Raw genomic sequence first — 57671 nt, 5'->3', positions numbered from 1 at the left:
GCTAGGCTCAGCGAGCCCGCTGCGGACGAAAGGAAACGCATCATCGTGAAGTCATCGGTTCGCGTCCTGGTCGAGCCTGTCGATCCACGACGTCCGAAGCCCGGCGGTGTCGACACCTGCATCCGCGGACTCGTGAAGTTCCGCGATCCGGCGATCGACCTCCGTATCGTCGGCGTCGACGCGATCGGCGACGCCGAGCTCGGCGTGTGGCGACGCGAGGAGATCGACGGCCGGTCGGTCTGGTTCCTGCCGGTGTACCGCTCCGACAACACGGTGATGCGTCCGCGCGTCCCCCATGTCGCCCAGCTCGTCGCCGGTCTCCTGCGGTACCGCCGCCGGCTGACCGAGCTCGGCCCGATCACGCTGCAGACCCACCGGGTGACCACGGGGTTCGCGCTGCGCCGGTTCATCCGCGCCACGTCGCACATCCAGTTCATCCACAACGACGGCGAAGACAGCATCTCGCTGGGCAACGAGAGCTACTTCAAGCGTGCGCGGGGGGCGTTCCGTCGACTCGAGCGCGACGCCGTGCGATCGTGCCGTGACGTCGTCGTGTTCAACGGCCCGGCCGCGAAGCGCCTGTCGGAGTGGGGCGGGCACGTCCGCTTCTCGCCGACGTGGTTCGACGACGAGTACTTCTTCCCCGGTGACGAGGTGACCACGCCACGACGTCGGCTGCTCTGGGTGGGCCGATTCGAGGCCACGAAGGATCCGATGCTCGCCGTCCGGGCGATGGCGCTGCTCGACGACGACTACCGCCTCACGATGCTCGGCGGTGGCGCGCTCATCGACGAGGCACGAAGCCTCGCGGCGGAGCTCGGCATCGAGGACCGGATCGACATCGTCGGTCCGGTTGCGAAGCACGAGGTGGCAGAGCACCTCCGCGGCAACGAACTGCTGCTCATGACGTCGCACCACGAGGGTTTCCCCCGCGCGGTGGTCGAGGCGCTCGCCTCGGGCCTCCCGGTGGTCACGACCGCCGGTGGCGAGCCGAACGGGTTGGTCGTCGACGGCGAGAACGGCACCCGGATCGCCGAGCGCACCCCCGAGTCGGTCGCCGCCGCCATCCGTGCCGCCGAGACGCTGCAGACGGAGGCCGCGACCGGTTCGGTCAGCGGGCTCCGCGCGACCCGCCTCGTGCCGTTCGTCCTCGATCCCGACTCCACGGACACGCCTTGGTGAGCCGCCGGATCGCATTCGTCCTCCCGTCACTGCTCGGTGGCGGCGCAGAGTTCGTCGCCGCCACCTGGGCGCAGGAACTCACCGTCCGCGGCTACGAGGTCGAGATCGTCCTCCTGCGTGCCCGACCCGAGGAGCCAGAGCTCAGCGGGGTCACCGTGATCTCGGCATCGCGCGAGGGCGTCGGGCGTCGCGGCGAGACCGCGGCCCTCCGCCGGTATCTCGCCGGGTCGACGGCCGAGCTCGTCATCTCGATGATGACGCGGGCGAACATCCAGCTGCTCCGCGAAGTCGCTCGCCTGGCTGCGGACAAGCGGCCGCGCGTCGCGATCAGCGAACGGAACATCCCGTTCGCCGAACGCTCGCACTCGGCACTCCACGTCGCCGCCCGCAATCTGGCGTTCCGTCGCCTGTACCGCAAGGCCGACGCGTTCATCGCGATCTCGCACCCGGTCGGCGCGGTGTTCGCGTTCGCCGGCGACCTGCCGGGTGAGCGTGTGTGGGTCGTCCCGAACCCGGCGGTCGGCAAGGTCGGTTCCTACCGCGCCCGCGAGGCGGCTGCGAGCTCGCAGCCCATTCATCTCGTGATCCCCGGCCGCCTCGTCGACAAGAAGCGGCCGCACCTCGCGCTCGAGATCGCGGCGCGCGTCGCGACGGAGCATCCGGTCGAGGGCGTCACCTTCTTCGGGGCGGGCCCGCTGGACGCGTCGTTGGCGTCCGCCGGTGGCGACGTGCCGGTACATCTCGCAGGGCGCGTCGAGAATTGGTTCGAAGCCCTCCCTCCGAACGCCGTGTGCCTGCTCCCCTCCGCGGTCGAGGGGTTCGGGAACGTCCTCCTCGAGGCCGCGAGCCAGGGCGTACCGTGCGTCGTCGGTTCGACCGCCTACGGAAGCGCCGACGCACTCGTCCCCGGTGTCTCGGGCGCCTTCGCACGATCGGATTCGGTCGACGAGTACGCGCACGCCGTCCTGGAGGCGCACCGGCAGCGCACCGACGTGCCCGCCGGTTGGCTCGACGTGTTCTCGACCCGTGGCAGCACCGACGTCCTCGAGCGGGCCATCCGGGCGACGCTCGCCCGCTGAGGCGATGAGCGAACCGACAGCGACGGAAGAGCGCCGAGGCCCGGTGGGGTGGATCGCACTCGCCGTCCTCGTCGCGCTCGTCGCGGCGGTCGTCGGAGTGATCCTCGTCACCGCCGAGCGACCCCGGGCGGCTGCCGGACCGGGCGTCGTCGATGTCGACGATGCGGCGGTCGAGCGGGCCGGCGTCTGGATCCCCGCACCCGGCGGCGGAATCGTGGGCACCGGCACGATCCGGATGGCCTTCGAGGGTCGCGCGATCTCGTGGACCGCGAACGGTGCGGCACTCTCGGGCACCGTCAAGGTGCGGATCGACGATGAGACGGTCTCGACCGTGACCCGCGACGACGTCGACCCCGCCGGCATCGCGGTCGCGGTGTCCGATCTGTCCCCCGGCCGCCATGTGCTCGAGATCGACGCGTCCGGCGGCCGGGCGTCGCTCGTCGCATTCCAGGTGTTCGAGTCGGCCGCCGCGGCGGCCCCGCCACCGGTCCGCGAGGTTGCGCGGACGCTCGGCGGCATCGAGCTCCGACTTCCCCCGTCCGACGATGCCGCGACGACGCGCTGGGTCCTCCGTTCGATCGGCGGCCGAGCGTTCGAGCGCATCGCATCGATCCCTGCGACGCAGACGACCTACATGGACCACGTCTCGCCCGTGGCATCCACCGATATCGCCTATGCACTGGCATCGGAGACCTCCACGACCACGTCCTCGGCGGCCTCGTCGGTCAGGCGCACACCTTCCGCACACGAGGTAGGGGTGTCGTACCCGCGCCTGGCGGACTGCCCCTCGGCGGACGTGACGGCTGATCCCGGTGACGACCTGCAGGATGCGCTGGACGCGCTGACGCCGGGTGACGTGCTGAAGGTGCGCGCCGGCGTGTACGACGGTGCGTTCTCGATCCGCGCGACGGGCACTGCCGACGATCCGATCTGGGTCTGCGCCGAGGGTGCGGTCCTGCGCGGCGAATCGACCGACCGCGGGTACGGACTGCACATCGCCGACTCGAGCCACGTCATCGTGGCGGGAGTGCGCGTCGAACGGAGCCGGAAGGGCGTCATGGTCGATCGCAGCGACCACATCGTCTTCGTGGACGGGCAGGTCCACGACACCGGCAACGAGGCGATCCATCTGCGCGCGCGCACGACCGACTCGGTCATCGCCCACACCCAGGTGCGCGACACCGGATTGCAGGAGGACACGCCCCGACCCGAATGGGGCGAGGGTATCTACGTGGGCAGTCATTACTCGAACTGGTGCGCGACGACGTACGAGGGATGCACCGCAGGGTGCATCGGCGGGCAGTGCGAGCCCGACCGCTCCGACCGCAACGCGATCCTCTTCAACGACATCGCCCGCACGTCTGCGGAAGCGGTCGACGTGAAGGAGGGCGCCGTCGACGGCGTCATCGCGGGGAACGTGATCCGGATGGACGGCAGGTCGGATGCCGCGCGGTGGATCGTGCTGCGCTCACGCGATTGGGTGGTCGTCGGCAACGAGGGCCGGACGACGATCCCGATGAACGGCATCGAGATCTACCGCCCACCGGTCGAGGGATGGGGCACCGGCAACCTGGTGCTCGACAATGCCGCGACGTTCCCCACCCGCGATGCCGCCGCTGGCTACGCCGTCGAAGTGCGCCACCCCGGCAACGTGGTCGGGTGCGAGAACCGTCTGACCGGGGCGGCATCCGATCGCCTCACGAACGTCGAATGCGAGGTCGTCGGATGAGTGTGTCCGCCGCTCCCCTGGCCACCCGCCCACGCACGCGCGGCGATCTGCGACCCGAGATCGAGGGTCTCCGTGCGGTCGCGGTACTGGCGGTGCTGGCCTACCACCTGTTCCCGGATGCCCTGCCGGGCGGGTTCGTGGGCGTCGACATCTTCTTCGTCATCTCGGGGTTCCTGATCACCTCGCACCTGCTCCGCGACGCCGAGCGCACCGGACGCGTCTCGTTCGTGTCGTTCTACAGCCGCCGGATCATGCGCCTCATCCCCGCAGCGACGCTCGTGTTGGTCGCGACCGCAGCGGCGACGGTGCTCTTCGTGCCGCGCATCCTGTGGCCCCAGTTCGGGCTCGACATCATCGGCGCCGGCACGTACAGCGTGAACTGGCTGCTGGCGGCGCGCTCGGTCGACTATCTGGCGGAGGATGCCGCCGGGTCCCCCGTCCAGCACTACTGGTCGCTCGGCGTCGAAGAGCAGTTCTACGTGATCTGGCCGCTCCTGCTCGCAGCGACGTTCCTGCTCGCGCGCACATTCCGCGGGTCCGCGCGGCGGACCGCGCTCGTCGTCGTGGCTTTCGTCGGCGCGGCATCCCTCGCGTATGCCCTGTATCTCACGTCCATCGGGGACGTGTCGGCGTACTTCGTCACGACCACCCGGTTGTGGGAGCTCGCGGCGGGAGCTGCGGCGGCGATCTGCATCGCCCGGGTGCGCACCGCGCCGCGAGCGTTCCGCCGCGTGATCGTCTGGGTGTCGGCGCTTGCCCTGATCGGATCGCTCCTGCTCGTCGACGGATCGTCGTGGCCGAACGCCGTGACGCTGGTCCCGATCCTCGCCACCACCGCCCTGCTGCTCTGGTGCGATGCGGACGCGCCGGGAGTCGTCGAGCGTGTGCTCATGCTCCGGCCGGCCGTGTGGATCGGCGGCATCTCGTACGCGGTCTACCTGTGGCACTGGCCGATGATCGTCATCGCGGGGTATGTGCTGCCATCGTCGTGGCCGGTGCTCGTGGCGATCGGCGCCGCATCGATCGTCGCCGCGTGGGCAACCTCGCGCTGGATCGAAACGCCGCTCCGGTTCTCGCAGTGGTTCCGGGTCCGGCCGTGGCGGAGCTTCGCGTTCGGCGCGACCGCACTGCTGGTGTCGGTGGCGTGCGGTGCCGCGCTCATGCTCGCCGCACCGTCGAATGTGCTCTCGCCGCCCCAGGGCGCCACGCCGGCAGGCGCGGGTGCGCTGCCCGCAGCCGTCGACCTCGATGCGATGACCGCCACGGACTGGCTCGACGGCGTCGAGTGGGCGGTCCCGGGGCCTTTGGACGCGGTCGACGACGTGCCGGTGATCTACGACGACGGATGCCAGCAGGACACGGTCGACGCCGAAGTCGTCACCTGCGAGTACGGGGATGCCTCGGCAGACCGCGTGATGGCGCTCGTCGGGGATTCGAAGGCGGCGCAGTGGCAGCCCGCGCTCGACACGATCGCCCGGGATGCGGGCTACCGCCTCGTCACGTACCTCAAGTCGAGCTGTGCGTTCGCGGACGCCCAGATCGAGCGCGACGGCACCGAGTACACCTCGTGCGCGGACTGGAACGCGAACGTCCGCGCAGCCCTTGCCGACGAGCGACCCGACGTCGTCGTGACGAGCCAGGTGCGTCGCGACGCGTTCGGCGGGGGCGACGACGCGACGACCCGCATGGCCGACGGCATCGCCCGGACGCTCGGCGAGTTGGTCGCGGCCGGGTCGCAGGTCATCGTGCTCGGCGACACCCCGCAGGTCGGCATGAACGTGTACGAGTGCGTTGCGGAGCACCCCGAGTCGCTCGCCACCTGCGCGTACGAGCGGGAGCCGGCGATCGAGGCGAGCGCACTGCCCGCGCAACGCGAGGCGGTCGAGACGCTCGACGGTCAGGTGGTGGATGCAGGTGCGTCGGCGAGCCCGCCGGCGTCACCCGTCACGCTCGTCGACCTGAACGGCGTGATCTGTCCGGCGGCGGATGCGTGCCCGCCGATCGTCGGCAACGTGCTCATCTACCGATCCGGCTCGCACATCACGGCGACGTACGTCGAGTCGCTCACGCCCCGTCTGCAGGCGATCCTCGGGGCGGTGTTGCCGGCTTCGACGCCGCGCTAAAGTCAGGGGTACGCACCGAGCAACTTGGGGGACCCGGCATGCGGTATTCGACAACGACGACGGATTCGACGACGCGAGGGAAGCGCTTCTTCGCACGCATCGCCGTCACCTCGCTCGCGCTCGCGACGCTCGCCGGGTTCGCGGCAGTGTCTCCTGCATCCGCCGCCGGCGTCGGGCCGGGGACGTACGAGAACACCCACTCCGCACTGACCTACAGCGGCACCTGGACGACGATGACGTCGTCCAACGACAGCGCCGGCAGCCACGCCAGCACCGGCTCTCCCAAGGCATCGGTGTCGTTCACCTTCGAGGGGACTTCGGTCGAGTGGATCTCGCGCAAGACCGGCTCGTCGGGCATCGATGAGGTCCTCATCGACGGCACGAAGGTCGCGACGATCGATCGGTACAGCGCGACCGGGCAGTTCCAGCAGACGGTGTTCCGCACGACGTCGCTGAGCAACGGCGAGCACACGATCACGATCCGCCCGTCCGGGACGCGGAACCCTTCCGCCAGCGGCTCGCTCACGATCGTCGACGCCTTCCGGGTCCCCGACACCACGCGGGTCACCGGCCTCGCTGCGCGTCCGGTCGCGGATGGCGTCGCCCTCTCGTGGACCCGTGTCTCGGGCGCTTCGGGGTACCACGTGTACCGCACGATCGGGTCGACGTCGAAGCGCATCAGCGGATCACCGACGTCCGGAGCCAGCTACACCGACCGGACGATCGCCGGCGCGACGCCGGCGTCGTACTGGGTGCGCGCGGTCATCGGCGGGGTGCAGGCACCCGCGTCGGCCACGGTCGCCGTCACCTCCGCAGCCGGCCCGGGGACGTACCAGAACACGCATCAGGCACTCTCGTACGAGGGCACCTGGAGCACCGTGTCGTCGTCGAACGACAGCGGCGGCAGCCACGCGAGCACGGGCTCGTCCAGGGCGGCCGTCTCGTTCACCTTCACCGGCTCGGCGGTGCAGTGGCTGTCACGCAAGACCGGGTCTTCCGGGATCGACGACGTGTACATCGACGGCGCCAAGGTCACCTCGGTGGATCGGTACAGCGCGACCGGGCAGTTCCAGCAGGTCGGATGGCAGACGCTCACCCTCGACCCGGGCGTCCACACGATCATGGTCAAGCCCTCGGGGCGCCGTAACGCCGCCGCGTCCGGCGCGCTGACGATCGTCGACGCGTTCCGCGTCCCCGAAGCGGCCGCGCCCGTGAAGGTCACCGGCGTCAAGGCGACGACCGGGGAGCGCGCCATCACCGTGCAGTGGCGCGCCAACCCCGAACGCGACATCACCGGGTACCTGGTCCAGCGTGCATCGGGAACCTCGACGAACTACAGCCAGATCGCCTCGCTGCCCGCCTCGGCCACCTCGTTCGAGCACATCGACGTGTACGGCACGCGAGACTACAAGTACCGGGTGTTCGCGGTGGACTACATGGGCCGACGCTCGCAGACCCAGATGACCGTCTCGTCGCGGATCATCGCGTACGCCGGCACCGAGTACGAGGGCATCGACGATTGCCCGACCGCGACCGTCACGGTGAACAACGCCACGACCCTTCGCGCCGCACTGGCAGAAGCGGGACCCGGCACGGTGATCCGCCTCGAGCCCGGCATGTACAACGCACAGTTCGACCTCACCAGGAGCGGCACCCGCTCGGCGCCGATCTGGGTGTGCGGGCCGCGCACCGCCGTCCTCAACGGCTACGGCGTCGGCGGCGGGAACGGCATCGAGGTCCTGAACGCATCCGACGTCATCTTGACCGGGTTCACGGTGACGAACAGCCTCAAGGCGGTCATGGTCACGGGCGGCACACGCGTCACGGTCTCCGACATCGCGGCGACGATGACCGGCCAGGAGGCGATCCACCTGCGCGCGAACACCGTCGACTCGATCGTCGCGGGCAACGAGGTGAGCAACACCGGCCTCGTCACGCCCGAGTACGGCGAGGGCATCTACATCGGTTCGCACCCTGACAACTGGTGCGCCCTGACGGACTGCGAACCCGACGAGTCACTCCGCAACACGATCGCCGACAACGAGATCTTCGACACGTCGGCCGAGGCGATCGATGCCAAGGAAGGCAGCGCCGGCGGTCGCATCATCGGGAACGTGATCGACGGCTCCTCCAGCACGGCGACCGACCGTATGATCGTGATCCGCGGCAACGACTGGTTCGTGGCCGACAACGTCGGCGACGGCGGCGGGACGGCGCGCGACGGCATCCTCGTGGACCAGCCACCGAACCCCGGCTACGGCGCCGACAACCTCATCGTGCGCAACCGGATGACGGTCGCCGCCAACGGGTACGTCGTCCGCATCACCGGCAAACGGAACGTCGTCGGCTGCACGACGAACCGTGCCGTCGGCGTGACCGCGCCGGTGACGAACATCACATGCACGAGGTGACCCGCTGCACGAGCTGATCGTGCCGCCGACCTAGGATGGTCGGACACCCGGTGGACGTCCACGTCGACCGCGGTCCATCCCATACATCACCCCGGGGGAGGTGCGACCCACTGTGCGCGCGATGTCGAAGCTCGTCTCTGCGGTGGTCGCCGTCGTCGCCGTCGCCGGGATCGCTACGGCCATCCTCGTCGGTGGGGTCACCGCGTCGGCCGGCATCGGCGCGCTCGTGGTCCTGTTCGGCCTCGCCATCTTCCTGCTGGCGATTCCGGTCCACGTCCTGCCGTCGCTCGCATTCGTGATCCTGCTGGTCCTCCCCGACCGCATGCTCGGCACCTCGGTCCTCGCCGCTGCGCCGCCCGAAGTGCTCATCATGCTCGTCTGGGCGGTGCGCAAACTCTTCGATGTCGGCGCGAAGAACCGGAGCATGACGCACGGCAGCAGCCGAACCGTCGTCACCGCGGTCCTGGCACTCACCGCGTGGATCGCGATCCTTTACCTACTGAACCCGAGTCCCACCTCGATCATCTGGTCGGTGGCGTTCATCGCGGTGCTGCTGATCCCCCTGCTGATCCCCGACCGTGCGGCCGAGGTGGCGACGCTTCGACGGGTGTGGCCGTGGGCGAGTGCGGCCGTCGCGCTGTATGCGTGCGTGCAGTCGGCGATCCAGTTCAACCCGATCTACGAGCCGCTCTACGAGCTGCTCGACTACCCGCCTGTGCAGCACTGGGCGGTGTACCGCGCGGAGGCGTCGCTCGGTCACCCGCTCACCGCCGGCCTGTTCTTCGCGATGTCGTTCGCGTTCTGCATCGGCGAGTGGATGAGCTCGGGCAGACGGATCTTCGCCGTGCTCGCCGTCGTCAACGGACTCGGCGTCATCGCCACCGTCTCGCGTGGTCCCTACATCGCCGCCGGTGTCGCCGTCGCCGCAGTCCTGACGGTCGCCGTCGTGAACGGTCGGCGGTTCAGCCGCGCGCGCGTCGCGCTCATCCTCGCGTTCTTCGCGGTGTTCGCAGTCGTCGCGCTCCAGTCCGACGCGTTCATCGAGCGCTCGACGAGCACCGACGGCACCGGATCGATCAGCTCGCGGAGCGACCTCTGGACGGTCACGGTCGACACCGCCAACGCGTACGGGTGGTTCGGTTCCGGCGCCGGTACCTCTGAAGCGTCGTCGCTGCCCTTCAACTTCAAGGGCATCCCGATCGAGAACTCGTACTTCCAACTGCTGATCAGCATCGGCATCCCGGGCGTCATCCTGTTCGGCTTCCTCATCGTCGCGATCTACCGATCGCTCTTCAAGTCACGCGACCTCGCCGTCACCGGTGCACTGACGGCACTGCTCGTCGCCATCGCCGGGTACGCCGCGATCGACGGAGCCCGGACCTCGCTCGTGCTGCTCGGCTTCGTCCTGTGGATGGCCGCGTACCGCAGGGGCCCCGACTCGTCGGAGTCGACCCCCGACCTCACCCAGACCGCCGGCGCGGTACGGTCGGTGTGAGGCCGGCGGTGTCGGCGACGAGAGAGATTCACCCGTGACCACAGATGATTTCGGGGTCGCGTGCGTGATCCCCACCCACGGTCGACCCGCCTTCCTGCGTGAGGCGCTCGCCTCGGTGCTGTCGCAGACGCTCCTCCCCCGCGAGGTCGTCGTTGTGGCAGACGACGACGAGCCTGCCGCGGCGGCCGTGGTCGCCGAGGCCGCGGCATCCGCATCGGTGCCCGTGACGTACCTCGCGCGCACGACGTCGCCCCTCGGCGCATCGGCGTCCCGCAACGCCGGCGCGGCGGCGACGTCGGCACCGTGGATCGCCTTCCTCGATGACGACGACCGCTGGGAGCCGGGCTACCTGCTTGCCGTCTCGCAGGCGGCCGGCGTCGACGATGTCGCAGCCGTCGTGACGCCGTTTTCGCGCTTCACCGACGAGGGCCGGATCGGGGGCACGCATCCGACCACGGGCATGTCGGCCCGGGATGCGTTCCGTCGCTCCGCCGGCGTGACAGGGAGCACGATGGTCCTCCGACGCTCGACGTTCGACGCGCTCGACGGGTACGACGCCGACCTCCCGGTGATGAACGACGCCGACATCTTCATCCGCCTGCTGCAGGCCGGTGAGCGCTATGCGGTGCTCGACCAGGAGTGGGTGGGTGTCCGAAAGCACGGTGCGGGGCAGCTCACCGACAACTCGCCGCGGCGCATCGCCGGCGGGTGGGCGTTCCTGCGCAAACACGCCCCGAACTTCACGTGGGCCGATGCGCGGCCCCGCCGGTTCTGGCAGCACCGCATGCAGTTCCGTGCCCGCGACGCGTCGCCCGCGGCGCGGCTGCGGGCCGCGTTCGGGATGCTCCTGAACTGGTCGAAGACCCCGACCCCGCCGAGTGGAGCCGGTGTCGAGGCACCGTCGCCGCGCATCCGTTCCCGCGCGGATCTCACCGAGTTCATGGCAGCGGATGCCGCAGCCCAGGGCGCGACCGGGGTGCGCGGCAGGCGCAAGGCGACGATGCGGTACCTCCGCGCGCTCCGGAAGGCCGAGTACTGGTCGCGGCCCGGTGCGCCGCTCCACGCGAAGGTGATGCGGGCCGCCGCGAACGCGCGACTGCGACGCCTGGCCGTCCTCACCGGTATCAGCATCCCCCCCGGCACGTTCGGCAAGGGCCTGTGCCTGCCGCACTACGGCAGCATCGTGGTCAACACGAAGGTCCGCTTCGGCGAGTACTGCTGCATCCAGAACAACGTCAACATCGGGCTCGGCCCCGGCGGTGTGCCGCGCGGCGGCGACTTCGTCTACATCGCGCCGGGCGCAGTCGTCTACGGCGGCATCACGGTCGGGTCCCACGCGGTGATCGGCGCGAACAGCGTGGCCGGGCGCGACATCCCGAGCGGCACCACCTGGGCGGGCGCTCCCGCACGACAGATCTCGGCGAACGGCTCGCGCGGCGTCATGCCGGCGGCGGTCGTCCGCATCATGGCTGCGCTCGAGACGCGATGAAGCAGCAGTTCCTCTTCATCGTCGCGAGCCGCGGACTGTCGAGCGTCCTCAACGCCGTCATCTTCATCTGGCTCGGTCGCCTGGTCGGCGTCGAGCTCGTCGGTGTCCTCGGCATCGTCACGAGTGTGACCGCCCTCGTGTTCCTCGTCGCCGACTTCGGCATGTCGACGTTCATCTCGCGCGAGCGAGCACGCGGCAACACGCACGATGTCTCGGTCGCACTGCGGTTCAACTTCCTGTCGACGCTCGCCTTCGGCGTCGTGGTCACGGTGGTCGCGGCGGTCCTCGCCGGGTTGCAGGTCATCCCGTGGGCTGTGCTCCTGTTGGGGCTCGCCGCGGCGTTCGAGAAGAACACCGAGACCACCCTGAGCGTCCCGATCGCCGACAAGCACAAGCTCACCCCGGCGGTGAACATCTTCCTGCGCCGCGCCTTCGCGCTCGCTGCCTTCGGCGCCTGCGTCCTGCTCGGGGCCGACCCGGTCTGGGCGTTCTGCGGCGGCACCGCGGCGGCGGCGGTCGCCGGTCAGCTGCACATCCGCCAGTGGATGCGCGGCCGCATCTCGGCGGCCCGCTCCGCATCCAACGACGAGCTGCGCGCGGTCGCCGCGCGCGCGTGGCCGTTCTTCGTCAGCAACGTCACCGCGGGAGCACGCCAACTCGACACCCCGATCGTGGGTCTGTTCACGTCGGCGTACGTGGCCGGTCTGTACGCGGCATCCACTCGCGTCCTCAATCCGTTCCGGCTGATCCCGTCGACCCTCACCTCGGTCGTCGTGCCGCACGCGTCTCGGCTCGGCGCATCGAGCGCACGGCGCACGGCACTGAAGATCGGCGTCGTGTTCATCGGCACGCTCGTGATCCTCATCCCGGCCAGCTTCTTCAGCGAATGGTTCATCGTCCTGCTGATGGGCGCCGACTTCGCCGGTGCAGGGCAGATCTTCGCCGTGATGCTCGTGGGACTCCCCTTCATCGCGCTCGCGCCGCCGCTCGGTTCGATCCTGCAGAGTCAGGGGCACGAGAAGTTCGTCGGGCGCAACGGCACGATCTTCGCGATCGTCACGGTGCTCGCCGTCGCCGCCGGCGCGATCGTCGGTGGCGGCATCGGCGCGGCGGTCGGACTCAGCGCGTCGTACCTCGGCAAGTGCATCTCGCTGGCGTGGCGCATTCATTCGCGTCTGCGATGATCGTTCCTGTGAAGGCGACCTCTCAGTCCCGGTGGAACCGACTCCGTTACCGGATCATCAAGGCCTCGAAGGGTGCCTCGGCGGCATCGCGCGCACTCGGCGTGACCGTCGGGCGCGACTGCCGGATCCTCTCCAACGTCGTGACGACCGAGCCATGGCTCGTCACGATCGGCGACCGCGTCACCATCAGCAGCAAGGTCACCATCGTGACGCACGACGGCACCGGATGGCTCGTCTCGGACGAGCGCGGCCGTCGCTACCGCTACGCGCCGGTGACCATCGGGTCCGAGGTCTTCGTCGGGACCGGTGCGACGATCATGCCGGGCGTCGAGATCGGTGACCGCTGCGTCGTGGCCGCCGGCGCGGTCGTGACCCGCTCCGTCCCCTCCGGGTCGGTCGTCGCCGGCGTTCCCGCCCGGGTCATCGGCTCGTACGACGACCTCGCGGCGAAGATCGCGACCTGGCCTTCGGCTTCGGACATGACCGGCTCGACGTACCGCGCACGCGTCGACTCGATCGCCGAAGCCCGATGAGCCGGGCGACCTCGACGACCGACACGCACCGAGGCGGGTTCCGCGACGACATCCAAGCGCTCCGCGCGCTCGCGGTGGTGCTCGTCGTCGTCTACCACTTCTGGCCCGGCGGCGCGCTGCAGGGCGGCTATGTCGGCGTCGACGTGTTCTTCGTCATCTCGGGCTACCTGATCACCCGGCACCTCGTGACCGGCCTCTCGGGCGGCACGCTCACCCTGCGCAGGTTTTGGGCACGTCGCATCCGACGGCTCCTGCCCGCCGCGCTGCTGGTGATCTGCGTCACCGTGGTCGCGACCTTGCTGATCGCGCCCGTCTCGATGTGGCAGCAGACGATGGTCGAGGCGATCGGGTCGACGTTCTCGCTGCAGAACGTCGTCCTCATGCTGAACAGCGTCGACTACCTCGCCGAGGGCGCGAACCCGAGCCCGCTGCAGCACTACTGGTCGCTCTCGGTCGAGGAGCAGTTCTACCTCGTGTGGCCGGTGCTGTTGCTCGCGGCGATCGCGCTCGGCCGACGCTGGGGGCGCCGATCCGTCGTCACCGTCGCGATCGTTGCGGTGACGGTCGTGTCGTTCGCGGCGAGCCTCGTGGTGACCGAGGTCTCGGCGTCGATCGCGTACTTCATCCCGGTGACGCGTGCATGGGAGTTCGGCGTCGGGGCGCTCGTGGCGCTCGCGCCGCGACTCCTGGCCGACCGCCTCGGCGGCGGCATCCGCGCGACCATCGCCGTCGCCGGGCTCGCGGCGATCGTGCTGGCGGCGTTCGTCTTCGACGCCGCCACGCCGTTCCCGGGAGCTGCGGCCGCACTGCCCGTCCTCGGCACAGCCGCGGTCATCGCGGCGGCCGACACGTCCGGCCCGACAGCGATCCTCGCCCGCATTCCCGCAGTGCAGTTCCTCGGCCGCGTCTCGTACTCGCTCTATCTCTGGCACTGGCCGCTGGTCGTGCTGCTCGACATCGGCGTGCGTACCCTCGGCGTCACGCTCCCCCCGCTCGTACAGGGCGCGGTGCTCGTCGTCCCGGCGCTCGTGCTCGCGTGGGCGTCGAAGCGCTGGATCGAAGACCGCTTCCTCGAACCCAAGGGCGACACCGCCACGACCCGCCGCTCCTTCGCCGTCGCCGGCGTCGCGGCATCCGCCGTCGCAACGCTCGCCGTCGCCGGCATGCTCATGTCGACAGCAACCGTGGCCGATGCGCAGCAGCGTTTCACGGCGGCGATCGACGGAGGCGCCTGCGTCGGTGCCGCGGCCCAGCCAGGCTGCGCACCGACCGAGGTCATCGCACCGGCGGTCCTCGCACGCGACGACCTCCCGAGCACCTACGCCGGCGGATGCCAGGCCGGACCGCGGCAGGCCGAGCTCGAGACCTGCGTGCTCGGCGACGCGGATGCCGAGACCACGATCGCCGTCGTCGGCGACTCGCACGCCGCGTCGTGGATTCCGGCGCTCGAGACGATCGCTGAAGACCGGGGCTGGCGCATCCACACGTACCTCAAGTCGTCGTGCGCATGGGCGACGGATGCCGGCAACGGCGACGCCCTGCAGCGGTCGAGCTGCGAAGCATGGAACGACGACCTCGGCGAGACGCTGACCGAGGCCGACTACGACGCGGTCATCACGAGCTACTTCGCCCCGACCGAGCTGTCCGACGCCGATACCGAGGCGCGCGCCGCGGGGCTGGCCGAAGCGTGGACGCCGGTCGCCGAGGCGGGCACGCCCGTGGTCGCGATCGAGGACACGCCGCGGCTCACCGACGACGCGGCGGACTGCGTCTTCGCTTCGCGCCGCGACCCGGAGGCATGCACGGGCCCGGTGCACGTCGACGACTCCTCCGCCGAGACACTCCAGGTTGCTTCGGAAGCCGTCGATGGGACGAGTGTGATCGACCTGGATGCCGCGTTCCTCGACGACCAGGACCGCGTGAACATCGTCGAGGGCGGGCTCGTGCTCTGGCGCGATTCGCACCACTTCACGGCGACCTTCTCGTCGTCACTCGCCGAGGATGTCGAGGCCGCGTTGACCGGAGCGGACGTGCTGCCCGCGGCGGGGTGACCGCGTGTGACGAGCCCGAAACGCGACGGCGGGTAAGGTGAAGCGGTGACGAACATCGACGCGCGCATCGCAATCCTCGTCCAGAATCTCCCCGTCCCGTTCGACCGCCGCGTATGGCAAGAGGCTCGCACCCTCGCCGCCGCCGGAGCCGACGTCACGGTCATCTGCCCCGGCGATGAGCGTCACCCCGCGGGAACGTTCGAGATCGAGGGCGTCCGCGTCCTCCGGTACGAGCCGCCCACCGAGGCGAAGGGGCTGGCGGGCTACGCGAACGAGTACGGCTTCTCGCTGCGGCGGATGTCGAAGCTGTTCGAAGCCGAGCGTAAGCGCGCCCCGTTCGACATCGTCCACTTCTGCAACCCGCCCGACCTGCTCTACCGCGTGGCGCTTCCCGCGAAGCGCAAAGACGGCAGCATCCTCGTCTTCGACCAGCACGATGTCGGTCCCGAGCTCGTCGAGGCGAAGCACATGCCCCTCGGCAAGTTGCTCGTCGCGGTCGCGCGGTTCTTCGAGGCTCGCACCTACACCCACGCCGACCACGTGATCTCGACCAACGAGAGCTACCGTCGCATCGCGATCGAGCGCGGCCGTTTCGCGCCCGAAGACGTCACGGTCGTCCGATCGGGCCCGTACCGCGACTGGGTCGAGGCGCAGGCACCGAACGACGCATGGCGCCGTGGCCGCAAGTACTTCATCGGCTACCTCGGCGTGATGGGACGGCAGGAGGGCATCGAGTACCTGCTCGAGGCCGTCGACCTCCTCGCTGCCAAGGGCCTCGACGTGCAACTGGGGCTCGTCGGGTCGGGTCCCGACCGCGACCGCCTCGAGGGCATCGCAGCCGAGCGTGGGATCTCCGATCGCGTGGAGTTCCACGGGCGCGTCGACGACCGGACGATGCAGAGCATCCTGGCCGCCGCCGACGTCTGCGTGAACCCTGACGAGGTGAACCCGATGAACGACCTGTCGACGATGAACAAGATCATCGAGTACATGGCGCTCGGCAAGCCGATCGTCCAGTTCGACCTGAAGGAAGGTCGGTTCTCGGCTCAGGATGCCTCGGTGTATGCCGACCGCCCGAACGACGCCGAGAGCTTCGCGCGCGCGATCGAGTCGGTCCTCACCGATCCAGACGCTGCCGCCGCCATGGGGGCACGCGGTCGTCGCCGGTTCGAGGAAGAGCTGAGCTGGGACTCCCAGGGCTCGAAGCTCGTCGACGCGTTCGCCGCGCTGGCGGCCGGCCGGCGATCGACTGTCTCGGTATGAGCGAGTCATTCGACGACCTCGTCGCCGGCAGCCGGCGGGACCGCTCCGGACGGCAGCGTCAGGACGAACGTCGTCCCCGGCGCAGGGTCGGGCGCATCATCGGCTGGTCGATCCTCGCGATCGTGGTGCTCGCCATCGCGCTCGCGGTGCTCGTCGGTGTCGCGACGACGCAGGCGTTGAGCGTGCGCGAGAACCTCTCGTCGGCGATCCCGATCGCGCAGCGCGCACAGGAATCGATCATCTCCGGTGACGCGGATGCCGCGTCCGCCGCGGCGAGCGAGTTGTCGGATGCCGCAGCCCAGGCGCGCGCCGATGCCGACGGGTTCGCATGGCGGACGGCCGAGCTCGTTCCGGTCGTCGGTCAGAACTTCGCGGCGATCCGCGTCGCCGCCGAGGCCGTCGATGACCTCGCGACGGATGTCGTCGTGCCGTTCTCGTCGTTCTCGCTCTCGGACTTCCAGCCGCAGGACGGACGCCTCCCCCTCGACCGCATCGAGGAGTTGCTGCCGCTGTTCTCCCAGGCGATCGAGACGGTGGGCGACGCACGCTCGTCGCTCGCCGCGTTCGACCGTGACACGCTCCTGTTCCCGGTCGCCTCGGCCGTCGATGACCTCGACGACAAGCTCTCGACGCTCGAGTCGGCGGTCGGGCCGGCGGCAGACACGGTCGCACTGCTCCCCGGACTCATGGGCGCAGACGGGCCGAAGACGTACCTGCTCGCGGCGCAGAACAACGCCGAGATCCGCTCTCAGGGCGGGCTCATCGGCACGGTGATCGCGATCCGTGCCGAGGACGGGCGGATCGCCTTGGCCGACGCGATCCCGGCGACCAGCTTCCCACGCGGGCGCGACGAGCCGATCGTCGAACTGACCGGGGGTACCGCAGACCTGTACGGCTCGCAGCTGGGCCGCTACATCCAGGATTCGTCGGTGACGCCGGACTTCGGCGTGACCGCAGACGTCGTGTCGGCGTACTGGCAGGAGCAGACCGGTGAGTCGTCGGACGGCGTCATCACGATGGACGTCGTCGCACTCAGCCACATGCTGCGCGCGACCGGTCCGGTCGAGCTGAGCAACGGCGTCGAGATCGACGCAGACAACGCGACCCAAGTGCTGCTGCGCGACGCGTACACGTGGTCGGACGATCGCGACATCGTCGACCTGTACTTCGCCGAGACCGCCGGCGCCGTGTTCACCCGGCTGAGTTCGGGCGACTTCGACATCAAGGGACTCGTCGAGGGTGTGACGAAGGCCGTCGACGGACGCCGACTCGCGTTCACTTCGTTCGACGAGCAGGTCGCCGAGCGCCTCGAAGGCACGTCGTTCTCGGGCGTGCTGCCCGACGACAACGACGACCGCACGCTGATCGCGGCCTACCTCAACGACGCCGCCGAGGCGAAGCTCTACGTGTACGCGGCGGTGGCGAGCACGACCGAGGTCAGCTGCGACGCGGGTGTCACCTCGTTCACGGTCGACATCGACTTCGAGAATCCGGTCACCTACGAGAAGCTCGAGACGCTGCCGCGGTACGTCTCGCTGGGACGCTTCTACCCCCGCGGCGAGCTGGTCACCCGGTTCTTCGTCTACGGCCCGCAGGGCACCACGGTGTCCGCTGTGCAGGTCGACGGCGGCAACGCGAAGTCCCGCACCGCCGAAGACCTCGGTCGCCCGGTCGCCGTGACGACGATCAACACCCCGCCGACGGAGTCGCACACCGTCTCGGTGACCTTCGAGAGCGAAGCCGGCGCGTCGTTCGCCGACGTCGAGACCTGGGTCACGCCGATGACGAAGCGGGTCGAGTCGACCGTCAGCGGCAGCGCCTGCGGCTGACGCACCACGCCACAACGCAGAACGCCCGCACCGATCCGGCGCGGGCGTTCTACGTTCGGTCGCTCAGGCGAGCCGGTTGATGTTGACGACGCGGTCGGCGTCGATGTCGAGGGTGTGCGCGATCGAGCGGCTGTCGATGATGCGGTCCCAGGTGTCCTCGGTGACGCGAGCCTCGGTGACGAGGAGCTTCCGGACGAACGGCGAGTTCGACAGCACGCCGAGGTTCTCGCCCATGAGCGTGTCGGGGTGCACGTAGGGGTCGTAGATCGAGAGGTCGTACCCGGCGGTGAGCAGCATCCGTGCGAGATCGATGTTGGGGCTCTCGCGCAGGTCGTCGCTCTCGTTCTTGAACGCGAGCCCGAGCAGGAGCACCTTGGCGCCGTGCTCGAGTCCCTTCGTGACGAAGTTGAAGAGGAACAGCTTGTGTGCCTCGTTCGAGTCGATCAGCGAGTCGACGAGGTGCGTGTTCGATCCGGTCCTGCGCGCGATGTACTGCAGTGCGCGGACGTCCTTCGGCAGGCAGGAGCCGCCGAAGGCGCCGCCGGGCCGCAGGTAGTAGGGCGAGATGTTGAGCTTCGTGTCCGAGATGAAGATCTTGTGCACCTCGGCTGCGCTGATGCCGAGGTCGACGCACACGCGCCCGATCTCGTTCGCGAACGCCGTCTTGACCGCGTGGAACGAGTTGTCGACGAGCTTGGTGATCTCGCTCTCGCGGTACTTGACGTAGAACGTGGGCGCGTCGATGCCCTCGTTGATCGCGTCGATGACCGCCGACGGCTCGCCATCGACCGTGCCGACGACGATCTTCGGGGGCGAGAAGAAGTCCGCGATGGCAGTCGATTCGCGCAGGAACTCGGGGTTGTAGACGAGTTCGAGCAGGTCGATGCGGTCACCGAGCACGCTCTCGAAGATCGGCAGGACGAACTCCTCCATGGTTCCCGGCTTGACGGTCGAACGGAACGCGACGGTCATCGGGGTGCCGCGCTCCGCGATGAACTCGGCGAGCTGGTGGGAGGCACCGGCGATGTACGCCATGTTGTGCGAGCCGTCCGCCGCGCTCGGCGTGCCGACGCAGACGATGGCGAGTTCGGCACCGTCGGCTGCCTCGTCGAGCTGCGCACGCGCCACAAGGGCACCCGAGGCGACCCTCTCGGCAACGATCTCGTCCATGCCGGGCTCCGAGATCGGGGAGCTGCCCTTGTTGACCGTCCGGACCTTCTCGTAGTTCGGGTCGATGCCGACCACAGTGTGTCCGCTGTGCGCAAGACAGGCGGCGGCAGTCATGCCGACGTATCCGAGCCCGAGGATGACGATCTTCATACCGAGTTGCTCTTTCTTCCGATGCTTTGGGATCGATTGACCCTGGGGAGCTCACTCGACGCTGAGGTCCGCGGCTCTTAGGCTATCCCGTTCTCGGTAAGGCGCGCTCCGGCGCGCGGTCCCGCGCACATGACGACGCCCCGGCCCCTTTCGGGTCGGGGCGTCGTCCGGACGGCTTACTTCTTGAAGGCGTCCTTCACGTTCTCGCCGGCCTTGCGGAGGTTGGCCTCGGTCTGGTCGGCCTGGCCCTCTGCTTCGAGGCGCTCATTGTCGGTCGCTCGGCCGGCGCCTTCCTTGGCCTTGCCGGTGAGGTCCTGTGCGGCGTTCTTGATCTTGTCGTCGAGTCCCATGATGCGGTCCTTCCGTCGATCGCTCCGGGGTCGGTTCGCTCCGGATGCCACCGACGCTACGAGCCGCTCGCGCCGGCGACGAAGGGGGTGGCGCCGATCCGCGTCATGCGTTACGCCGCGACGGCACCGCGCCGTCGGATGGATTCTGGCGCGCGCACGACTTTCCCTATGGGGGCATTGTCCATTCGACTGCACCTCCGCATCGACAAGACCAATGGGCGCCGGGTCGAGGGTAGACCTGTGCCGGGGTCGGTCTAGCCCCCTCGCGCGAGGGTGAAGGCGGGCGTACCGTGCCGCTCATGAGCACACCAGACCAGCACAATACGCAGGGCGCGCCCGACGTTGATGAGGAAGCGGACACGTCGTCCGGTGGTGCCCCCGAAGAACCAGACCTCACGCTCGACGAGCACGGCAAGCCCATCGAGAACCCCTCAGGCGGCTGAGCCCGCGCCGTCGGCCACGACGCCCCCGGTATCCCTTCTTACGGAGCGACACCGGGGGCCGTCTCCGAGGTGCGCTCGCCGTCATCGACGCGCACGACGCCGATACGCATAGGTTGGCTGCCGTTGATGCGGCCGTAACGATGCCGGCGTACCGTGGCCGCCATGAGCAGGCGTAGCAGGAAGTATCCGATCGGGCGGGAGCCCTGGTACATCCGCGACTTCGGGGGCATCCCTGGGTGGGGGCTCGTCGCCGCGGGGGTGGTGTTGGCCGGGATCGCGGTCGTCATCGTTACGGTACTCGCGGGCCGCTGACTGCTAAATCGCCCGTAGGTGGCGCCTCGGTCTCGCATCGTTTGTCGGCTCGTCATTTCCACGAAGGAGAGACACTCAGCCACACGCAGTCGGGTTGAGGAACAAGACGACTGCGTCGGTCTTCTGGGAGAGATGGTATGCGTTCGCGGCAATCGCCGCGGTATACACGACTCGCACGTCGGGGGCGTCGCGGAGCGTCTTGTCGATCATGAGGCCAAGGTTCTGCATGAGGTTCTGGGTTCGCCTCGCCGGTCAGCGGAATGAGTCGAGGTCGGGGTCTCAGTTCATCTGTGCGCGCGGGTCGCACTCCACGAGAACTTGAAGCAAAGCCCATCATTCGAGGCAGCCTGATCCCGCGCGGACGACGTGGCGGTCATGACGGGGCGGGGCCTTCGTCTGCCGGCACGGTGCCGCCACCCCGTTGAATCGGCGGCATCCCTCCCCTAGCCTCGACGAATGCTGCCTGCTCGACACCGTCCGCTCCGCCATGTGCTGCTGCCGATGCTCGCCGCCGCGGCGCTCCTCACCACCGGGTGCATCGCGACCGATGCGGTGCCGGGAGCCGAGCCCAGTTCCGAACCGCCGACCGCCGAGACCTCGCCCAGCCCCACCTCGGAGCCGACGCCCGACTCGTGGGCCGGATACTTCGACGCCGAAGCGGCGGACGATCCGGGGTCGTCGACCGTCCGATTCTGGGGCTCATTCGGCGACGTCGGTGCGGTCGCGCCGGCGACGAACCGGGACGAACGTCTCCCCGCCGGCGAGTACACGATCGACGTGCAGTGTGCGGGCGACGCCGAGACCGTCGTGACGATCGCCGATCTCGCGGGCGATGCGCTGGCGGAGACCAGCACGCTCGCATGCCCGATGGCGACGGCGTACTCGATGACGCTCGCCGAGGACGGCCTCGACATCAGGCTCGATCCGCAGGGCGCGACCGGCGCGTACCTCGTCAGCATCGACGAGGCCGACTGAGACGGTCCCGTAGACTCGGCGATCACCCGCAGCGTCGCGCCCCATGTCGATGGAGGAACGATGCTCCGAGCCCCGCGCACCCGCATCGCGCTCATCGCCCTGGCCGTCTACGCGGCGGCGCTGGCGCTGATCGCGTTCTGGCCCGTGCCCGTCGACTCGGGTGCCGGTCCCCTGCTCGCGCTGATCACCGAGGTGTTCCCGCCGCTGACGCATCCGCGCGTCGAGTTCGCCGCCAACATCCTGCTCTTCGTGCCACTCGGGGTGCTGCTGTCGCTCATCGACCGCCGCGCGACGCTGCCGATCGCGTTCGCGACGACGGTCGTCATCGAGTGCGTGCAGGCCGTGGCGCTCGCGGCCCGCACGCCGAGCCTGCTCGACGTGCTCGCCAACCTGCTCGGCGCCGGCATCGGCCTGCTCGTCGTCGTCGCCGTCGACCGGCACCGGCATCGACGCACCGACCGCGCAGACCCGCTGACCCGCTGACCGCGAGACAGCAGCGACGGCCCGAGACGTTGGTTCTTGACCAACGTCTCGGGTTCCCACTGCTGTCTCGCGGACGCTGCGAGGTCGCGGTGTCAGCGGGGTCTCGGACGCTGCGGTGCCGCCGTGTCAACCACCCCGCCCGACCCCGCCCCCGCGCCTAGCCTGGTCGGATGGGAGACGACGTCACGCCGCAGGAGTTCACCGGCGCCGATCGCACGCGCCACCGCGAGAAGATCCGCCGCAATCTCGATGCACTCGAGCGGATGCTGCGTGAGGAGGCCTTCGACGCGGCCGATCCGATGACGGGTCTCGAGCTCGAGCTGAACCTCATCGACGAGGTGGGCGACCCGGCGATGCGGAACGAGCAGGTGCTCCGGGCGATCGCCGATCCTGCGTTCGTGTCGGAGTTGGGCCGCTTCAACGTGGAGATCAACGCCGAGCCGACGCTGCTGCGCAACCACGGCCTGACGACCCTCGAAGCAGACCTCCGCACGCGCCTGAATGCGGCTGAGGAGCGCGCGACCACGCAGGGCGCGCACCTCGTCATGATCGGCATCCTCCCGACGCTCGCCGAGAAGCACCTCAGCCGCAACGCGATCAGCGACGATGCGCGCTACGACCTGTTGAACGAGCAGGTGCTCGAGGCCCGCGGTGAAGACATCGCGATCGACATTGAAAACCAGGAGCACCTCCACACCACCGCCGATTCGATCGTCCCCGAGGCGGCGTGCACGAGCACGCAGTTCCACGTGCAGACGTCGCCCGACCAGTTCGCGGCGTACTGGAACGCCTCGCAGGCGATCGCGGGAGCCCAGCTCGCGACGGCCGCGAACTCGCCGTACCTCCTCGGCCGGGAGCTGTGGCGCGAGACCCGCATCCCGCTGTTCGAGCAGGCGACCGATACGCGCAGCGAGGAACTGAAGGCGCAGGGCGTGCGCCCGCGGGTGTGGTTCGGCGAGCGCTGGATCACGTCGGTGTTCGACCTGTTCGAAGAGAACGCGCGCTACTTCCCCGCGCTGCTGCCGATCGTCGACGACGAAGATCCGGTCGAGGTGCTCGATTCGGGTGGCATCCCGTCGCTGGCCGAATTGAAGCTGCACAACGGCACCGTGTACCGGTGGAACCGTCCGGTGTACGACATCGCCGATGGGATGCCGCACCTTCGTGTCGAGAACCGCGTGCTCGCGGCCGGGCCGACGGTCGCCGACACGGTCGCGAACGCGGCGTTCTACTTCGGGCTGGTGCGCGCGCTGGCGGAGGATGAGCGTCCGGTGTGGTCGCGGATGCCGTTCGCGACGGCGCGGGAGAACTTCCAGGCGGCCGCACGTCAGGGCATCGACGCGCGGCTGGGCTGGCCGGGTGTGGGCCAGATTCCCGCGACCGAGCTGATCCGGGAGCACCTACTCCCCCTCGCCGCCGGTGGTCTCGATGCGTGGGGAGTGGATGCCGCGGAGCGCGACCGCTACCTCGGCATCATCGAGGGTCGTTGCGCGGCGCGCACGAACGGCGCGGAGTGGTTCGCTCGCAAGATGCACGCCCGCGACGGCATGGAACGCTTCGACGCGTTGCGCGCGACGCTGCTCGAGTACCGCGAGGCGATGCACACGAACGAGCCGGTCCACACCTGGAGCTGACGCCGACCGGATGCCGCGCCGCCACCCAGCCGGCCGGGCGTACGCTTTAGTTCAAGGTTCCGCCGCGGCCGCCGGCGCCGCCGCGCGAGAAGCCAGGTCAGCCTCGCCGGCCCGCGCACCTACTCCTGCTCGCGTATCTGATCGCGCTCGCGTTGACGGCGTTCTGGCCGGCGCCGGTCGATGCAGGGCTTGCGCCGCTGATCGCCGAGGTCACCCGTCACCTGCCGGTCGTGACGCACGCGCGGGTGGAGTTCACCAGGAACATCGTGCTGTTCGTGCCGATCGGGCTGCTCCTGCCGCGCATGATGCCGCGCGGACTGGTGCTGCCGGTCGCGCTGGTCGCGACCGTGGCGGTCGAGTCGACGCAGGCGCTGCTGCTGGACGCGCGGGTACCGAGCGTGCTCGGCATCGTCGCGAACGTCACCGGTGCGCGCGTCGGCCTGCTCGCCTTCGAGGCATCCCGCGCCTGGCGCAGTTCCCGGCGTGGGAGTGAGTCCCTCGCGACGTAGCCGTGCGCCGCAGCGCGGGGGCCGGTCGGCCCCGCACCGCGGCGCACGGAGCGTGATCAGCCGTTGATCGTCATGTCGACGATGACCGGTCGGTGATCGCTCAGGAGTACGCCGTTCCACAACGGTCGCGGTGAGGACGCGCTGTGGATCGTCGCCCGCTTCGTCATGACCCAGTCGATTCTGCTTCCTCCGGCGGTCGGCCCAGCTGAGGCCCCTGCGTCGGTCCACCCGTTCGAGGTGAACGTGTTGTGCGTCGCGCTTCCGGGGAGGTCGTTGAAGTCACCTCCGAGGATCAGCGGGTCGCTGTGCCCGAGTTTGCTCTCGATGAATTGTGCTTGCTGCAACCGCTGCGTCGGCGCGAGTCCATCCATCCCGACGGTCAGATGCGTGCTCCAGACCACCACGTTGTCACCGCTGGGCAACGCGAAGTTCGCCCCTGCGAGCGACCGGTTCACCGAGGTGGCACCTTCCGCGCACGTCTTGAGGCGCGGCAGCGTGTAGGTGACGTGCGACAGCTTGGAGAACTTCGTGTAGATCGCGTTGCCGACCCAGTTGTTGCTGCTGGTCTGGCACGCCTCACCCGGGTGGTCGGCGCGACCGAAATGCAGCTTGCCGGTGTATGCCGACCCCAGTGCGGATTCGAGCTCGCGCACCTGATTCCCGATCGGGGGCTTGCCGTCGACACCATCCGGAGACTGCTGGATCTCCTGGATCATCAAGATGTCCGGATCGTGCGATCGGATGAACGCCGCGACCGCGGGCATGTCGGCATCATCGCCCTTGATGTTCCATGTCATCACGGTGACGCGATGTGATGCCGCGGTCGCGGGCGAGGGTGCGACCGCGAGCGCGGCGACGAGGCCGACGAGCGAGGCGATTCCGAGTGTTCTGAGTGTTTTGCGCATGGGGAGCTTTTTCTTGGCTGGGGAGGTGATCGAGGTCAGAACTGTTGCGTTCGGCTGCTGAGGATGACCCCTTCCGCGGAGAGTGTCTGGACTTCCAGTTCGGTTCCGGCGGGCAGTCGCCCTCGCCACGACGCGGTTTCGCACGAGCCGCGCGTCGTCCCTTCGTCCGCCAGAGTCCGCATGGTCGCGCCTCCGGCGTTTCGGACGATCGCCCGTACTGAGGTGCCGTCGTCGACTGCGGTGCCGGTGTTCTTGCAGACCGACAAACTCACGTGTGCGGGACGCGTCGTGGTCAGTTGTCCCCAACCGGCGAGCGCGTCGTCTCCTGCGAGGACTGTGCGCGTGCGGTTCTCCGGCGACATGAACGCGAGGTCCATCACGACGCCGACGTGGTCTGATGCCTGCAGGTCGACGGTGGACATGTGGCCGCCGATCGCTTCGAACGAGCGAGATGCGTAGACGTAGTCGATTCGCCGGTCGGGATTCTGACCGACGGTGCTTCCGTATGAGGCCGTCATGCTGACACCGTCCTGCCCGTCGCGCACCTGGCGCCAGGTGTCGGTCATGCCGCGGTCGGCGATCCACGACTGCATCAGGTTGTTCTGCGAGAAGGCTTGCGTCTCGACGTCAGTGACACGGATGTTGAAATCCCCCGCGAGAATCGTCGGCGCCGTCGGATCGATGCGGTCCAGGACCATGCCCACCTGCACCTTCTGGTCTTCGACGAGGGCGGCACTGCCGGGCGTCGAGAGATGCGTCGCGTGCATGTTGACGTGGCCAATTCCGGGGACGTCGATCACGGTGCTGAGCAGGCTCCGCCGGTCTTTCCCGCCAGGTTCGTAGTTCTCATTTGGAAGCTTCAGAACGTCTGTCTCGCCGACGATCGGATGCTTCGAGAGGATGAGCTGCCCGGTCGTCGACCCTTCGCCTCTGGGCAGGTCGACTTCGGCGAGCCCCCAGCTGCTGTAGAGGTAGCCGTCGTCGGTGAGCGCTGCGGCGAACGCTGCAGGTTGGTCTCCGCTGTACGGCGCGGCATCCGTCGGGTCTTGCTGCACTTCGTTCAGGGAGACGATGTCGGGTGCTTCCGCGGCAATCACCGCGGCGATCCGCTCGATATCGGGGCGGCCGTCCCCATCGACTCCCACCGCGCCCTGGATGTTCCATTGCATGACGCGAAGGACGGGCGGATCGGATGCCGCAGCCGGTATGACCGGGGTGCTGAGTGCGACAGCGAGTGCTGCCGAGATGGTGAGCAGACGGGCAGGGGTGTTCATGGTGTTCCCTTCATCGTTGAACGGGTGTGGTCGTGCGAAGCTCGAAGTCGAACTCGTATCTGCCGGAGACCACGCTGAAGCTGGTCTCGGTATCTCGGCCCGTCACCTCGGACACGCCGGGGACGGACTCGAGGTCGGTGCCGCGTTCGGTGACCGCGACCCCCGGCAGCACGACGTCTGCACGCACGCCGGGCGGCACCTCGATCGCGACGGTCGCGGTGCCGCGCTCACGGCGCCACGCTGAGCGGATCCGGCCGGCCGCCGATTCGTACGTGGCGTCGACCCACGTGAGCGATCCACCGATCTGCGGGCGAATGCGGAGGTGGCGGTATGCGACCGAGGTCGTGGGCTGCTCGATGCCGGCGACGCTGCGGTACAGCCACTCCCCGACAGACCCGAGCGAGTAGTGGTTGAACGAATTCATCTGCGGCGCCTGGAAGCCACGGTCTTCGGTCCAGCCGTCCCAGCGCTCCCAGATGGTCGTGGCGCCGTGTCTCACGGAGTACAGCCAGGAGGGGAAGCGATCGGTCTCCAACAGGGCGTACGCGAGATCGCTCCGACCGATGGCGGTGAGGACGGGGCAGAGCAACGCGACGCCGATGAAGCCTGTGGTGAGCAGCGTGCCGTGCGCCTCGATCGTGCGAGCGAGGTGCGCCCCGACCCGGTCGCGCTGCGCAGGCTGGACGAGGTCGAACGCGAGCGCGAGCAGATAGACGGTTTGCGTGTCGCCGGTGATGCGGAGGTCCTCGTCGACGAAGACGTCTCTGAAGCGTTCCGCGATTCGCTCGGCCAGAGCGCCGTATCGCGCGCCCTCGTCGACTCGACCGAGTTCGACCGCGGTCCGCGCAGTCAATGCTGCGGAGCGCGCGAAGTACGCCGTCGCGAGGACGTCGCGCGGCGTGACGGCGTCGATCTGCAACCAATCCCCGTAATGGCTGCCGACGCGGCGCGTCCAGATCAGATCGGGATTGTGTCGGTGCACGAAATCGACCCACCGGGTCATCGAGGGGTACGCCTCCGTGAGGAAGCGCTGATCGCCGTACGCGCGATACAGCTCCCACGGGATGATCACACCTGCGTCGGCCCACCCCGGGGCGCCGTCCCGACCTCGATAGTAGGGAACCGGCGGGACGACCGATGTGAAGGCCCCCTCGTCGCTCTGTGCGAATCTGACGTCTCGCATCCACCGGAGAAAGAACGCGGCGAGGTCGGCGTTGTACATCGCGGTCGGGAGGAACACCTGCGCGTCGGCCATCCATCCGAGCCGCTCGTCGCGCTGCGGGCAGTCTGTCGGCACTGCGACGAAGTTCCCCCGCTGTCCCCACGAGATGTTGCTCACCAGTTGGTTGATGTCGGCGCTCGATGTCCGCATGACGCCCGCGGCCGGAGTGTCGGAAGAGATGACGATTGCGTTGACGGCCTCCAGCGGGAGCGGCTGCGCGAGCCCGTCGATCTCGACGTAGCGAAAGCCATGGAACGTGAATGATGGCTCGAAGACGTCGGCACCGCCCGCCGACGTGTACACGTCGCGTGCCTGCGCCGATCTGAGGTTCGCCGTGTAGAGGGCACCGTCCTCGAGGGTTTCGCCGTGCCGGAGCACCACTCGGCGCCCGGTGTCGAGCTGGTCGAATGCGACCCTCACGCGGCCGACGAGGTTCTGGCCGAAGTCGTAGATCCATCGGCCCGCGGCATCACGCGCCACGTCGATCGCGCTCAGCGTGTCGACGACCCGCACCGGCTCGTCGACCTGCGCTGTGAGCCGAGAGAAGTCCGATCCGCACGATCTCGCGGGAGCCCAGTCGGTGTCGTCGTAGCCGGGCATGGTCCACTCGCCGAGGCTGCGCCGACGATCGACGGCTTCCCCCATCAGCATGTCGGTGAAGACGATGTCGCCGGGCGATTCTCGCCAGTGCCCGTCTGTGGCGATGAGTGTCGACGCGCCGCCGTCGTGGTCGACGACGATCATCGCCCACCCCTCGGGCGCGACCCCCCAGTGGTTGCCGTGGCGTCGATGGTCGAATCCGACGTAGCCCGACCACCAGCCGTCGGCGACGACGAGTCCGACGGCGTTCGCGCCCTGATGGAGCATGTCGGTGATGTCGTACGTCTGATATTGAATCCGGTCGTCGTAGTCGGTCCATCCCGGTGCCAGCTCGTGGTCACCGACCACGGCACCGTTGAGGTATGCCCGGTAGACGCCTTTCGCGCTCGCGTACATGCGCGCTCGGCGGACGGGGCGCTCCAGTGAGAACTCGGCGCGGAAGTGCCCTGGTGGCTCGATGTTGCGGACCGCGTCGGGGATGTCGTCGACGACGGGAGGGTCGTGCACGTCTGCGCGGCGGTCCCAGTTCAGATCACGGCCGATCCACGCTCCGGGTCGCTCGATCTCGTCACCGAGTCCGGTTTCGAACCACGATGCCGCCTGCGAGCTCTCCGCCCCGGTCTCGTCGGTCACGATGAGCGTCCAGTCGTACCGCGTACGAGGTCGCAGCGGCGCCTCGACGGTCACGGCACGCGTATCCGGATCGCCGATGACGCCGCTGTCCCACACCGTCAGATCTTCGGATGCCACCAGCACACGGCAGCTCGCTTGCGTGAGACCGCGCCGCGCGGCATCTGCACTCCGCAGCTTCCACGACAGTCTCGGGGAGCTCGCATCGAGTCCGAGCGGCTCGATGCGGTGCTCGGCACGCAGGTCGTACGGCTGCAGGGGTGTCGTCATCGTCATCCTTCGCACACTTGCGGAATGTTCGGGAACGTATCATCCTGTTCGACATTGAGGAAGTCGTTTCGATACTGTCGAAAGACTCCGAGGAAGGATGCAATGGTGCACGCCCCCGACGTCAAGAGCCCGATCCAGGTGATCGACCGCGCCGTCATGCTGCTCGATCGGATCGCACGCGGCGGCCCGTCCGGCGCGTCGCTCACCGCGTTGACCACATCGACCGGGCTGGCGGCATCCACCGGTCACACGTTGTTGGCGTCGCTTGCCGCGCACGGGCTCGTCGCGCAGATCACGGGGACGCGTGCGTACGTGCTCGGGCCCCGATTCTTCGAGCTCAACCGAGCATTTTCGCTGCACCACGACCTCGGTGCGATCGCATCGCCGGTCATGCGCGAACTGTGGGCCGAAACGAACGAGACCGTCCATCTCGCGGTGCTGCAGGCCGGCGCCCGAGTCGACATCGCCGTGTTGGTGAGCCCGCAGCTGCTGAACATCAACCCGCTGGCGGGACTCAAAGCCGCGTCGAGCCCTGACCCGATGATCCACACTGCGGCGGGGAAGGTGTTGCTTGCCGGCGCGCCCGAAGCCGACCGGAACGCCATCCTCGCGAACCTTCAGGACGCGGCGCTGGACACCGTCGAGTCGATGTTGTCGCGCACGCGCGACGACGGTTTCGCGACGAATGTCGAGGAAGAAGCGTCGGGTGTGTGCGGCATCGCGGCGCCCGTCATCGACCACGAGGGCACCACGATCGCCGCATTGTGCGTCGGGTACCCCGCAGTCCGCCAGACGACGGCGTACCAGGAGTCGATGCGGGTCGCCACCGTCCGAGCCGCCGCTGCGCTGTCTCGAATGCTCGGCGGGTCGACCGATGCGTGACCGTGTCGACGTGCTGGTCGTCGGCGGTGGCCCCGCCGGCATCTCCGCAGCAGCGCAGGCCGCGCGCCTCGGCCTCAGCACGGGGCTGGTCGAGAAGAACGGTGCACTCGGGGGCACCACGGTGGTGGCGGGCGTCGCATTGCCGGGGTTGTTCCACGCGTGGGGGCGCCAGGTCATCGCCGGGATCGGGTGGGACATCGTGCGCCGGAGCGTCGACGTCGCCGGGGGCGAGTTGCCCGATTTCTCGCGGTGGGAGCAACCGCATTGGAAGCTGCAGGTGCCGGTCTCTCCCGGAATCTACGCGTCGGTCATCGATGAAGCGCTTGACGCCGCGAGGGTGGACCTCTTGCTCCACACGATGATCGGCGCGGTCGAGTGGACCGGGTCGGAGTGGGTCGTCACGCTGTGCTGCAAGGAGGGGTTGCGAACGGTGCGCGCGGGCAGACTGATCGACTGCACCGGCGACGCCGACGTGGTGGCGCATGCCGGACTCGCGCGGCGGCAGAACCCCGAGATGCAACCTGGCACTTTGATGGTGCGTCTCGGCGGGTACGACCACCGCGAGTTGCGCGGGCTGGACATCGATGCGTTGGATGCCTCCTTCGACCGGGCGGTCGCCGACGGACGGCTCCTGGCGCACGACTTCCAGACGACCGATCGCCCGATGCGGTCGTTCCTCCGCAACCGCGGGGAGAACAAGATCCACATCACCGGCATCCACGGCGGAACGAGCGCCGATCGCACCGAGGCCGAGCTGGCCGGCCGGCGCACGTTGCTTCGCATCTTCCGGTTCCTGCGCGCGCAGCCCGGTCTCGAGGCGCTCACGCTCGATGCGTGGGCGATCGAGACGGGCGTCCGCGAGGCCTTCACGATCGACGGGCTCGTCGAGGTCACGCACGACGACTACTGGAGCGGGCGGAGGTGGCCCGATGGGCTGTCGAACAGCTTCTACCCGATCGATGTGCACAGGTCGGATGGCGACGGAATCGACATCCGTCGATTGCCGTACGGGGTCATCCCTTCGATTCCACTGCGTGCGATGGTGCCGGCGGACGCTCCCGGCTCGTTGATCGTCGCGGGCCGCAGCATCTGCGGCGATCAGGAGGCCAATTCCGCGTACCGCGTGCAGGCCTCATGCATGGCGATGGGGCAAGCGGCCGGCGCGGTCGCGGCGATCTCGCTGCTCGACGGCACGCGTGTCGAGGACATCTCGATCGAGCGGGCCCATCAGGTCTTGCGGGCCCACGGTGCGATCATCCCCGGCGACGTCGCGATCGACGACCACCGGATCGATCCGCTCGCGCATCCGCGGGCCTTGGCTTCTTGACCGATTCCACACCTGCACCACCAACGAAGGAGAACGAGATGAGCAACGACGCTCGACCACGCATTCGCCGCTTCACTGCCGTCGCCGTAGGGATCACGGCGATGGCGTTGACCGGATGCGGATTCGTGAATGCACCCCCGTCAGACCAGGAGGAGGCGAGCGGAACGGTCACCGCGTATGTGAACACCGAGATGACCACCGGACTCGGTGTCGTGTCCGAGGCCTTCACCGAGGAGTCGGGCCTCGAGCTGGACATGAACTCGGCCGAGACTGCTGACCTGAATACGCAGCTTCGGGTGCAGTTGACGAGCGACACCGCTGCGGATCTTTTGCGTGTCTCGCCGGGTATGTCCAGCCCCGTCGCCGCCGGCGTGCTCGCGACGGCGGGTGAGTTGGCGGATCTGAGTGACGAGCCGTGGGCGGCCGACGTCGATCCGGCGATGGCCGCACTCGCGACGGTCGACGGTCGACTGCACGCGTTCCCGGTCGCACGCAATTCGATCGCGATGGTCTACAACAAGGCGGTGTTCGAGGAGGCGGGCATCGACGCTCCTCCTGAGACGTGGTCGGAGCTCCTCGACGCTGCGGAGAAAATCGCGGCCGTCGGCAAGACGCCGATCGCGGCGGGACTTGCCGAGGGAATCCACCTGCAGTTCTACATCTATGCGCTGGCTGCCTCGATCGGCTTCGCCGACGGCACCGACCTCAACGATCGTCAACTCGCGGGCGAGACCTCGTTCGCCGACGACCCCGCATGGGCCGAGGTGTTCGAAAAGTTCGAGGCGCTCTTCCCCTACTTTACGCCCGACTCCACCGGCGTTCCGCCGGACCAGGCGATGCAGGAGCTCGCGCGTGGAGATGCCGGGATGCACCTCAACGTCACCGCGGCACTCCCCGCGATCGCCGACTACTCCGAAGAGGGTGCCGACGCGTTCGGTGTCTTCGTCATGCCCGGCACGGACGATGCGGGTGACACGCGGTTGCCCATGGCGCCGGAGTTCATCGCCATCAATGCGAACGCGAAGAACCTCGAGGGCGCCAAGTCGTTCCTGGAGTTCTTCGGTACGCAGGAGCAGGTGCAGGCGTATGCGGATGCCGCCGGGAGCATCCCCGGCCTGTCGGTCGGCGCGTCGCCGTCGAACGAAGCGCTGACGCCGATCTTGCCGTTCGTCGACGAGGGCCGCACTGCTCCGTTCGCGAATTACCTCTGGCCGAACGGCGACACGCAGCAGACGTTGCTGCAACAGGGCGTGCTGTGGGTGAACGGTGACATCACCGCCGACGAGGTGGCGCAGCAGATGGATGCCAAGTTCGAGATGGGTGCTCCCGAGTGACAGCACTCCTGGAACGCGCTGCGGCGTCCGAGGAGGACGCCGCAGCGGCACACCGACGCCGACGTCGCGGACGATCGGGACGGGTGAGCCTGGCGTTCATCGTGCCCGCGATGGCGATCTATGCGATCGCGGTGATCTACCCCACGCTTGCCGGCGGCCTGTACGCGTTCACCGACTGGCGCGGCGGGGCGGATGCCGAGTTCACGGGGTTCGCGAACTTCGCGCAGCTACTGGCAGACCCCCGGTCGAGTTCCGCGCTGGTGAATACGTTGGTGATCGCCGCAGTGTGCACGGTCGCTCAGACGGTGATCGGTTTGGCCCTGGCTCTTGCGTTGCACTCGAGGCTGCGCTCCCGCAACGCACTTCGCACGCTGTTCTTCGCGCCGGCCCTGCTGCCCGCGATCATCGTCGGGTTTTTGTGGCAGTTCCTCCTGACCCCGAACGGACCGCTCAACAGCATCCTCGAGGGAGTTGGGTTGGGGATGCTGACGCAGAACTGGTTGGGCGATACCGACACTGCGCTCGGCGCCGTGATCATCGTCATCCTGTGGCAGAACGTCGGGATCACCATGGTCATTTACCTCGCGGGGTTAGAGGGCATTCCCGCCGAGGTGCATGAGGCGGCACAGATCGACGGCGCGGGCGTCGCCCGGCGGGTGATCTCCGTGACCGTCCCGTTGCTGGGTACCGCGACGACCATTTCCGTCGCGCTCACCTTGATCAGCAGCTTGAAGATCTTCGATCAGGTGTTCGCCATGACCTACGGCGGGCCCGGGTTCGCGACCGAGACGCTGACGACAATCATGTACAAGGAGGCGTTCGTGAGCGGGCGATTCGGTTACGGCGCGGCGATCGCGCTGGTGCTCACGATGATCGTGGTCGGGCTCGCGATGCTCCAGATGTGGGGCAGCCGACGGCTGGAGGTGCGTCAATGAGCGCGGCGGCCGTGCGCTCCGCCGGGAGACGCACCGACCGGCGATCACCTCGGCGTGTGGGGCGATGGGCGTCGGAGTTGGCCATGATCGCCGCGGGGCTGTGCTTCGCGTTCCCGTTCTACATTTTCGCGACGGTGGCGTTGAAACCCGCTTCCGAGGTCGCGCGCGACCCGCTCGCGTTTCCGAGCGAACTGCACCTCGACAATTTCCACGTCGCATGGGAGCGCGCAGACATCGGCCAGGCGCTGTACAACTCGACGGTCATCGCCGCCGTGAGCGTGGTGGCGCTGGTGGCGTTCGGCTCGGCCGCCGCCTATGCGATCGCTCGCCGAGGATCTCGACTCAGCAACGTCGCGTACCTGTTGTTCCTTCTCGGGCTCATGGTGCCGCTCACTCTCGGAATGACGCCGCTGTACCAGCTGATGCGTGATTGGAACCTGCTGCAGACGTACACGTCGGTGATCTTGTTCAGCGTCGGGTCGCAACTGCCGATCACGATCTTCTTGTATGCGGGTTTTCTGCGCACGCTCCCCCGCGAGTACGAAGAAGCCGCTCACGTCGACGGAGCAGGCCCGTTCGCGACGTTCCGACGGGTCGTGTTCCCGATGCTGCGCCCGGTCACCGGGACGGTGATCATCCTCGCGGCGATCAACATCTGGAACGACTTCCTCACACCGCTGCTGTACCTCGGCGGGAGCAGATACGAGACGCTGCCCGTGGCGATCAGCCGCTTCCAAGGAGAGTTCTCCACGGATTGGGGGGTCATCTTCGCGGGGATGGCGATCGCGATCGCACCGGTCTTGGTCGTGTACTTCCTTCTGCAGAAGCACATCATCAAGGGGTTCGCGAGCGGTTTGAAGGGGTAGCGGCGGCGACCCGCGTCAGCCGAGGTACTCCCCGAGTGACACCCGCCACGGGGCAGGGGGGGGAAATCCGGTGGCGTCGATCTTGGCGAGATCGAGCACCGACCAGCGCGGCCGCGGCGCGACTGGACCGGTCGCCGAGGCGAAGTACGCGTCCGTCGAGACACCGCTCACGCGGCCGCGGTCGGCTCCGACGAGCGAGTAGACCTCGCCGGCGATGTCGGCCCACGACGCGGCGTCGCCGGCACCGGTGAGGTTGTACGTGCCGAAGGCGGCATCCGATGCGAGCAGGATGCCACGGGCAAGGTCGCCCGTGAACGTGAGGCGCCCGATCTGGTCGTCGACGACAGACGGGTCGACGCCGCGCTCGGCGAGCGAGGCTATCGTGCGCACGAAGTTCTTGCCCCCGCCGATGTCCCACGACGTGCGGACAATGGCGCGGCACGGTCGAGACGATCGCGTCGGCGGCGGCTTTCGTCTGGCCGTAGACACCGAGCGGGGCGAACGGCTCGTCCTCGCGGTAGGGGGTGGTCGCCGAGCCGTCGAAGACGTAGTCGCTCGACACGTGCACGAGGGCGATGCCGTGCTCGGTCGCGATGCGCGCGAGCTGGGCGACGGCGGTGACGCTGCCCGCCCACGCGCCGCCGCGGTCGGTCTCGGCGGCGTCGACGGCGGTGTAGGCGGCGGCGTTGATGATCGTGCCGTAGTCGCGCCAGCGGCGGGCGCCCGACAGGTCGGTCGTGAGGTCGAGGTCGGCGCGCGTCGCGTACTCGACCGTGGCGCCGGGGTCTACGCCAGCCGTTCCGCCAGGAATTGGGCGAGGTCTTCGATCATCGCTGCCTCGACGTGCGGTGTCGCGGTCACGTGCGTCATCGCGTAGGTGCGGTGCTCCGCGAGCCCTCCCCCGGCACGGACGGCACGGCAGAACCGGTCTGCTCCGAATGCGACCTCATCGTGTTCCGCGACCGCGACGAAGACAGGTGGCATTCCGGAGGCGACCGAGGCCACCGCGGGCGACGCCCAAGGGCTCGTTGGGGCGATCGTCGTCCCGAGATATCCGGTGAGCTGCGCCTGACGCTGGTGCCAGGACTGCGCGTCGGCTCGCACGGCATCGGGGACTTCCGACAGCAGGAGCGACGGCACCACGAGTGCGAGCGCTGCGAGCCTCGGCTCGGTGGAACGAACCGCCGCGTCCACCTGTGCCGCGAGGACGGCGATGTTCCCCCCTGACGACGTGCCGGCCAGCGCGATGTTCGCGAACGCCGGCAAGCCGGCGACCCCGGACCGCACCGCCGCGAGGACGGTCACAGTGTCGATGATGGCGGCGGGGAACGGATGCTCCGGTGCGAGCCGATAGTCGACGTCGAAGACCGCCGCGTTCGCGACGTGCGCCATCCGCTCGATCGCGACACCGTCGATCGCATGCGACACCTCGCCGCCGCCCATCCAGAATGCGCCGCCGTGCAATCGCACGATCGCCGCACGCGGCGCGCGCGGTGCGGTCACCCGCACGGTCACGTGGTCTACGAGCGCAGCACCCGACGGCGGCTCGGCGCCGACGGGAGCGTGGGCGAGTGCGGATCCGAGGTCGGCAAGCTCAGCGCGCATCGGGACGGCGAGCGTGAACGACGACCGTTCGAGGTCAGCAGACGCGCTCGGCACGAGCTGCGACAGCTCGACACCGAACCGCAGCCGGGCCGCGCGATCGACGATGCGTCGATGCTCCACCGCACGGCGGTCCGCGTCGTGGCGCGCACTCGCGACGACCGAGAGCCAGTGTTCGACCGATTCGTCGCGCCCGCGCGGCGGCAGTGGACGCGCACCTCCGTCCCCGCTGGCATCTCGTGCGGATGCCACGTCCTCGAGCAGCTCCGCCAGGTCGACATTCACGTGGTCACGCCCGCGCGCAGCTCCGCGAGCAGCGTCACTCGCTGCACGGATGCGGGACCGGCGCCGAGCCTCGCGATGAGTTGCTCTGCCCCGATACGCCCCGACTCGACGAGCGGCTGATGCACGGTGGTCATGCCGAGTGCCTCGACGAGCTCACCGCCGTCCCAACCGACGACGCCGACGGCGCCCGGGACATCGACGGCACGTTCGCGGAGCTCGGCGAGCACACCCGCAGCGAGCAGATCGTGCCCGGCAAGCACGCCGACACGTGAGCGTCTCGCATGTCCGGCGATCACGTCGGCGGCGGCACGCCCGCCCGCGACATCACCGCTGCGTGCTGTGATGCAGAGGATGTCGCTTTCGGGGATGCCGTGCGCGCCGAGCGCGTGGACGAACCCGGTGAGCCGTTTCCGACCTTGCGAGATGTAGTCGTTGGAGACCTGCCCCTCGGTCACGTAGACGAATCGCTCGAAGCCTCGATCGACGAGGTGCTCGGCCGCGAGCTTCGCCCCGTGCACGTCGTCGAGCACGATCGAAGAGAGCTCGGGGTGGCTGGAATCGATGAGGATGGTCGGCAGATCCCGTTCGAGGATGCTGGCGCTGAGCGCCGAGTCGACGGGCACGCCCATGATGATGAGCCCGTCGAGCCTGCCCGAGAACGGCAACGCTGCGAGCCGTGGCGAGGGCGATCGGCTCGCAGACGGGTGGTCGAACACGATCGCTTCGATGTGGTCCTCCGTCAGCGCGGCGAGCACACCCTTCAGTCGTTCGGCGTACGAACTGTACGCGCCGAAGGGTGCGATCACACCGATGCGACGACGACCCGACGAGCGGCGGTACACCGCGGCGGCGTGCGGGATGTAGCCGAGCCGCCCTGCCACATCGAGGACGCGTTGTCGCGTGTCGGCACCGACTCGTGCCGGCCGGTTGATCGCGTTGGAGACCGTCGCGACCGACACGTTCGCTTCTCGCGCGACGTCGTAGATCGTGTACACCCGAGTCATGCCGAATACCGTTCCGCGAGCTTCGATCGTCCTCGCTGCACGGCGGGGTCGGGGATGGGCGCGGCATCCAGCAGCGATGCCGTGTAGGGATGCCGCGGCGACCCGACCACGTCGCCCACGGCGCCCTGTTCGACGATGTCACCGCGGTACATGACGGCGATGTCGTCGCAGAAGCTGCGAACCACCGACAAGTCGTGCGAGATGAACAGGTATGCGATGCCGCGCTCCTGCTGCAGTTCGTCGAGGAGTTCGAGCACCTGGGCTTGGATCGTGAGGTCGAGCGCGCTGACGGGCTCATCGCACACGATCAGTTCGGGTTCGAGGACGAGCGCTCGCGCGATTGCGATGCGCTGGCGCTGCCCACCCGAGAACTGCGCCGGGTATCGGCTTCGCGCAGCGCTCGGCAGGCCGACGCGCTCGAGCGCATCTGCAACGGTCCGGTTCGCGGCGCGCGTGCTCATGCCGTGCGCGAGCACGAGCGGCTCGGCGATGGTCGACCCGATCGTCCGCACCGGGTTCAGCGACCCGTAAGGATCCTGGAAGATGATCTGCACGCGCCGGCTCAGTTCACGCCGCGCGCGGCGGCCGGCGTTCACGAGCTCTTGGTCCCCGGCATCCGAGTGCAGCACGATGCTGCCGGCTGTCGGTTCGACCAAACCGACGATGGCGTTGCCGACGCTCGATTTCCCCGAGCCCGACTCGCCGATCAGGCCGAGCGTGCGACCGCGCTGCAGTTCGAGGTCGATCCCCTTCACTGCGGTCGTGCGGATGGCACGTCCTCGACCGTCGCGGCCGGCATAGCCGATTTCGAGGTCACGGATGGTGAGGAGCGGCGAGGTCGCGGGTCGTTCCGCGCGAATCGGCAATCGTGCCGGATCGGATGCCAGCATGTCGCGGGTGTGCTCGTGAGCGGGGGCGGAGAAGATCTCTGCGACGGGGGCGGCCTCGACGAGCACACCACCGCGCATCACGATGACACGGTCGGCGATGTCGGCGACGACGCCCCAGTCGTGTGTCACGAGGAGCAGCGACATCTCGGCATCCGATGCGCACAGGTCGTGGAGCAGGGCGAGGATCTCGGCCTGCACGGTCACGTCGAGCGCGGTGGTCGGCTCGTCGGCGATGAGGACTTTCGGTGTGGCGCTCAGCGCGGCCGCGATCACGATGCGCTGCGCCATTCCGCCGGAGAGCTGGTGCGGGTAGCGCCGAGCGACCGAGTCTGGGTCGGGGATCTTGACCTTCTCGAGCAGGTCTCGCGCGATCGCTTTCGCTGCGGATCGCCCCACGCCTTGATGCAGTCTCACGAGTTGCGCGAGCAGATCACCGACGCGCATCGAGGGGTCGAGCGACGGCTGGGGGTCTTGGGTGATGTAGCCGAATGTCGACATGCGCACGGCACGGAGCTTCTCGGGCGCGCTGCCGACCATGTCCACACCATCGACGACGATCTGTCCGCCGGCGACATGTGTGCCGCGGCCGAGGCCCAGCAGAGCGAGCGATGTCACCGACTTCCCGGACCCCGACTCGCCCACGAGGCACAGCGTCTCGCCGCGTGCGAGCTCGAACGAGACCCCGTCGATGAGCGTGACGGGTCCGTCGGCGGTGTCGGCGACGATGGTGAGATCCTGCACCCGCAGCAGGGCGTCGCCGGTGGCCTCTGCAGTCGTTGCGGTGCCGACCGGATGCCGCCGTCGCGTGCGGCGCCGCACGCTGCCGCTCCAGCGCTCCGCGACCGCGTCTCGGACGCTGTCTCCGATGAGCATGAAGCACATGATCGTGACGATGATGACGCCACCGGTCGGGATGAGCAGCCACGGCGCCCGCGTGATGTTCTGGCTGGCTGTCTCGACCATGTTCCCCCAGCTGGGGGCGGGGAGGCTGACACCGAATCCGAGGTATCCGAGTCCCGTTTCGGCGATGATCACGGTGCCGCTGAAGATCGTCGCCTGCACGATGATGGGCCCAGCCAGCCGTGGCAGCACGTGGCGGAGCGTGATCTGGGTCTCGGAGAGGCCCATGGTCCGCGCGCCACGGATGAAGAGCTCGCCGCGCACGGCTTTCGTGGTGCCACGGACGACCCGGATCAGGAGCGGACTCGTCAAGATGCCGAGCGACACCATGGCGATCGTCATGTTGCCGGGCAGGATCGAGAGCATCACGAGCAGGATGATGAACGCGGGGACGCTGAGGAGCAGCTCGGCCAGCCGGGTGATGATGGTGTCGACGACACCTTTCGACATGCCGGCGAGCAGTCCCAGCCCGGCGCCGACGACGAGGAAGACGGCGAGTGCCTGGACGACGCCGAGGAGCGTCTCACGACCACCGTGCAGCATCCTCGACAGGACGTCCCGACCGAGATCGTCGGTGCCGAGCGGGTGCGCCGTCGATGGCCCGGCGAGCACGTTCATCAGGTCCTGCTGCATCGGTCCGTACGGTGCGACGAGCGGTGCGGACACGACCGCGAGGACGATGATCAGCAGGATCGACGCACTGATCACGAACTGCGGACGGCGCAGGAGCATCCACCACAGGCCGTGCATGTCGCCGGCGGCCTTGCCGCTCATGCGTTCTCCTTCACATTCAGTCGCGCGTACAGCAGTTCGACGACGAGGTTGGTCACGATGATGACGATCGCGAAGATGAGGGTGATCGCCTGCACGACGGGGATGTCGTGCAACAGGGTCGCGTTGACTGCGTATCCGGCGAACCCGGGGATGACGAAGACGTTCTCGATGAGCACGGTCCCGGTTGTGAGACCCACCATCTTCATGCCGAGGATGGTCACGATCGGGATGGCGGCGCCGCGAAGCGCGTGACGCCACAGCACTCGCCGCTCGCTGACTCCGTGCGCGCGCAGCAGCACGATGTACGGCTGCGCGAGCTGTTCCGCGACGGCGTCGCGGGTCTGCTTGGCCAGCAGTGCCGTCCCCGCCAGCGTGAGCGTCGCGACGGGGAGGATGAGGTGCGCGGCCCACGGGCCGATGCCGTCGACCATCGGTGCGTACCCGCTCGTCGGCAGCCAGCGGAGTTGCACGGCGAAGATCGCGGCGAGCACGAGACCGATCCAGAAGTTGGGGACTGCTGAGCCGATCACGCTCAGCACGTCGGCCGTCTTGCCGACGGCGCCCGGGCGCGATGCACCGATGACACCGAGCACGACGCCGAGGATCGACGCGCACACGAACGTGCAGATGATGATCGCCAGCGTCGGTTCCAGGCGGTCGGCGAGCACGTCTGCGACAGGCACCCCGCTCACCACAGATGTGCCCAGGTCGCCGCGGAAGACCGAGCCGAGCCACGTGGTGTACTGCTGCCACAGCGGCAGGTCGAGCCCGAGCTCGGTGCGAACGGCCTCGTATTGCGCCTGTGATGCGGTGGGGCCGACGATGGTGCGCGCGGCATCTCCGGGAGTGAGCGAGATGAGCACGAACAGCAGCGCCGACAGCAGGAAGAACAGCAGGACGCTCATGACGAACCAGTTGACGAATCGTCGGAGGGACATCGTGGCTCTTTTCTGGGGACACCCGCGGCGTGCGCGGCGGTTGGATTCGGCGAGCGGATGCCGCGTCCGCCCGGGCGCGAGCGCTCCGGGCGGACGGTCGACTTACTCGGCGGGTGCGATGGACGTGATCGGCGCCTGCGGCCGCGCCTCGGTGACCTCGATCGGGGCGAGGTCGTCGCTCGCGAAGTAGAACACCGGTGCGAAGACCGCGGGGGCGAACCATGCCTGCTCGACCAGCTCGGTCACGATCTGCTCGTACAGTGCGGTGGCTTCTGCTTCGGGTGCGACGAGCGCCTGCGCCATGAGGTCGTCGATCGTGTCGCTCTGCGATCCGAGCGGGTTGAAGATGGCGCTGGGGCCGAACAATCCGTCGTACTCCATCGGCAATGGCTGCGATCCGTAGCCGATGACCGCGGCGGGGAAGGTGCCACTGGTCATCCCCTCGAAGTAGTCGGCACTGGGGCGAGAGTCGAGCTCGACCGTGATGCCGACCTGGGCGAGCTGTTCCACGATGACCTGTGAGAGGGTCGCTGCGGTGGCGGATGTGCTGGCGACGACGGGCAGGCTGAAGCCGTCGGGGTACCCGGCTTCGGTGAGCAGTTGCGTCGCGGTCTCGGGGTCGTAGTCGTACCGACCGTCGAGTGCTTTGACGTAACCGGGTTCGCTCGGGACGATCGTCTGCTCGGTCGCGAAGCCGTACTCGCCGAGCAGTGCGGTCGCGATGCTCTCGCGGTCGAGCGCGTAGTTGATCGCCTGCCGCACCTTGAGATCGGCCAGCGGCGAGTCGAGATCACCGGCACGGTCGAGCAGGCTCAGCCCGTACACGATCGTGGGCGCGTACAGCACCTGCAGGTCGGCCGCAGCCGCGGCATCCGCAGATGCGAGGTCGCCCGCGATGTAGTCGACTTCCCCTGTGCGCAGCGCGTTGAGCCGCTGCTCGGGGTTCTCGATGACGGTGATGGAGATCTCGTCCCAGTACTGGGTGTCGGGGTTCCAGTAGTCGTCCCGTGCCGTGTAGACGTACGCCGATCCGGCGACGGTTCGGTCGTCGTCGAGCACGTACGGACCGGCACCGACGGTCTGCGTCGCGAGGCTGACAGTGTCATCGGCGATGGCGTCCGGAGACACGACCATCCCTGCGACCCACCGCTGTGTGAACGCCTGGGGTGCGAGTGGATGCGGCGTCTCCCAGGTGATGCGGACGGTATCGTCATCGACCTTCTCGTACTCGCCGCCGTTGACGAGCGATGCGACGTTGCTCTTGCCACCGTCGAGGTGCTCGAGATTCGCGATGAGGGCGTCGGCGTCGAGCGCTGCCCCGTCCGAGAAGGTCACGTCGTCCCGGACGGTGATCTCGAACACCTTGTTCTCGTCGTCGGTGAACGCCCATTCGGTGGCGAGCGCGGGGACGAGCGTGCCGTCGGTGTCGACGCCGATGAGGGCGTCGTATGCCGGCTGCGCGAACGGGCTCGTGGACTGTTCCATGTCGGCGGGGTCGAGGCTGGCGGGCGCCTTGTCGAGCGCGATGCGCAGGGTGCCGCCCCGCGCGGAGTCACCCTCGGGCGTCTCCGTGCGATTGGACGATGCGCACCCGGTTGCGACGAGTGCGAGCGCACTCACACTCGCGATGACCGCCAGACCGCGGCGGATGGCTGCTGTGGACAGTGTGGACACAAGACCTCCTCGTCTCGCGATCGCCCGGGCAGGCGATCGACACCTCGTTGTGCACGGCAGTCAAACACGCGTCGGAAAGGCTGTTAAGCACTTTACGTAAACCTGTTTACAACAGATCGACCTCACCGGCGTCTCGATGTCGGAGTGGTCACCGCACGACGAAGCGGGCCGGGTCATCAGCAAGAATGACCAGTCATACCGAGCGGATGCCGCCCCGCGGAAACCACGACAACGGGAAGCCCCTACTCCCCCCGCACAACCCCCGCCAGCCGCTCCGCCACCGCGGAAGCCACGTCAGAGGTAGAAGCCTCGACCATGACCCGCACGAGTTCCTCGGTGCCCGAGGGCCGCAGCAGCACGCGCCCCGAGTCCCCCAGCTCGGCAGCAGCCGCATCAGCAGCCGCCACCACGTCGTCATCGGTTGCCCGAGTCCGCGCAACCCCGCGCACGTTGATGAGCACCTGCGGGAACACCGTCATCACCGACGCGAGCTCAGCCAGCGACTTCCGCGTCCGCACCATCTCGGCCGCGAGGTGCAGCCCGGTGAGCAGCCCGTCGCCCGTGGTGGCGTAGTCGCTCATGATGACGTGGCCGCTCTGCTCGCCGCCGAGCGAGAAGCCGCCGGCGTTCATGCGCTCGAGCACGTACCGGTCGCCGACTGCGGTCGTCTCTACCGAGATGCCGTGCGAAGCCATGGCGCGATGCAGCCCGAGGTTGCTCATCACGGTCGCGACGAGCGTCGACTCGTGCAGCAGTCCGCGCGAGTGCAGCGACACCGCCAAGATCGCCATGATCTGGTCGCCGTCCACCACCCGGCCGTCGGCGTCGACGGCGAGGCAGCGGTCGGCGTCGCCGTCGTGGGCGATGCCGAGGTCGGCGCCGACGCGCACGACTTCGGCCTGCAGCACTTCGAGGTGGGTCGAGCCGACGCCGTCGTTGATGTTGAGGCCGTTGGGGTCTGCACCGATGACGGTGACTTTGGCGCCGGCATCCCGGAACGTCTCGGGTGAGACGCCGGATGCCGCACCGTTGGCGCAGTCGAGCACGACGTGGATGCCGCGGAGCGTCCCCGGCAGCGATCCGAGCAGGTGCACGACGTAGCGGTCTTCGGCGTCCGCGAAGCGGCGGATTCGGCCGACGTCGCCGCCGGTGGGTGTCAGGAACGGCCCGGCCATGGCTTCTTCGATGCGCTGCTCGACCTCGTCGGGGAGCTTGACGCCACCGCGGGCGAAGATCTTGATGCCGTTGTCTTCGGCGGGGTTGTGCGAGGCCGAGATCATGACGCCGAAGTCGGCGTCGATGTCGCCGACGAGGAATGCGGCGGCGGGGGTCGGCAGCACGCCGGCGTCGAGGACGTCGACACCGGATGAGGCGAGGCCGGCCGAGACGGCGGCGGCCAAGAAGTCCCCCGAGACTCGGGGGTCACGCGCGACGACGGCCGTCAGGCGACGACCGGCGGCTCGGCGTGCGTTCGCGATACGACCCTGGCCCAGGACGACGGCGGTCGCCTGGGCCAGGGTGAGCGCGAGATCGGCGGTGAGGGGGCCGTTTGCGAGGCCCCGCACACCGTCCGTCCCGAACAGTGTCATCGAAGGATTAACGCTTCGAGTACTGGGGTGCCTTACGGGCCTTCTTGAGACCGGCCTTCTTGCGCTCGATGACGCGGGCGTCACGCGAGAGGAAGCCGGCCTTCTTGAGGGCGGGGCGGTTGTTCTCGGCGTCGATCTCGTTGAGCGCGCGGGCGATGCCGAGGCGGAGTGCGCCGGCCTGGCCCGAGGGGCCACCACCCGAGATGCGGACGATGACGTCGTAGGCGCCGACGAGGTTCAGCAGCGTGAACGGGTCGGTGATGAGCTGCTGGTGCAGCTTGTTGGGGAAGTAGTCCTCGAACTCGCGGCCGTTGACCGTGATGGTGCCGGAGCCGGGGACGAGGCGCACGCGGGCGATGGCCTGCTTGCGGCGACCGACGGCAGCACCGGGAACCGAGAGCACGGGGCGGGGAGCCGCGGCTGCTTCGGTCTCGGGGGTCTCGGTGGTGTAGTTCTCGGGGGTCTCGAGGGAGTCAGCGATCTTCGCCATGTTCGTTTCCTTTTCGGCGGCGCTTACTGGGCGACCTGGTCGAAGGTGTAGGTGGTGGGCTGCTGCGCGGCGTGCGGGTGCTCGGCACCCGTGTAGACCTTCAGCTTCGACAGCTGCTGGCGGCCCAGGCTGTTCTTGGGGAGCATGCCGCGGATCGCCTTCTCAACGGCGCGAACCGGGTTCTTCTCGAGGAGTTCGGAGTAGGTGACTGCCTTGAGGCCGCCCGGGTAGCCCGAGTGACGGTAGGCCTTCTTCTGCTCGAGCTTCTGGCCGGTGAGGGCCACCTTGTCGGCGTTGATGACGATGACGAAGTCACCGGTGTCGACGTGGTTCGCGAAGGTCGGCTTGTGCTTGCCGCGCAGGAGCGTGGCTGCGTGCGAGGCGAGGCGGCCGAGGACGACGTCGGTTGCGTCGATGACCACCCACTCGCGGGTGATTTCACCGGCCTTGGGGGTGTAAGTGCGCGTCACAGTAGTGCTGCTTTCTTGAGTCGAACGGAGAGGTTCGTGAATCCCGCTCCGGGGTGGTTCGACCAGCGGATGCCGGTGCGAACACGCCAGTGGAGGGCTCACGTTCGCGGTACCAGGCCAGCAGGGCGCGGGCACCAAAGATCAAGACTACGCGATCGGATGCCGCTTCGCCAAGTCGGAGAAGTCATTGCGGGTCGGAATGAACAGCCCGAACGGGACGCCGCCAGCGCAGGTTGATCCGTCCGATGACGATAGGCTTTGCCTGCACATCACAACCTGGGGGAAATGTGTCAGATTCGAAGCTGATTATTGACGTGCGAGGCACTCAATCGGGCAATAAGGGCGCTCAACTCATGCTCGAAGCGGTCGCGGAGAGATACGGCTCTCTCTTCACGCTGACCGCGCAGACACATCTGACCGACTACGACGTTCGGAGTCGACTCGGACTTCGTCAGACCCTCCACCTTTATCGTGCTCCACGATTGAGTCCCGTTGTATCCGACCTGCTACCGGCGCGCGTCCGGCGGCCGTATGGCCTCGTGTCTGACTCCGAGATCGCTGGTGTTCTCGACGCGTCGGGGTTCGCGTATAGCGACCAATGGGGCCCTAACCGGGCCGAGACTGAGGTTATGTTCGGACGCCGACAGTTTCGCCGTGGCGTGCCGAAGGTCCTCCTACCGCAGGCCTTCGGGCCCTTCAGCAACGTCGAACTGCGCAAGTGGGCATCCGAACTCTTCGAGCAATCAAGCGTTGTATTCGCGCGCGACCATGTGAGCGAAAAGTACATTCGCGGCTTGAACCTACGCGTACCCATCGAGCGTTCACCCGACTTCACGATCGGGCTCTCAGCTTCCGCGACAGACCTACCCATTACAACTCCATTCATCGCGATCGTCCCCAATGCTCGGATCGTCGATCGAGGGGGTCAGTCGCGAGACGCCTACTTCGAGGGGCTGAAGCACCTGTCGTTGGCAGCTCGCGCTGAGGGCTTGGACCCGCTTGTCGTGGTGCATGAAACTCAGGACCTCGCTCTCGCGAAACGGCTCGCCGAGACCATCGACTCAGAGATTTACACGAACCCTGAGCCGCGCGAGCTGAAGTTCGTTCTTGGAAATGCAAGTGCCGTCATCACCAGCCGATTCCACGCGCTGGTCGGCGCGTTGTCCCAGGGCGTTCCTGCACTTGCGTGGGGTTGGTCCCACAAGTACGTCGAACTACTGAAGGATTTCGACGTCCCCGAGTGGATCATCACAGCCGAGGAAGCAGACCCGGCAGGTCGCGTCACAGCATTGCTAAATGACACCGCGGCGAGAGACCGTCTCGAGTCCGCGCGACCGAACCTCGTCGCGAAGGTTGACACAATGTGGGAGATCACTGAGGACGCACTCAGGTCGCGGCATCCGACGCGCGTTCGCTGAAGCGGGCCGACAACTCCCGTCTCCGATCGAGCCTCCCCCAGGGCATGCGGATACGATCGTCGTCAGCTCCGACAAACGAGATACGCCGACGCGGTTTCAATCGGAGGCCTCACGTCGCATGAGCACGGGATCACTCATGTGCGAAGCATGGGATTCCGCGGGATGGCGGTCACCAGCGCGAACGTGTCGCGCTGGATCGACCGCACGAACCACGCTCGTCTCCGGACGATATCAGCCCAAGACTCGATAGGTTCTAACCGCGTCGATCTCACGTTTCGTGGATGTCGGAGCTAGCCCCTCTGGGTCTGCGTATCCATAAGCGATTAGCATTACCACGCGCTCATAGTCGGCTAGGCCGAGGAGCTCTCTCATCTGGGCATCTCGCTCGGGCACATCCGGCCAATTGATGCAGCAGCTCGCGATCCCCTGCACCTCGAGGCCGTAAACGACCCCCATCGATGCGAGGGAACCGTCGATGTAGATCAGGTGTCGGTCTCGAGCGTCGAAGAAGGCCGACATGTCACCGATCACGACGATAAGCCCAGGGATCTGCTCTCCAAACCCGCGGGTGCCACCAGGCACCGCCGCCACACGACGAACGCTGTCAGGGTCATCGAAGACTTCGAAGCGGTAAGGCTGCCTGTTGCATGCGGTCGGAGACTCCATTGCGACAGCGATCGCATCATCAACCCGCTGGCGTAGAACTTGACGATCCTCGAACCACCGCACCGACCTCCGACGCTCGGCCAATTGCCTCAGCGCAGATATCTCAATGTTCGGCGAAAGTACGGAGACAGGTTTTGGGCCATCGTCTCGACGCTCGCCAACGAGCGACTCGATTGACGCGAACTGACCTCTAGCCGCCTGGATCACGGGCGATGTCGCCTCGGATGTGGCTTCAAAATAGTCAGCAAGAACTGACTGCATCCAAGCAAACTCAGACGAAGGTGCGTCCCCGTCGGATGGTGCGACACGTCCGAAAGCCGCGACAGTGACGCCAATGTACTCAAGCGCGAATGACGGTCGGCGCGGCCTCATCGTCAAACCCTTTTCAATCATGTGCACATTGCGGCGCAGGAGATAGAGATCACTATCTTGTCCGGCCGCAGATCGATACTCACGAATTCCCTTCTGAACAGTGCGCCGCTCTCTCGCGAGCGGACCCCCAGAGAGCAAGCGAACAAGCTTTCCAAGACGCCACTTCACGACTCCGAGTGCACGCACAACTGGTGAACGATCATTCATTTGGGGTTCCATTCTTCCGCCAGCTAAGGGCCGAGATCATGTATCGCACGGGTGCAACAATCGCCAAGGACATCTGTTTACCGGGCAGTCGCGATTCGCGCGACAAGAAGCAGGACAGATATGACGCGAAGACGTAAGAAGCGAGAGTGGCAACCGCTGCGCCGTTAAGACCTGCAAGGGGAATGAGTGCGATATTCAATGCGATGTTCAGGAGCGCGCCGAAGCCATGTCGAACTAGCGAGAGCCAAAGTTTGCCCTCGGCGATGATCCACTTCGAGTACACGAGAGCCATGAACACGAACGGACAAGTGATGAGTTGGATCCACAGTACCGAAATCGCCGGTTCGTACTCGGAGCCGAGAAACGACTGGATGACAAAGGTGCCGATTCCTCCAACTGGCAAGGCGACGAGTACACCCGCCCAGAAGGCGCGATCGTATGCTCGTTGCAGGAGGGCGACGTACTCGGGATGGCTGGAGCCGAGCCGATCTCTTGTTGCCACGAGGACTGGCAATGTTGAGTTCATAAAGGCGGAAGGCAGCACCTGCGCAACTTCGCAGACACGCACCGCCAGGGAATAGACACCGACCGCAGCATTGCCCGACATCACCTGCAGTACGACGACATCACCCCGAAGGTTCACCTGGTTCGCTAATCCCGCAAGAGTGAGCGGCAATGAGCGCTTCGCGAGAGATATTGCATCCCGGAGATTAGGTCGAGCGATGCCCGGAGCCTCTTGGTCTCGGAGATATCGAATCCAGATCACGACCGTTCCAACCAAGGTCTCTGTCACAAAGAGCACCAAAAACAGCCACACGCTCGGCCATAGCCACAGCACGACCAGCCTCGCCACCAGACTTGCTAGCGTGACCCAGATTCGGATGGTCGCGGGAACTCGCGTCAGCATGCGTGCCTGGTACCAGAAATCCGCACCGTTTCCACTGCGGGCGAATAGGGAGAGACCCGCAATGAGCGATGCCGCAACAGTTGGAAAGCTTCCAGAGGTGAGGCTAATCCCAACGATTAGCAAGTAGCCCATGAAGGCAAAGCTGACTCGTGTGGCCTGAATCAGGCCAACGGCTGCTCGCCCTTCGAGCCGATTGACGCCGACGAGCATTCGCACGGCGAAACTGGCCAAACCTCCCTGCGCAACCGCCATTCCAATTGCAGCGAGCGAGGTCGCGTAGGAATAGAGACCATACTGGTCAACCGGGAGGACTAGGACGAGCAAGAACGCAACGGCTGCCCCCGCGAGCGAGTTCACCCCACCGAGCGCGGAAGCCCAGAGTCCGTTGCGGAGAATCGATCTCCGTCCGTTCTGCTCCGTCATTGGCCGATCGTCCTGCTCCGAACCACGCTTTCGATTAGTTCAAGGACCGTTGACGCAGTGCCACCAGCTCCTCCAGAGGCGATCCGGAGTTCGCACGCTGATCTCAGTTCACGCAGGAGCGCTCGATCCGTTGCGAGTCGAACGATTGCGTCGGCGAGGCTTTCCGGGGAAGGATCACACAACATTCCGCCACCTTCGCGAAGGATCTCGCTTGTTCCGCCGTTGTCGTACCCGATAACTGGAGTCCCGGCGTTGATGGATTCCGCAGTGACTCGACCGAACGCTTCGTTGCCCGAACAGACGAGTGAGAGGTCAGCATTCCCGAACACTTCCATCATCGAACGCGACTCGCCGCGATGAGTTACTGCGTGCTCAAGGCCGGCGGACGCAATCGCGCGATTTAGATGATTGAGACGATCCGGCGCCGCTTGGCCGTATAGGTCCAGGATCACCTCGACGCCACGGTCACGCGCGACTCGCACCGCTTCAACGGCGTCGAGCTGACCCTTCTCCTTCGATAAAGTCCCGGCCATCACCAGATGAAGTGTCAGTCGCTCGGGTCGATCGGCCAGGATGGAGGAAAGAGGAACTTCCGGATGCACGACATGGGTCGCTGAACCGATCTGCTCTCCCGCATACTCTGAAACAGCAATCGTCGAATGACTGAAAACGCGAATTGACCAAGCAATCAAACTTTTCGGCAGGAACGACGGTAGCGCGGGATTCGTCTTAATCGCTTCGCGGATCATTGTCACCGCGGGGATCCTCGCGAGTCTTGCGGCCAGACTGGCTTGGGGAATAGTGGTGGAGTTGACGATCACAGCATCCGCGCGACTCGACTTCAGCCATCGAGCGAAAGCCACTGCGTCAACAGTCGCGACGAGAATGCGCAACGGCCCAGATAGGACGGGGCGCGCGCCCTGCATCATTCGCACCCAACGGTGGCTAACGATGCTCACGTGATCTGACTGTGGCAGCAACTCGCGGATTCTCTGCTCGTCCGCGATCGGCAGAGAGAGAAGCACGTCGTGATCTCGCTTCAAAGCTTCCTCTACGAGTGTCGCGAGTGAGTGCTCCGCCCCGCCCGTCCCTGGCGAGTGTGACACAAAGACAAGTCTCAATTTGGCATCTCCCCCGACGAAAGCCCTGATGAACGACTTCCAGCGAGACCCGGGATAAGCGCATGAACGAACGCATCTGGGCCAAACGTGCGCGTTGCTACGGGTCTGACGGCGACGAGCGCACGATCAATTGCGACTGCAAGCGCACCGGCTTCCAGCGGGACCCAGGTCGCTCGATCGGGAATTGCGCTGGCATCAGTTCGGAGCGATTTCGCGCCCGACAGCACCAAGCGGGTGCCAATTGCTGCAGCCTTCGCGACGATGCCGCTAGGCCCCTCGTTCGAGTGAGCGATGACGACACAATCTGCGTAAGCGATCGAACTGTCGAGCATCTCGTCAGTCACGGGAGGTTCGAGCCGCACGAGGGGGACGCCCGCTTCCGTCAGATCTGCCACTCTCCCCGCGATCGCCATCTCGACGTCATGCTCGAGAGTGCCCGCCACGAGCACGCCGACGCTGCCCTTCAGCAAGCCCACCGCGTCGAGTATGAGCGGGAGGTTCTTGCGTGCTGTAATTCGCCCGAACACGCCAATCCATCGTCGATCGCCGTGACGTGAAACCGATTGCTCGACGAGCTGAGTCCCGCGCTCGGATACATTGAGGGTGACCGGGTCTGGGATCCACTGAAGGCCCCCGCCCTTTGCGATAAGAGGACTCCTCAGGACGAATAGGTCCACACCGCGCCGCAGTCGAGCCACATGCATCGCAGACCTCTTGAACAGTGTTCGAGCATGACGTGCGAGGTACGCCCCGGACGGCACACTTGGTCGCATTACAAGCGCGGACAACGCGCCGCTGCCGCGCCAGCCACTGATCGTGAGCGGCAACAGATATCGATCCGCATCAGGTATAACCGTTCGGTCACTCCCGAGTAGGAATGAGCGTTCTACTACGACCCGCAGCTCCACGAACTCAGCTACTTCGACCACTACATCGGCGAGCACGTGCCCCAGGTGGAGCGACCAGTTCTCGTGCATCCTCGCAGATGCCGTGGTGAGAAGCGTCACCTCGGCACCACAAAGTAGAGCATTTTCAATCAGAAGGCGAACATAGTAGAGCCGATGGCCATCAGCATTCGGCTCAACTATGAGGATCTTCAGTCCGGTGAGAGGCTCTTGCTTCGTGTCAGGCTCGCGGACTCGATGCCGCATTATTCAGTCGCCTCCCTTGGACGAGGACGAAAGTCCAAGCCGCCGAAGGTGTTCGGGACGGTCATCCTGAGACAGACGTTCGCCGATTCGGCGGGCAGGGTTTCCACCAACGATCTCGAAGTCCCTCACGTCACGCGTCACGACAGCTCCCGCGGCAACGATCGCGCCGTCTCCGACTGAGACCCCGGACAATATCGTCGCCCCGTAACCGATCCACACATCGCGACCGATCCGCACGGTATCGGCGGGCCGGGGCTCACGGTCTCCCACCCACGTCGCGTCAATCACGGCGACTCCAACCTCATCGACCGCGTGGTCGGCTCGTCCCACGATGCCCACGCCCGCCGCGATGATCGTCTTGAAACCAATGGAACCGCTCACCTCGATGGTGCAGTTTCGGCCGATCGCTACGCCGTCTTCGATGACCAGACCGTGGAACGATCGGACGACAGTTCCCGAACCGAGCCGCACATCTTTCCCGATCTGGACGTTGCCACTCACAGATCGCCAGATCTGTAACCGCTGCCAAGCTGCTCTCAGCTGCCGGCCAGCCGGGATCCCCGCCAATCGTCCGCGCTCGCCAGTCATCGTGCCTCCTGCCGGGTTCCATCGAGCGCGAGCCGGAATCCTTCCGCCATCACAGACGACGAGTAGGTGTCGCGGACAGCTTGCACGATCGATTCCCTGTCCCATTGCTCTGGATCCGCCGCGGCTTCCGTCATCGCTGTCGCGAACGACTCCGCGTCACCTGCCCGGAACATTCGAGAAGTTCGATCCGTCGCCAGTTCGATCTCTGGCGCGTGGGGTTCATCGTCTGCGATCAACATTGCCACCCCGAACCCCAGGGACTGAGTGAGGCTCAGTCCGACATATCCCGGGGAAAGCGATGCGATGCTCTCGCTGTACAGGTCGCGAAGTCGCGCGAAATCCGATACGTGGCCGAGTAGGTCGACGCGGTCCGAGAGGCCCGCGTCTTGGACCCGGATCGCGAGCTCAGCGTGTTGCGAGCCTTCACCGACGAACGTGAGCCGCGTATCCGCGGCGAGCCTTCCGCTCTTCAGCGCGAGAGCGAATGCTTGAAGCGCGAGGAACGGGCGCTTCGCAGGTTCAATGCGCCCGACGCACAAGAAGCGGGTGCGACTGGACGTCGGTGAGTAATCGAGCAGGCTCGACGGATAAAGGCCGTTTGCCGCAACCCAAACATCGGCTGAGCGGTCCTCCGTACGTACACGTCTGCCATCGCTCCACGTGTAGCTGATCACGCCATCTGCGAGCCTTCGCATCAGTCGCCTCAATGGGGCGGTCGCGGCGGCTGCTCCGCGGCGTGGATGAATGTGGCCCCACACGAGCGTCCGCTGACGGGCGAGCTTGCGTCGAAGGAGGATTGCCCACGCGGTCAGTGATCTTGGGTTGAGATCTACCACCGCGACGTCGGTACCGCGCACGTGCTTCATTACGCCGACCTGCCAAAGTATCCGGCGTCCCAGAAGCGCGCGGTTTCGAACCTGCACTACTCCCGGAAAGCTCGCGCTTTTTACCGTTCGATCGAGGTGGGCATCCCCGACCACCAGCACCAGTTCATCGTCCGAATCTGCGAAAGACTTCTGCAGTTCGACCACAAAGTTGCGTCGATAGTCAGGCAAGACAGCGAGTACCGCGACCGCCCGCATCAGCCGAACCGCTCCGCGACGACGGCAGATGCGTCCCAGATCGCATTCGCCGGAACGGCCGTATCAACACGATTCCCCGGCTTTACGAGCGCCGATCTGCCGATCGAAACTCCGCCGAGAACGATGCATCGGCTGGTGACCCACGCCCCATCATCGATGGTGATTGGACGTGTAATGAGTCCCATGTCTAGGCGATGCCGGTGACTACCGGTTGTGAGAAAAGTGTCCTGGGAGATCACCACGTCGTTGCCTAACCGGATGTGGTCCTGATTGTGGAACCAAACGCCCTCCCCGATCCACGAACGTGCACCGATGGCGAGCTTCCACGGGAACTTGACTCGCGTTCGCGGGCGGAACACGACGCCTTCGCCGATCTCCGCCCCAAAAGCCCGAAGGACTCGAACACGCAAAGTTGAGCTGATCTGCCACGGGTTCGTAACGAACAGCAGCTCGCAGATCGCCCAGAGGTAGACGACCCAACTGCGCCGATCCCACGCCGCGCGCTCTCCTGGTGCCTTCGACAAATCAATCACCGGGATGTCAGACATCGCGCACCTCCCAAAACGAGACCAGACGGTCTTCCCGATAGGGCCGTGCCATGAGTTCCCCGCCCCCGCTGTCACTGTACTGGGAGCGAAAGCCCCCAGAGTCCACCGCATATCCCCATACGCCGGCACAGTGTCGCCGGTCCCGTAAAGAGTCCGCGGCACCGATGCAACGTTCATTATGCTCACCCGCGAGTTTCGTCAGGTTACGCGCAGTGGTCGCGGAGAGAACATCTCGCCCTGCGGCATCCGGATGGAGTTGACGAGATCGCGCGCAGCGCTATCTTTCATTTCATGCCGCCTCCCGAACCCGCCGTGACCGTCATCGGCGTCAACTATCCGCCCGAGTCGACCGGGATCTCGCCCTACACCGGCGCCATGGCCCGTGGCCTCACGACCAGAGGATTCCGCCCGCACGTCATCACGACGCACCCGCACTACCCGGACTGGCGCGTCACCGCTGGCTACGGCCAGTGGTCTCGCAAGGAGCAGGTTGACGGCGTGAGCGTGCACCGCGTGCGGCACTACGTGCCGTCGACGCCGAAGATCACACATCGGTTCGCGTCCGAGCTGACTTTTGGCACACGTCTCGCGCTCTCGTCGTGGCGGAAGCCGTCGGCGATTGTGGCCGTCTCCCCGGCACTTTTCTCGTCGATTCTCGCTGCGGTCCGGGCGAAACTCTTCCACCGATCGACACCATTCATCGTCTGGGTACAGGACCTCTACTGGCTTGGGCTGACCGAGACCGGACTCGCCAACGCGCCGATGGCCCGCATGCTCCACGCGATCGAGGGGTGGCTGCTGCGATCCGCAGATCGGGTGGTCGTCATCCACGATCGGTTTGCGGACCGTGTGCACGCAGACTTCGGTGTTCCACGGGAGCGCATCCACGTCGTTCGCAACTGGACCCACCTCCCCCCGCGCGACGCCGTGGACCGCGAGAAAGTCCGTAGCGAGCGCGGCTGGGGCGACGAGATCGTTGTACTCCACGCCGGCAATATGGGCGTGAAGCAGGGGCTCGATAACGTTGTCGAGGCGGCACGTCTGGCGGCTGACCGCGGGGAGAACATTCGCTTCGTCCTGCTCGGCGGGGGTGCCGACAAGGCTCGGTTGCAGGAGCTCGGTGCCGGCATCCCGATACTGGAGTTCTTGAGCGCGCTCCCAGACGATGCCTTTGTCGAAGCGCTCAGCGGTGCAGACATTCTGCTCGTCAACGAACGACCGGGAATCGCCGAGATGGCGGTGCCGAGCAAGCTCACGTCGTACTTCTCTGCAGGCCGCCCGGTGCTCGCGGCGACGGACATCACGGGGATCACCGCTAACGAAGTTCGGGCTGCCGCGGGAGGCGTGGTCGTCCCATCGGGGGACCCCGCAGGGCTGCTCGACTCTGCGCTCGAACTCGGTCGCGACTCCACCCGCTGCGACGATCTTGGGGCAAACGGGAAGCGTTACCGGGAGACGGTGCTTGACGAAACATTCGCGATCGATTCGTTCGCTACGATGCTCGAAACGCTCATCACTGGGGACCCGGCGCACGAGGTGCAGACGGCGAAACGGTGAGCAGCTCAGGTCGTATCTAGCTAGGGGAAGCTCTCTTGACCAAACGCGCACTCATCACGGGGATCACCGGCCAGGACGGCTCGTACCTGGCAGAGCTCTTGCTTGCCAAGGGCTATGAAGTCCACGGGCTGATCCGTCGCGCTTCGACGTTCAACACCAAGCGAATCGACCACCTCTACGTCGACCCGCATGACCCGAACGCGAAGCTGTTCCTGCACTACGGCGACCTCAGCGACGGCGCGCGCATGGTCACGCTCATGAGCGAGATCAACCCCGACGAGGTTTACAACCTCGCCGCGCAGTCGCACGTGCGCGTCTCGTTCGACGAGCCGGAACACACCGCCGACACCACCGGCACCGGCACGATCCGTCTGCTCGAAGCGGTACGCCTGTCGGGCATCAAAACCCGCTTCTACCAGGCATCCACCTCGGAGCTGTACGGCGCGACGCCGCCGCCTCAGAACGAGACGACGCCGTTCTACCCGCGCTCGCCCTACGGCGTCGCGAAGCTGTACTCGTACTGGATCACCAAGAACTACCGCGAGGCGTACGACATGTTCGCGGTGAACGGCATCCTGTTCAACCACGAGTCGCCCCGTCGCGGCGAGACGTTCGTGACCCGCAAGATCACGCGCGCCGTCGCCCGCATCAAGGCCGGTACGCAGAAGGATCTCTACCTTGGCAACCTCGAGTCGATTCGCGACTGGGGCTATGCCGCCGAGTACGTCGAAGGCATGTGGCGCATGCTGCAGGTCGACGAGCCCGAAGACTTCGTGCTCGCGACCGGAGTCGGCTACACGATCAAGGACTTCCTCGAGACCTCGTTCGGCCACGTCGGGCTCGACTGGCAGGAGTTCGTGAAGTTCGACGACCGCTACCTGCGCCCCACCGAGGTCGACGCGCTCATCGGCGACCCGACGAAGGCCGCCGACAAGCTCGGTTGGGTTCCGACCATCGATGGGAAGGAACTCGCGAAGCTCATGGTTGACGCCGACGTGGCTGAACTCGAGGCCGGACCTGAGTGGTACGACACGGTCAAGCTCGCTTCGTGGGGAACCGCGTGAGCACTGCCGTCGACGGCGTGAGCTACACGCCCGCCGAACTCGACCGCGACGCGACGTTCTACGTCGCCGGGCACCGCGGACTCGTCGGTTCGGCGATCGTGCGCAAGCTCGAGGCCGAGGGCTTCACGAACGTGGTCGGCAAGACATCGGCCGAGCTCGACCTCAAGAACCGCGACGACGTGTTCGCGTACATGTCGGAGATCAAGCCGAAGTACATCGTGCTCGCCGCGGCGAAGGTCGGCGGCATCCTCGCGAACAGCACGTATCCGGTGGACTTCCTCTCGGACAACATGCGGATCCAGACGAACGTTCTCGACGCGGCGCTCACGAACGACGTCGAGCGAGTCGCGTTCCTCGGCTCGTCATGCATCTATCCGAAGTTCGCCGAGCAGCCGATTCGTGAGGACTCGCTGCTCACCGGGCATCTCGAGCCGACGAACGACGCGTACGCGATCGCGAAGATCGCCGGGATCCTCCACACCCAGGCGGTGCGCCGCCAGTACGGGTTGCCGTGGATCAGCGCGATGCCCACGAACCTCTACGGTCCGAACGACAACTTCTCGCCGAAGGGTTCGCACGTGTTGCCGGCACTCATCCGCCGCTACGACGACGCCGCAAAGACAGGCGCTGGCTCCGTCACGAACTGGGGCACGGGCACGCCACGACGCGAGTTCTTGCACTCCGACGACATGGCGGACGCCGTGCTGCACCTCATGGAGCACTACGACGGGTCGGACCAGGTCAACGTGGGCACCGGCTCCGATGTGACGATCCGCGAGATCGCCGAGACGATCGGGCAGGTCACGGGGTTCCGCGGCGAGACCGAATGGGACACGACGAAGCCCGACGGCACCCCGCAGAAGCTGCTCGACGTCTCGAAGCTCGCCGAGGCGGGCTGGACGGCGAAGATCAGTCTGCAGGAAGGCCTCGAGCGAACGGTCGCCTGGTACCGCGACCACGTCGACACCGTTCGCGAGTAACGCGTGATCCGGCACATTGTGCTGTTCCGCGTGTACGACGCGGTCTCGGAAGAGGACGTCGATTCGGCGATCGCTTCGCTTCGCGCGCTCGAGTCGCTGCCGTCGGTGCTGTCGTGGCGCGTGGAGCGGTCGTCGGACACACGGAAGGGCCGCGTGATCGTGGAGGACGCGTCATTCGCGTCGGAGGCTGACTTTGCCGCGTTCCGTAGTGAACCGGCGCACATCGCAGTCGGGAACACAATGTCGCGGGTCTCGGATTGGTTGACTGGAGACTACGGAGCTTGAGCGTGCCCGCCCATGGTAGACCTGCAGCCACCTCGATGGGTCGAGCG

At 67.1% G+C, this 57671-nt stretch carries 49 protein-coding genes and 1 pseudogene; 27 read left to right on the top strand and 23 right to left on the bottom strand.

Going from position 1 to position 57671, the window contains the following annotated elements; translation table 11 throughout:
* Window positions 1-45 precede the first annotated feature (45 nt).
* The 12 genes from QNI14_RS08530 to QNI14_RS08475 all read left to right on the top strand — a co-directional run bounded on the left by QNI14_RS08530 (window position 46) and on the right by QNI14_RS08475 (window position 18368).
* Window positions 46-1182 carry a glycosyltransferase family 4 protein gene (locus QNI14_RS08530; RefSeq protein ID WP_283716119.1) on the top strand — a complete coding sequence of 379 codons (1137 nt, stop codon included), beginning with the start codon at window positions 46-48 and terminating at the stop codon, window positions 1180-1182.
* Window positions 1179-2261, top strand: a complete 1083-nt coding sequence (locus tag QNI14_RS08525; protein ID WP_283716118.1) for a glycosyltransferase — start codon at window positions 1179-1181, stop codon at window positions 2259-2261. The genes QNI14_RS08530 and QNI14_RS08525 overlap by 4 nt, the downstream gene beginning before the upstream one ends.
* A gap of 4 nt (window positions 2262-2265) precedes the next feature.
* Entirely contained in the window at window positions 2266-3990 is a 1725-nt protein-coding gene (locus tag QNI14_RS08520; protein WP_283716117.1) for a right-handed parallel beta-helix repeat-containing protein, read from the top strand.
* A 2-nt stretch (window positions 3991-3992) separates the two neighbouring features.
* The gene (locus tag QNI14_RS08515) at window positions 3993-6113 is read left to right on the top strand and encodes an acyltransferase family protein (RefSeq protein WP_283716115.1); all 2121 of its coding nucleotides are present in this window, start codon (window positions 3993-3995) and stop codon (window positions 6111-6113) included.
* 38 nt (window positions 6114-6151) lie between these two features.
* The gene (locus QNI14_RS08510; RefSeq protein WP_283716114.1) at window positions 6152-8524 is read left to right on the top strand and encodes a right-handed parallel beta-helix repeat-containing protein; all 2373 of its coding nucleotides are present in this window, start codon (window positions 6152-6154) and stop codon (window positions 8522-8524) included.
* Window positions 8525-8645: 121 nt separating this feature from the next.
* Window positions 8646-10019, top strand: a complete 1374-nt coding sequence (locus QNI14_RS08505) for an O-antigen ligase family protein (RefSeq protein WP_283716113.1) — start codon at window positions 8646-8648, stop codon at window positions 10017-10019.
* Between the two features lie 34 nt (window positions 10020-10053).
* Window positions 10054-11508, top strand: coding sequence for a glycosyltransferase (locus QNI14_RS08500; protein ID WP_283716112.1), 1455 nt, complete (start codon window positions 10054-10056; stop codon window positions 11506-11508).
* Entirely contained in the window at window positions 11505-12692 is a 1188-nt protein-coding gene (locus tag QNI14_RS08495) for an oligosaccharide flippase family protein (RefSeq protein WP_283716111.1), read from the top strand. Before QNI14_RS08500 ends, QNI14_RS08495 begins: the two co-directional genes overlap by 4 nt.
* Window positions 12693-12700: 8 nt before the next feature.
* A complete protein-coding gene (locus QNI14_RS08490) occupies window positions 12701-13225 on the top strand; it encodes an acyltransferase (RefSeq protein ID WP_283716110.1) in 525 nt (174 codons plus the stop codon).
* Window positions 13222-15276: an acyltransferase family protein gene (locus tag QNI14_RS08485; RefSeq protein WP_283716109.1), complete on the top strand. Its 2055-nt coding sequence runs from the start codon at window positions 13222-13224 to the stop codon at window positions 15274-15276. The genes QNI14_RS08490 and QNI14_RS08485 overlap by 4 nt, the downstream gene beginning before the upstream one ends.
* A gap of 45 nt (window positions 15277-15321) precedes the next feature.
* Complete coding sequence (locus tag QNI14_RS08480) at window positions 15322-16539, top strand: glycosyltransferase family 4 protein (protein WP_283716108.1); 1218 nt, start codon at window positions 15322-15324, stop codon at window positions 16537-16539.
* Window positions 16536-18368 (top strand): DUF4012 domain-containing protein, encoded by a 1833-nt coding sequence (locus QNI14_RS08475; protein ID WP_283716107.1) that lies wholly within the window; start codon window positions 16536-16538, stop codon window positions 18366-18368. The genes QNI14_RS08480 and QNI14_RS08475 overlap by 4 nt, the downstream gene beginning before the upstream one ends.
* A gap of 63 nt (window positions 18369-18431) precedes the next feature.
* Here the strand turns inward: QNI14_RS08475 and QNI14_RS08470 are convergent, their stop codons facing one another.
* Together QNI14_RS08470 and QNI14_RS08465 are read right to left on the bottom strand one after the other, a co-directional pair.
* Window positions 18432-19688, bottom strand: a complete 1257-nt coding sequence (locus tag QNI14_RS08470) for a nucleotide sugar dehydrogenase (protein ID WP_283716106.1) — start codon at window positions 19686-19688, stop codon at window positions 18432-18434.
* 176 nt (window positions 19689-19864) lie between these two features.
* Window positions 19865-20038 carry a CsbD family protein gene (locus tag QNI14_RS08465; protein ID WP_283716105.1) on the bottom strand — a complete coding sequence of 58 codons (174 nt, stop codon included), beginning with the start codon at window positions 20036-20038 and terminating at the stop codon, window positions 19865-19867.
* 299 nt (window positions 20039-20337) lie between these two features.
* Here QNI14_RS08465 and QNI14_RS08460 point away from each other — a divergent pair, with 299 nt between their 5' ends.
* Window positions 20338-20481, top strand: a complete 144-nt coding sequence (locus QNI14_RS08460) for a hypothetical protein (protein ID WP_283716104.1) — start codon at window positions 20338-20340, stop codon at window positions 20479-20481.
* Between the two features lie 38 nt (window positions 20482-20519).
* Here the strand turns inward: QNI14_RS08460 and QNI14_RS08455 are convergent, their stop codons facing one another.
* Window positions 20520-20768, bottom strand: a complete 249-nt coding sequence (locus QNI14_RS08455) for a hypothetical protein (RefSeq protein ID WP_283716103.1) — start codon at window positions 20766-20768, stop codon at window positions 20520-20522.
* A 100-nt stretch (window positions 20769-20868) separates the two neighbouring features.
* The gene (locus QNI14_RS08450) at window positions 20869-21003 is read right to left on the bottom strand and encodes a hypothetical protein (RefSeq protein WP_283716102.1); all 135 of its coding nucleotides are present in this window, start codon (window positions 21001-21003) and stop codon (window positions 20869-20871) included.
* A gap of 246 nt (window positions 21004-21249) precedes the next feature.
* On the opposite strand from QNI14_RS08450, the gene QNI14_RS08445 reads away from it, so the two are divergent.
* From QNI14_RS08445 to QNI14_RS08430, 4 genes are all read left to right on the top strand, one after another.
* A complete protein-coding gene (locus tag QNI14_RS08445) occupies window positions 21250-21768 on the top strand; it encodes a hypothetical protein (protein WP_283716101.1) in 519 nt (172 codons plus the stop codon).
* A 60-nt stretch (window positions 21769-21828) separates the two neighbouring features.
* Window positions 21829-22251 carry a VanZ family protein gene (locus QNI14_RS08440; RefSeq protein WP_283716100.1) on the top strand — a complete coding sequence of 141 codons (423 nt, stop codon included), beginning with the start codon at window positions 21829-21831 and terminating at the stop codon, window positions 22249-22251.
* 170 nt (window positions 22252-22421) lie between these two features.
* A complete protein-coding gene (locus QNI14_RS08435) occupies window positions 22422-23885 on the top strand; it encodes a glutamate-cysteine ligase family protein (RefSeq protein WP_283716099.1) in 1464 nt (487 codons plus the stop codon).
* Window positions 23886-24010: 125 nt separating this feature from the next.
* A complete protein-coding gene (locus QNI14_RS08430; protein WP_347177830.1) occupies window positions 24011-24394 on the top strand; it encodes a VanZ family protein in 384 nt (127 codons plus the stop codon).
* Window positions 24395-24450: 56 nt separating this feature from the next.
* Here the strand turns inward: QNI14_RS08430 and QNI14_RS08425 are convergent, their stop codons facing one another.
* From QNI14_RS08425 to QNI14_RS08415, 3 genes are read right to left on the bottom strand one after another with little or no spacing between them, the layout of a single operon-like run.
* Window positions 24451-25299, bottom strand: coding sequence for an endonuclease/exonuclease/phosphatase family protein (locus QNI14_RS08425; protein ID WP_283716098.1), 849 nt, complete (start codon window positions 25297-25299; stop codon window positions 24451-24453).
* 35 nt (window positions 25300-25334) lie between these two features.
* Window positions 25335-26573, bottom strand: coding sequence for an ig-like domain-containing protein (locus tag QNI14_RS08420; RefSeq protein ID WP_283716097.1), 1239 nt, complete (start codon window positions 26571-26573; stop codon window positions 25335-25337).
* A gap of 10 nt (window positions 26574-26583) precedes the next feature.
* Window positions 26584-29295, bottom strand: coding sequence for an alpha-L-rhamnosidase (locus tag QNI14_RS08415; protein ID WP_283716095.1), 2712 nt, complete (start codon window positions 29293-29295; stop codon window positions 26584-26586).
* Between the two features lie 105 nt (window positions 29296-29400).
* Here QNI14_RS08415 and QNI14_RS08410 point away from each other — a divergent pair, with 105 nt between their 5' ends.
* From QNI14_RS08410 to QNI14_RS08390, 5 genes are all read left to right on the top strand, one after another.
* Window positions 29401-30177 carry an IclR family transcriptional regulator gene (locus QNI14_RS08410; RefSeq protein WP_283716094.1) on the top strand — a complete coding sequence of 259 codons (777 nt, stop codon included), beginning with the start codon at window positions 29401-29403 and terminating at the stop codon, window positions 30175-30177.
* Window positions 30170-31504, top strand: a complete 1335-nt coding sequence (locus QNI14_RS08405) for an FAD-dependent oxidoreductase (RefSeq protein ID WP_283716093.1) — start codon at window positions 30170-30172, stop codon at window positions 31502-31504. The genes QNI14_RS08410 and QNI14_RS08405 overlap by 8 nt, the downstream gene beginning before the upstream one ends.
* A gap of 38 nt (window positions 31505-31542) precedes the next feature.
* Window positions 31543-32838, top strand: a complete 1296-nt coding sequence (locus QNI14_RS08400) for an ABC transporter substrate-binding protein (RefSeq protein ID WP_283716092.1) — start codon at window positions 31543-31545, stop codon at window positions 32836-32838.
* A gap of 83 nt (window positions 32839-32921) precedes the next feature.
* Window positions 32922-33773, top strand: coding sequence for a carbohydrate ABC transporter permease (locus QNI14_RS08395; protein ID WP_283716091.1), 852 nt, complete (start codon window positions 32922-32924; stop codon window positions 33771-33773).
* A gap of 83 nt (window positions 33774-33856) precedes the next feature.
* Window positions 33857-34639 carry a carbohydrate ABC transporter permease gene (locus QNI14_RS08390; protein WP_283716090.1) on the top strand — a complete coding sequence of 261 codons (783 nt, stop codon included), beginning with the start codon at window positions 33857-33859 and terminating at the stop codon, window positions 34637-34639.
* 15 nt (window positions 34640-34654) lie between these two features.
* Here QNI14_RS08390 and QNI14_RS08385 read toward each other — a convergent pair.
* The 9 genes and pseudogenes from QNI14_RS08385 to rplM form a co-directional block, all read right to left on the bottom strand.
* Window positions 34655-35369, bottom strand: a pseudogene (locus tag QNI14_RS08385) (SDR family oxidoreductase).
* Between the two features lie 56 nt (window positions 35370-35425).
* Window positions 35426-36526 carry an alpha/beta hydrolase fold domain-containing protein gene (locus tag QNI14_RS08380; RefSeq protein WP_283716089.1) on the bottom strand — a complete coding sequence of 367 codons (1101 nt, stop codon included), beginning with the start codon at window positions 36524-36526 and terminating at the stop codon, window positions 35426-35428.
* Window positions 36523-37530, bottom strand: a complete 1008-nt coding sequence (locus QNI14_RS08375; RefSeq protein WP_283716088.1) for a LacI family DNA-binding transcriptional regulator — start codon at window positions 37528-37530, stop codon at window positions 36523-36525. Before QNI14_RS08375 ends, QNI14_RS08380 begins: the two co-directional genes overlap by 4 nt.
* Window positions 37527-40094 carry an ABC transporter ATP-binding protein/permease gene (locus QNI14_RS08370; RefSeq protein ID WP_283716087.1) on the bottom strand — a complete coding sequence of 856 codons (2568 nt, stop codon included), beginning with the start codon at window positions 40092-40094 and terminating at the stop codon, window positions 37527-37529. Before QNI14_RS08370 ends, QNI14_RS08375 begins: the two co-directional genes overlap by 4 nt.
* Entirely contained in the window at window positions 40091-41032 is a 942-nt protein-coding gene (locus tag QNI14_RS08365; protein ID WP_283716086.1) for an ABC transporter permease, read from the bottom strand. Before QNI14_RS08365 ends, QNI14_RS08370 begins: the two co-directional genes overlap by 4 nt.
* A gap of 102 nt (window positions 41033-41134) precedes the next feature.
* A complete protein-coding gene (locus QNI14_RS08360) occupies window positions 41135-42706 on the bottom strand; it encodes an ABC transporter substrate-binding protein (RefSeq protein ID WP_283716085.1) in 1572 nt (523 codons plus the stop codon).
* A 242-nt stretch (window positions 42707-42948) separates the two neighbouring features.
* Entirely contained in the window at window positions 42949-44295 is a 1347-nt protein-coding gene (gene glmM / locus QNI14_RS08355) for a phosphoglucosamine mutase (protein ID WP_283716084.1), read from the bottom strand.
* A gap of 7 nt (window positions 44296-44302) precedes the next feature.
* On the bottom strand, window positions 44303-44785 hold the full coding sequence (rpsI, locus tag QNI14_RS08350) for a 30S ribosomal protein S9 (RefSeq protein ID WP_283716083.1): 483 nt from the start codon (window positions 44783-44785) through the stop codon (window positions 44303-44305).
* Window positions 44786-44808: 23 nt separating this feature from the next.
* The gene (gene rplM / locus QNI14_RS08345; RefSeq protein ID WP_283716081.1) at window positions 44809-45255 is read right to left on the bottom strand and encodes a 50S ribosomal protein L13; all 447 of its coding nucleotides are present in this window, start codon (window positions 45253-45255) and stop codon (window positions 44809-44811) included.
* A gap of 287 nt (window positions 45256-45542) precedes the next feature.
* Here rplM and QNI14_RS08340 point away from each other — a divergent pair, with 287 nt between their 5' ends.
* Window positions 45543-46673, top strand: a complete 1131-nt coding sequence (locus tag QNI14_RS08340) for a polysaccharide pyruvyl transferase family protein (protein ID WP_283716080.1) — start codon at window positions 45543-45545, stop codon at window positions 46671-46673.
* Between the two features lie 231 nt (window positions 46674-46904).
* On the opposite strand, the gene QNI14_RS08335 is transcribed toward QNI14_RS08340, so the two are convergent.
* The 7 genes from QNI14_RS08335 to QNI14_RS08305 form a co-directional block, all read right to left on the bottom strand.
* The gene (locus QNI14_RS08335) at window positions 46905-47600 is read right to left on the bottom strand and encodes a nitroreductase family protein (RefSeq protein ID WP_283716079.1); all 696 of its coding nucleotides are present in this window, start codon (window positions 47598-47600) and stop codon (window positions 46905-46907) included.
* A 310-nt stretch (window positions 47601-47910) separates the two neighbouring features.
* Window positions 47911-49248, bottom strand: a complete 1338-nt coding sequence (locus QNI14_RS08330) for a flippase (protein WP_283716078.1) — start codon at window positions 49246-49248, stop codon at window positions 47911-47913.
* Entirely contained in the window at window positions 49245-50354 is a 1110-nt protein-coding gene (locus QNI14_RS08325) for a glycosyltransferase family 4 protein (protein ID WP_283716077.1), read from the bottom strand. The genes QNI14_RS08330 and QNI14_RS08325 overlap by 4 nt, the downstream gene beginning before the upstream one ends.
* An 11-nt stretch (window positions 50355-50365) precedes the next feature.
* Window positions 50366-51376, bottom strand: a complete 1011-nt coding sequence (locus tag QNI14_RS08320; protein ID WP_283716076.1) for a glycosyltransferase family protein — start codon at window positions 51374-51376, stop codon at window positions 50366-50368.
* 147 nt (window positions 51377-51523) lie between these two features.
* Window positions 51524-52021, bottom strand: coding sequence for a DapH/DapD/GlmU-related protein (locus QNI14_RS08315; protein ID WP_283716075.1), 498 nt, complete (start codon window positions 52019-52021; stop codon window positions 51524-51526).
* A gap of 83 nt (window positions 52022-52104) precedes the next feature.
* Window positions 52105-53190 carry a glycosyltransferase gene (locus QNI14_RS08310; protein WP_283716074.1) on the bottom strand — a complete coding sequence of 362 codons (1086 nt, stop codon included), beginning with the start codon at window positions 53188-53190 and terminating at the stop codon, window positions 52105-52107.
* Window positions 53190-53738 (bottom strand): LbetaH domain-containing protein, encoded by a 549-nt coding sequence (locus QNI14_RS08305; protein WP_283716073.1) that lies wholly within the window; start codon window positions 53736-53738, stop codon window positions 53190-53192. The genes QNI14_RS08310 and QNI14_RS08305 overlap by 1 nt, the downstream gene beginning before the upstream one ends.
* Before the next feature lie 291 nt (window positions 53739-54029).
* Between QNI14_RS08305 and QNI14_RS08300 the strand changes: the two genes are divergently transcribed.
* Genes QNI14_RS08300 through QNI14_RS08285 form a run of 4 tightly spaced genes read left to right on the top strand, consistent with a single transcriptional unit; the run spans window position 54030 to window position 57624 of the window.
* Window positions 54030-55295 carry a glycosyltransferase family 4 protein gene (locus QNI14_RS08300; RefSeq protein WP_283716072.1) on the top strand — a complete coding sequence of 422 codons (1266 nt, stop codon included), beginning with the start codon at window positions 54030-54032 and terminating at the stop codon, window positions 55293-55295.
* Between the two features lie 35 nt (window positions 55296-55330).
* Complete coding sequence (gmd, locus tag QNI14_RS08295; RefSeq protein ID WP_283716070.1) at window positions 55331-56359, top strand: GDP-mannose 4,6-dehydratase; 1029 nt, start codon at window positions 55331-55333, stop codon at window positions 56357-56359.
* Window positions 56356-57339 carry a GDP-L-fucose synthase family protein gene (locus tag QNI14_RS08290; protein ID WP_283716069.1) on the top strand — a complete coding sequence of 328 codons (984 nt, stop codon included), beginning with the start codon at window positions 56356-56358 and terminating at the stop codon, window positions 57337-57339. Before gmd ends, QNI14_RS08290 begins: the two co-directional genes overlap by 4 nt.
* Window positions 57340-57342: 3 nt before the next feature.
* Entirely contained in the window at window positions 57343-57624 is a 282-nt protein-coding gene (locus tag QNI14_RS08285) for a Dabb family protein (RefSeq protein ID WP_347177829.1), read from the top strand.
* The last annotated feature ends 47 nt before the right edge of the window (window positions 57625-57671 follow it).

This window comes from Microbacterium dauci, assembly GCF_030065535.1.
Taxonomy (GTDB): Bacteria; Actinomycetota; Actinomycetes; order Actinomycetales; family Microbacteriaceae; genus Microbacterium; species Microbacterium dauci.
Note: the sequence above shows the minus strand (reverse complement) of the source record. Positions and strands in the feature narration are given on the sequence as shown.

Bases quoted from the DNA above. Each gene is read 5' to 3' on its own strand.
- QNI14_RS08520 (WP_283716117.1), top strand. From the start codon at position 2,266: ATGAGCGAACCGACAGCGACGGAAGAGCGCCGAGGCCCGGTGGGGTGG.
- QNI14_RS08510 (WP_283716114.1), top strand. From the start codon at position 6,152: ATGCGGTATTCGACAACGACGACGGATTCGACGACGCGAGGGAAGCGC.
- QNI14_RS08505 (WP_283716113.1), top strand. From the start codon at position 8,646: ATGTCGAAGCTCGTCTCTGCGGTGGTCGCCGTCGTCGCCGTCGCCGGG.
- QNI14_RS08495 (WP_283716111.1), top strand. From the start codon at position 11,505: ATGAAGCAGCAGTTCCTCTTCATCGTCGCGAGCCGCGGACTGTCGAGC.
- QNI14_RS08485 (WP_283716109.1), top strand. From the start codon at position 13,222: ATGAGCCGGGCGACCTCGACGACCGACACGCACCGAGGCGGGTTCCGC.
- QNI14_RS08475 (WP_283716107.1), top strand. From the start codon at position 16,536: ATGAGCGAGTCATTCGACGACCTCGTCGCCGGCAGCCGGCGGGACCGC.
- QNI14_RS08470 (WP_283716106.1), bottom strand. From the start codon at position 19,688: ATGAAGATCGTCATCCTCGGGCTCGGATACGTCGGCATGACTGCCGCC.
- QNI14_RS08465 (WP_283716105.1), bottom strand. From the start codon at position 20,038: ATGGGACTCGACGACAAGATCAAGAACGCCGCACAGGACCTCACCGGC.
- QNI14_RS08460 (WP_283716104.1), top strand. From the start codon at position 20,338: ATGAGCACACCAGACCAGCACAATACGCAGGGCGCGCCCGACGTTGAT.
- QNI14_RS08455 (WP_283716103.1), bottom strand. From the start codon at position 20,768: ATGACGACCGCGATCCCGGCCAACACCACCCCCGCGGCGACGAGCCCC.
- QNI14_RS08450 (WP_283716102.1), bottom strand. From the start codon at position 21,003: ATGATCGACAAGACGCTCCGCGACGCCCCCGACGTGCGAGTCGTGTAT.
- QNI14_RS08445 (WP_283716101.1), top strand. From the start codon at position 21,250: ATGCTGCCTGCTCGACACCGTCCGCTCCGCCATGTGCTGCTGCCGATG.
- QNI14_RS08440 (WP_283716100.1), top strand. From the start codon at position 21,829: ATGCTCCGAGCCCCGCGCACCCGCATCGCGCTCATCGCCCTGGCCGTC.
- QNI14_RS08435 (WP_283716099.1), top strand. From the start codon at position 22,422: ATGGGAGACGACGTCACGCCGCAGGAGTTCACCGGCGCCGATCGCACG.
- QNI14_RS08425 (WP_283716098.1), bottom strand. From the start codon at position 25,299: ATGCGCAAAACACTCAGAACACTCGGAATCGCCTCGCTCGTCGGCCTC.
- QNI14_RS08420 (WP_283716097.1), bottom strand. From the start codon at position 26,573: ATGAACACCCCTGCCCGTCTGCTCACCATCTCGGCAGCACTCGCTGTC.
- QNI14_RS08415 (WP_283716095.1), bottom strand. From the start codon at position 29,295: ATGACGACACCCCTGCAGCCGTACGACCTGCGTGCCGAGCACCGCATC.
- QNI14_RS08405 (WP_283716093.1), top strand. From the start codon at position 30,170: ATGCGTGACCGTGTCGACGTGCTGGTCGTCGGCGGTGGCCCCGCCGGC.
- QNI14_RS08400 (WP_283716092.1), top strand. From the start codon at position 31,543: ATGAGCAACGACGCTCGACCACGCATTCGCCGCTTCACTGCCGTCGCC.
- QNI14_RS08390 (WP_283716090.1), top strand. From the start codon at position 33,857: ATGATCGCCGCGGGGCTGTGCTTCGCGTTCCCGTTCTACATTTTCGCG.
- QNI14_RS08375 (WP_283716088.1), bottom strand. From the start codon at position 37,530: ATGACTCGGGTGTACACGATCTACGACGTCGCGCGAGAAGCGAACGTG.
- QNI14_RS08370 (WP_283716087.1), bottom strand. From the start codon at position 40,094: ATGAGCGGCAAGGCCGCCGGCGACATGCACGGCCTGTGGTGGATGCTC.
- QNI14_RS08365 (WP_283716086.1), bottom strand. From the start codon at position 41,032: ATGTCCCTCCGACGATTCGTCAACTGGTTCGTCATGAGCGTCCTGCTG.
- glmM (WP_283716084.1), bottom strand. From the start codon at position 44,295: ATGACACTGTTCGGGACGGACGGTGTGCGGGGCCTCGCAAACGGCCCC.
- rpsI (WP_283716083.1), bottom strand. From the start codon at position 44,785: ATGGCGAAGATCGCTGACTCCCTCGAGACCCCCGAGAACTACACCACC.
- QNI14_RS08335 (WP_283716079.1), bottom strand. From the start codon at position 47,600: ATGCAGTCAGTTCTTGCTGACTATTTTGAAGCCACATCCGAGGCGACA.
- QNI14_RS08330 (WP_283716078.1), bottom strand. From the start codon at position 49,248: ATGACGGAGCAGAACGGACGGAGATCGATTCTCCGCAACGGACTCTGG.
- QNI14_RS08310 (WP_283716074.1), bottom strand. From the start codon at position 53,190: ATGCGGGCGGTCGCGGTACTCGCTGTCTTGCCTGACTATCGACGCAAC.
- QNI14_RS08305 (WP_283716073.1), bottom strand. From the start codon at position 53,738: ATGTCTGACATCCCGGTGATTGATTTGTCGAAGGCACCAGGAGAGCGC.
- QNI14_RS08300 (WP_283716072.1), top strand. From the start codon at position 54,030: ATGCCGCCTCCCGAACCCGCCGTGACCGTCATCGGCGTCAACTATCCG.